Here is a 57671-nt window from a genome sequence, read left to right as displayed (position 1 = left end):
GCCGAACCGCCGTAGAAGTAGTGGCCGCGGACGAGCAGGACGGTGTCCTCGCCGAGCCGGTCGGCGAGGGCGGCGAGGTCCAGGCGCGGGGTCCAGCCGGCCTCGTAGTCGCGGTGGGTGGGGGCGTACAGGACGGCCCGCCGGCCGGGCGCGATGCCCAGGCGGGCCCGGACCGCGCGGACGTCCGCCGCGGTGGCCGTGCAGTAGACGTCGTTGCGCGGGTAGCCGTGGTCCAGGGAGACGTAGCGGGACGGGTAGGCGCGCTCCCACATGCGGGTGGAGTGGCTGTTGGCGGAGACGCTGTAGTCCCACTTGTCGACGCGGGCCAGCAGCGCGGCGAAGTCGATGCCCTGCGCGGCGGCCGGGAAGCGAAGCTGGTCCAGACCCATGTGCTTGAGCGGCGTGCCGTGGTGGGTCTGGAGATGGACCGCGTCCGGGCGTTTGATCACCGCGTCGGCGAAGTTGACGTTGTTGACCAGGTACTTGGCGCTCGCCAGGACGTCCCAGTAGCGGGGGGTGTTGGGGACGACGTGGTCCGTGCCGGGCGGCAGCAGCGCGGCGTTCGCCGCCGACACCACCCACACCTGGTGGATGTGCGGGGCGAGTTCGGTGAGCTTGGCGGCGATGGCGGCCGGGTTGCAGGCGATCCCGCGGTTCCAGTAGGCGGAGAACACCGCGAGACCGGGGTCGACCGGGCGGCCGAGCGCGCTGCGGTACCGGTGGTCGCGGAACTTCGCGCCGATCCGGCGGCTCTGGGTGCGCACGGCCGATCTGGTCGCGCGGCGCGTGCGGTTGGCGGCCTGGAAGGCCCGGTACTTGGTGTACGCGCCCTCCTCCAGCAGGGCACGGCGTACGCCCTCGAAGCCGGCCGGGCGTTGGTGGCGCTCCGGGCGCCCGCGGACCGCGGCGAGCGAGGCCCGCCGGAAGAACTCCCGTGCCACCGGTTCCGGCATCGAGGAGCGGGCGAAGGTGCGCAGGCAGTCCTGGACCATCAGGTCGTACAGCACGGCGTGCGGGCCGGGGCGGTCCGGCGCGGTCCGGGCGAGGAGCGACTCGTAGCGGTCGATCAGGGCGAAGCGTTCCTGCGGGGTGAGCCGGGGGAGGCTCTCCGGGCGCGGCTCGCGGTACTCGTACGCGATGTGGGGCAGGCAGGCGACGCGCTCGGCGTGCAGCAGGGTGGCGTGGGCGGCGAACGGTTCGTCGTCCGTGCCGAGGTCCTTCGCGTGCGCCCGCCAGAAGTCGGCGCGGACGGCCCGGTTGCCGAGCAGCGGGGCGAGCCGCAGCAACTGCGGTGCCTGGTCCAGGACGACGGCGGTCCGGCCGGTGCGGGCCAGCAGCAGACCGTCCGAGGAGGGCGCTCCCGTCGTCTGCCAGGTGGAACGGACGTGGTCGAAGAGCAGTACGTCCACCGGGTCCGGCGACGCGGTCAGTTCGGCGGCCCGCTCGGCGACCGTGTGCGGGGCGTCGGCCGGCAGTCCGTCGCCGGCCCGGACGAAGTGCAGCCAGCGACCGGACGCCCGCGCGGCTCCCGCGGCCCTGGCCTCGGCGTCCCCGGTGCCGGCCGGCAGGGGCAGGACGGTCAGTTCGGACGCGTGCCCCTGGGCGGTCTCGCGGGCCCAGTCGCCCACCGCGACGACGATCACCTCGACGTCCGGGAGCGGACGGGCGGCCAGACCGTCGAGGAGGGCGGCCAGCCGGCCCTGGGTGTTCGGGCCGTGGACGATGACGCTGAGCTCGGGCATCGCGGTGATCTCCTTCGCGTGGGGACCTCTCGTCGTCGTCCGCCTCCGGTCGGCCGGGCGCGCCTTTCCGGACATACTGTCACTGATCAGATGAAAAGGTTGAAAGTGGTTGCTGTGGTCGGCGCGATTAGCCCGAATGCTCGGGGCGCCGGAAACGCCGAGGCCCGGCCGTGATCGTGACGGGTGTCACGATCACGGCCGGGCCGTCGCCGTCCGGTCCGGTCCGGATCAGGTGTGCAGGGCGACCTTCTGCTGCCGCAGTTCGGCCTGCGTCTCCCGCAGCGGCCGCGGCGCCTTGCCGTTGCCGTTGGTGAACTCCTCGTACTGGTCCATGACCTCTTCCGTGGGCCCGTCCATGAGCAGCTCGCCGCGCTCCAGCCACAGCACGCGGTCGCAGGTGTCGCGGATCGCCTTGGCGCCGTGGCTGACCAGGAAGACCGTGCCGGCCTCCTTGCGCAGCTCGCGGATGCGCTCCTCGGAACGCCGCTGGAACTTGCGGTCGCCGGTGGCCAGCGCCTCGTCGATCATCAGGACGTCGTGGTCCTTGGCGGCGGCGATGGCGAAGCGCAGCCGGGCGCCCATGCCGGAGGAGTAGGTCCGCATCGGCAGGCTGATGAAGTCGCCCTTCTCGTTGATGCCGGAGAAGTCGACGATCGACTGGTAGCGCTCCTTGATCTCCTCACGGGACATGCCCATGGCGAGACCGCCCAGGATGACGTTCCGCTCGCCGGTGAGGTCGCCCATCAGGGCCGCGTTGACGCCGAGCAGCGAGGGCTGGCCGTCGGTGTAGACCCGGCCGCTCTCGGGCGGCAGCAGACCGGCGATGGCCCGCAGCAGGGTCGACTTGCCGGAACCGTTGGTGCCGACCAGGCCGATGGCCTCGCCGCGGTAGGCGACGAAGGACACGTCCTTGACCGCGTGCACCTTGCGCACGCCCGCCGCCTTCTCGGCCTTGCCGCGGCGCAGGATGCGGTTGAGCGCGGCGGTCGCGGTGCCGCGGCCGGCGCCGGTGCCGTTGATCCGGTAGACGATGTTGACGTGGTCGGCGACGACGGTGGGGATCCGCTCGCCTGCGGAAGTCGGGGAAGTCGGGTTCTCAGCCACGGCCGTACGTCTCCTCAGCCTTCCAGAAGTAGATGAAGCCACCGACGCCCGCGACCAGCGCCCAGCCCGTCGAGACCAGCCACACGTGCGGCGGCAGCTGGCTGGCGTGGAAGCTGTCGATCAGGGCGAAGCGCATCAGGTCGATGTAGACGGCGGCGGGGTTGCACTGGAGCGCCGTCATCGCCCAGTGGGGCAGATCGTCGTGGCTGAGCACCTTGTCGATGCTCCACATCACGCCGGAGACGTACATCCAGGTGCGCAGGATGAACGGCATCAGCTGCGCGATGTCCGGGGTCTTCGCGCCCATCCGGGCCATGACCATCGACACACCGGTGTTGAACGTGAACTGGAGCGCCAGGGCGGGCAGGACCAGCAGCCAGGACATGCTGACGGGCACACCGAAGCAGAGCAGGATGACGATCAGCGCGAGCATCGAGAACAGCAGCTGCTGGAGCTGCTGGAGGCAGAAGGAGATCGGCAGGGCCGCCCGCGGGAAGTGCAGGGCCCGTACGAGGCCGATGTTGCTGGAGATCGCCCGCGTGCCCGCCATGATCGAGCTCTGGGTGAACGTCCAGACGAACACACCCGTGACAAGGAACGGCACGAAGTCGGGGACACCGTGCGAGGTGCCCAGCAGCATGCCGAAGATGAAGTAGTACACCGCCGCGTTCAGCAGCGGGTTCATCACTTGCCAGAGCTGCCCCAGCTTCGCCTGGCTGTACTGTGCGGTGAGCTTGGCGGTGGCGAAAGCACTGATGAAGTGGCGCCGTGCCCAGAGCTGACGGACGTACTCCGGCAGGGACGGGCGGGCACCACTGACCGAGAGGCCGTGGCGGGCGGCCAGGGCCGAGAGGTCGTCGTCGGCCGGGGCCGGGCTGGGGGGCGGTGTGTGGAGGACCTGGCTCACATCCGCTGCTTTCGTTCGGGGGGAGGGGGTGGGTGCGTCCGGCCGGGAACCGGGGCCGTCGCCCGTGGTTTCCCGACGTTTTTCTGTGCATTTACTCACGTCGGGACGGCACCGTATCGTCGCAACGGGAGCGTAGGACGAGTTGGCGTCGGAACGCAACCGTTTCGTCGTGACGAGCTACGCGAGGACGAGACCGTATCGACGCCGGGCCGAGATATTTCACGGGTGGCGGACGGCGGGTGACGGCGGGTGATGTGATGGACGCCGCGAGGACGGGACCGTTGCGGCGCCACGCTTTGCGTGGGGACGGGACCGTATCGTCGTAACGCCCTATGCTGTTCGGCATGACGACGAACGCCGAGGAGTCCCAGACGCGTCCGCGCCGCCGCACCCCGGCGGGAGCCGCCGTACTCCGCGAGGATGTGACGGAGGCCATTCGTGCGGCCGTCTTCGAGGAGCTCGCGGCCGTCGGCTACGCGCGGATGTCGATCGAGGGCATCGCCCGTCGGGCGGGGGTCGGCAAGACGGCGGTGTACCGCCGCTGGCGCTCCAAGCTCCATCTGGTCCTCGACGTCGTCTCGGCGATCGCCGTGCAGGGCCTGCCCACCCCGGACACGGGGTCCCTGGAGGGCGACCTCCGGCTGCTGTACGAGATGACCTCCCGGGCACTGCGCCACCCCGTGGCCTCGCAGATCATCCCGGACCTCCAGGCCGAGGCGGCCCGCAACCCCGAGATCGCCGAAGCCGTGCAGAAGACGCTGCGCGAGGGGCAGGAGGGCGTCGCCAGCGGGATCGTCGCGGCGGCGAAGCGGCGCGGCGAGGTCCGGTCGGGCATCGACGAGGAGCTCGCCCTCGACCTGATCTCCGGCCCGCTGTACTGGCGCTCGGTGGTGATCCGCAGCCCGAAGCTCCCCAAGGGATACCTGGGGGGCCTGGCGCGAGCGACCACGGCGGCACTCAAGGCCCTGTGATCCGCCCCGGGGGCGCCCCTCCGCCGTCGCCCCCGGCCCGCTGTCAGACGAGCAGGCGGCGCAGCCTCGCGTGGGCGACCGAGAGGATTCCCCCCGCCCCCGGAGCCAGCCGCAGGGCCAGCGCCCCGGAGTGGGTGGCGTAGGGCTGCACGAGGACGACGGCGTGCCGGGCGCTCACCACGGCGCGACGGCGCAGCAGACCCGGGCCGACGACGGCGTGCGCCGTCGTCTCGCGGCTCGCGCCGTCCGCGAACAGCACCCGCAGCCGCAGGTCCCAGGTGCCCGTGCCGTACGCCGCCAGCGCGGCCAGGTGCACGGCCGTCTCGGCCGTCCAGGTGCCGTCCGGGGCGGGCGCGAGCGCGACGGTACGGCGCCACCGGGCGTCCCCGGTCCGCGTGGAGCCGGCCCGGCCCGGCGCGCCGTCGCGCGGCCGCCACTCCACCTCCAGCGCCTCGGGCCCCGCCGCCGCCACCCGGCCGTACAGCTCGTGCAGGCGCAGCCGCAGCACGGTGCCCCGCGCGCGGGGCCGCAGCCGGGCGTCGACGGCGACCGGAAGGAGCCGGACCGGGCAGGTCAGCAGGGACTCCAGGGTGACCTGGGGGAGGTCGGCGGACCACACGGGCGTGCCGTCGGCCGCACGCGCGCAGGGCGGCAGCAGCCGCGCCGGGCGGGCGGCCAGCTCACCGAGCCGGGGCAGGTCGCGCGGTTCGGGGGAGGCCAGGACGACCTGCGCGAGGAGACGGCCGGGGGCGGCAGGCCGGGGACCGTGGTCGGCGGCGTCGTACGTCGCGAGGTGCTCCCGGGTGTGCGCCCACCAGGCGCGCCGGTACGACTCGTCGCGCAGCCCCAGCTCGCGCAGGTACAGGCGCAGCTCGTGGTCGAGGAACTTGGCGCGGGCCGCCCGCGCGAGCTCCTTCTGCCCGGCGCCCAGCAGGATCTCGTGGGCGATCGAGCTCGCCCGGGTGCGGGCCCGCCAGTTGTCGATGCCCGCGCGGTCCAGCGAGATCGACAGCCGCGCGGCGGACCGGCGGACGTGCCACACGTACACCCGGTCCGGGACGAGGACGATACGGGGGTCCGCGGCGAGCACGCGCGCGGTGAAGACGAAGTCCTCGTAGCGGAAGCGGCCCTCGGGGAAGCGGATGCCGTGCGAGGCCAGGAACGCGGTGCGGTAGAGCTTGTTGACGCACAGCGTGTCGCGGACCAGGAGCGGGCGCTGCGCCGGGCGTGCGACCACGGCGCGCGCCGTGTACAGACGCGGCTGCCAGGGCACCTCGCGCCCGGAGGGCAGTTCGCGGCGCACGCACAGCCCGCCGGCCACCTCGGCGTCCTCCTCGACCGCGGCGGTGAGCAGCGCGTCGACCGCGCCCGGCGGCAGGACGTCGTCGCTGTCGAGGAACATCACGTACGGCGCGGTGACCGTGTCGAGCCCGGTGTTGCGCGGAGTGCCGCAGCCGCCGCTGTTGACCGCGTGCCGCACCACCCGCAGCCGCGGCTCCGTCCCGGCGAGACGGGCGAGCAGCTCGGCGCTGCCGTCGGTCGAGCAGTCGTCGACGGCGACGACCTCGCGGACGGCGGGGCCCTGCGCGAGCGCCGAGCGCACCGCTTCGGTCACCTGCGCGGCGTCGTTGTGGCCGATGACGACGACGGAGACCTGGTGGGGGGTGAGGTGGGGCATGAGGTCCAGGGGGCCGAGTCGGAGGAGGGGTTTCGGGCGTGCCCGGCACGCCACGGACGGTCGGCGCGACCGGCCCACGGACGGCCGGTGCGCGCGGAGGGTTCCGTACGGCCGGCGGACGCGGACCGCCACAGCCGGACGAACGACAGGACGGCGGCCGCGGCCAGCAGCCCGTTGCGCACGAGCATCAGCGCGCACCCGGTCCAGGTGGAGGCGACGACGTCGCCGTAGTGGAGGGGGAACACGACGCTGCTCACCGCGGTGGCCGCCACGATCAGCCAGGCCACCGGGCGCTGGGTGGTGTGCCGCGAGGTCAGGCACACGGCGGCCAGGCCCAGCAGCCAGACCATGTACTGCGGGCTGATCACCCGGCTGGTGACGGTGAACAGCAGCACGGCGCTCAGGGCGGCGTCGAGCGGTGTCGCCTCGGTCCACCGCCGGGCCCGCAGCCGCCACAGCACCAGCAGCCCGAAGGCGACGGCGGTGAGGGCGAGGGCGATGTGCGCGACGGCGGTGACGTACGGGCCGGTGAACTCCCTCGAGCCGTACCGGTAGTGCACCCGGCCCGGCCAGCCCGCGCGGGTCGCGAGGTTGAGGGCCGTGCCGCCGAGGGACTCGATCTGCACGCCCCGGCCGCCCTGCTGCCACAGGAACGCGAGAGGGTTGCGGAACAGGAGCGCGAAGGAGGCGAGGACCACCGCTCCGGCGGCCGCCGCCCAGGTCCACGCCGACCGGGTCGCCCGCCCCTTCGCCACCCCCGTCAGCACCAGCAGCGGCCACACCTTCACCAGTGCCGCGAGCGCCGCGATCACCCCGCACGCCCGGGCGGAGCGCGACAGCGCCAGCAGCGCGAGCATCGCGAGCACCGTGACCTGGACGTCGTAGCGGGCGAACGGCAGCCGCAGCAGCAGCGGCAGGGCGCCCACCCACAGCCCGGCCCCGAGCAGGCTGCGGCCGGGCCGCAGGCCGGTGCGGGCCAGCGCCGCCGTGACCGTCGCGTCCGCCGCGAGGGTGATGGCGACGAACCCCTGGAGGTACGTCAGCCCGGGCAGCAGACCGGGGGCGAGCAGTACCGCCCCGGCGCCCGGCGGGTACTGCCACAGCCGGTCGTGCGCCGGGAAGGCGCCGTGTGAGAGGACCACGTACCAGTGGTGGTACAGCCGCCACACCTCCCGCGCGACGCGTCCGCCCAGCAGCGGCAGGGAGTCGTGGGCGAGCAGCCACAGCATCAGGGCCCGGGTGACGAGCCAGGCGGAGGCCAGCGGAAGGAGGCGGTGGTGACGTGTCATCACCGCGGATGGTAGGACGGGTGAGTGCCGCACTTGAGGTGATACGCCGTCAATGCGCAAGAACCACTGATTAATAGTACAAAATCGGTGTCGTGGTGAGCGGAAGGCCGAGGCGCCTGCGGGGCGGTGCGGCGGGTGCGCCAGGGGCGGCGGGTGCCGCAGGTGTCCTGGCGGTGGCCGTCCCCGCCGCCGTCATGCTCGGGCTCGGACTGTGGGGCCTGGACCGCGGCGGCACCTGGCGTGACGAGGCCGTCAGCCTTCAGGTCGCGCGGCGCTCGGTACCGCAGATCTGGCGGCTGCTGCACGGTGTGGACGCGGTGCACGGCCTCTACTACCTGTTCCTGCACGCCGTCCTCGCCGTCCCCGGGTCCGGCGCGGTCGCCGACGAGGTCCTGCTGCGGCTGCCGTCCGTCGTCGCCGCGTCCACCGCGGCCGGTCTGGTCGCGGCGCTCGGCAGCCGGCTGGCCCGGCCACGGGTCGGCCTGTGGGCCGGACTGCTGTACGCCATCACCCCGATGGTCGGTCACTACGCGCAGGAGGGCCGGTCGTACGCCCTGGTCGCGGCCGGGGCGGCCGGGGCGACGCTGTGGCTGGCGAAGGCCCTGGAGGGGCGTCCGTGGTGGCCGTACGCGGCGCTCGTCGCCGTCACCTGCCTGCTGCACGAACTGGCGGTGCTGATGCTGCCCGCCCACGCCGTGACCCTCGCGCTCGCGCGGGTCGCCCGACGGGAGTGGGGCCGCTGGGCGGCCGCGGCCGGCGGCGCGCTGCTGCCGGTGTCGCCCCTGGTGCTGGTCTCGGGCCGGCAGTCCGGTCAGGTGGCGTGGCTGACGCCGCCGGACGCCGGGGCGGCGCAGCGGCTGGTGTGGCAGTTCACCGGCCGAACGGACGCGGTGCTGTGGGTGTATCTCGGCCTCGTCGTCGTGGCCGCGACGACGCTGCGGCGCTCGGCGCTGGTCCGGGTGGCGCTGCCGCTGGCGGTGCTGCCGCCCCTGGTCCTGATGGCCCTGTCGCAGGTGCGGCCGATGTACGACGACCGGTACGTGCTGTTCGCGCTGGCGGGCGCGCCACTGCTGGCGGCCGCCGGGGCCGACCGGCTGCTCGGCGCCCTGCCGCGCACCGGCACGGCCGCCGGTGCGCGCGCCCTCGCCCTCGCGGGCGGGTCGGCCGTCGTCCTCGCGTTCGTCGGGCAACTGCCGCTGTACCGCCTCGACCGCGACCCCGGCCGCCGCCCGGACAACCTCACCGCGGTCGCCGCGCTCGCCGCGCGCGAACTGGCGCCGGGCGACCCGGTGGTGTTCCTGCCGTCCATCGGGCGGCGTCCGGCGCTGGCGTACCCGCGGGCGTTCCGGCGGGCGCGCGACGTGGCCCTGAAGGTGCCGGGACCCGCGTCCGGGACGCTGTACGGCGTCGAGGTCGACGCGGCGGTGCTGCGCCGCAGGCTCGACGCCGTCGACCGGCTCTGGGTGGTCGCCGAGCCGTACGCCCTGCGCTCGCCCTGGTATCCGGGCGACCCGGCCGAGCGGCTCAAGCTCACCGTGGTGAACGAGGAGTTCGTCCCCCGCGAGCCGCGGCGGGAGTTCGTCAGCGGGGAACCGTCCTGCGCCTCTATGTGCGCCGACCGGCTACGGGCAGCCGGGTGTCTCCTCCAGCGCTGCCGCGTCCAGCGCCGTGGTGAGCCGGTCGAGGCGCTCGTGCAGGTCGCGGATCTCGTCGAGGCCGAAGCCGGTCGCCTCGGCGATCCGGCGCGGCACCTGGAGCGCCTGCTCCCGCAGTGCGAGGCCCGCCCCGGTCAGCCGCACCTCCACCGAGCGTTCGTCGCGCGTGCTGCGCTCCCGGGTGACCAGGCCCGCCGCCTCCAGCCGCTTGAGCAGCGGCGACAGGGTGCCGGAGTCGAGACGCAGGAAGGAGCCCAGCTTCTTCACCGGCAGGTCGCCCTGCTCCCACAGGACCAGCATCACCAGGTACTGCGGGTAGGTGAGTCCGAGGTCCTTGAGGAGCACGCGGTAGACCCCGTTGAAGGCGCGCGAGGCTGCGTGCAGGGAGAAGCAGATCTGGCGGTCGAGGCGGAGCCAGTCCTCCCCGGTCTCGTTCTCCCCGGTCTCGGTGCCGGGCGGCTGGGTGGGCGTCATGCCCCCAGGGTAGCTCTTGCGAGACATTTAATTGCGCACAACTGAATTGCGTGCTCTAATTGTGGTCGTGAGGGCGGCCGGACCGGGCCGCCGGAACGTCACTTCGAGAGGGATGGACTTCCAATGGACGCGCTCTACACCGCTGTCGCCACCGCCACCCACGGCCGCGACGGCCGTGCCGTCTCCTCCGACGGCAAGCTGGACGTCCAGCTCGCCCCGCCGGTGGAGCTGGGCGGCAACGGCCAGGGCACCAACCCGGAGCAGCTCTTCGCCGCCGGTTACGCCGCCTGCTTCGCCAGTGCCCTGGGCGTGGTGGGCCGGGCCGCCAAGGTGGACGTGAGCGACGCCGCCGTCACCGGCGAGGTCGGCATCGGCAAGCAGGGCGTGGGCTTCGGCCTGAAGGTCACCCTGCGCGTGGAGCTGCCCGAGGGCGTGGACGAGAGCACCGGCCGCGAGCTGGTCGAGCAGGCCCACCAGGTCTGCCCCTACTCCAACGCCACCCGCGGCAACATCGACGTCGACCTCGTCATCGAGTAGGTCCCCGCGCGGCCTCCCCGCGGGAGCCGTAGTCGACCCGCGCCAGCACCTCCCCCGTCCGCCGGCTCCACGCCACCACCACCGCCTCCTGGGGCACCGTGCGCCAGCGCGTCAGCAGCAGCCAGCGCACGTGGTACCGGCGGCCGATCGCGGCCCGCTCGGCGCGGGTCGCGGTCGGGGCGAGGTAGGCCTGTACGTCGGCGAGCCGCCGACGCCGCACCCGCTCGTCCAGCGCCGCGTCCGGCCAGGCGGGCGCGGCGAGGTTCGGACCGTAGCCCGCGATCGCGTGGACGGCGTAGTACCCGTCGGCGATCACCACCTCGCCGGGCCCGATGTGCTGCGCGGCCCACGCGTACGCCGGCCAGTCCGGCGGCTGCTCGAACCCGACCGGGTCCAGCGCCCGCGGGATCACGGCCCCGGCCTGCACGGTGAGGAAGCCGACGCAGGCCCCGGTCGCCGCCAGCACGCCCAGCACGTTGCGCCACACCGGCCACGGCCGGGCCGCCGCCAGCTCCACGGCCAGCGCGAACTGCGGCCCCACGAGCGTCAGCCCGAGGATCCGGCCGTAGGTGTAGTGCCCGCTGAACCAGCCGTACGCCACCACCAGACAGTCCAGCGCGACCATCAGCACCAGCGGATCACGCCACGAGGACCGGCGGACCCGCAGCCACAGCGCCGGCAGCCCGAGCAGGGCCAGCCAGAAGTGGCCGCCGAGATCCAGGTACAGTCGCCGGTGCATCGCGTCCACGCTGCCGTCGCCGGCCAGGGCGAACACGTCGAAGTACGGCCAGCAGGCCCCGACGGCCACGGCCGCCGCGCCCGCCAGCGCCCACCGCGCCAGCACCGCCGGCCGCCGGTCCCGCTGCCACCCCGCGACCAGGGCCACCGCCCCCGTCGCCGCCGCCACCGACGTGATCGGATGGACCAGCAGGATCACCCCGTACAGCGCGCCGACCGCCGCGTACCCGGCGAGACCGCGCAGCCCGCTCGGCCCCACGTACCGCACCCGCCGGGTGTCGCGGACCCGGGCGCCGGTCAGCGACCAGGCCCAGAAGGCGAGCCCCGCCGCGAACGCGGACGGGTAGGCGAGCGTCCCGGTCATCGACATCAGGCCGAGATAACCGCTCCACCAGGCCCGCTCGGTGCCCCACAGCAGGGTCATCGACGCCAGCGCCAGCACCGGCGCCCACGGCCGGGGCGACAGCACCTTCACGAAGCGGCCGACGCCGGTCAGCAGCACCAGCAGGTTCAGCGGACCGGCGAGCCTGACCACCTCCCAGCCGGACAGCCCCGTCAGCCGGGCGAAGACACCCTGCGCGAGCGCGTACGGCGAGTAGTACGGGCTGCCCGCGCCCGGCAGGTCCGCCATCGGGTGGCGCGGGTGCAGCAGGTGCGCCTCGAGGCGTTCGACGACCGCCGCGTGCTGCCCCGCGTCGCAGCACAGCGGGACCCGCCAGTACGCCAGCGACATCACCAGCCAGAACAGGAAGCCGAAGACCTGGTACGGCGTGGGACGCCGGAGACGGCCGCCGCCGCGCAGCGCGGTGGCTCCGCGGGTCGGCCGTCGGACGAGGGCGCCGGCGCTCACCGGACCGGCGCGAGGACGTGGAAGGACTTCAGGGGCATTGGCCGTACCTTCCCGCCGTGATCACAGGCCCACCCGACTGTCACCTCATCGGGTGAGCCCGGCCGTCCCGGCCCCGGACCCGACCTCGGCCCCGGATCCGGTACCGGACTCGGCCCCGGACCTGGACCCGGCCTCGGCCCCGCCCCGGTCCTGCGCGGGGACGACGGGCCGGCCCCGTACGAGCGGTTCCAGCAGCAGCGGCACCCCCACCACGGGCAGCAGCCAGGCCAGGACGATCAGCCGGTCGCCCCAGACGGTGATGTCGGGATGCGCGGCCTGGGTGAGGAACCCGGTGAACGCGGCCGCGAGCAGAAACCCGCCGAACGCCCGCCGTCGGCGCAGCGCCCCGCACGCCCCGGCGGCCAGCGCCGCCAGGAACAGCGGCTCCCGCAGTTCCCGTCTGAGCCACTCCACCCAGAAGTTGCCCTGGAGCTGGCGGAACTCCGCCCACGGGCGGATCCGGTCGGGCCGCGCGAAGTGGTCCGTCAGCAGATCCTGCACGCTCTCCGAACCGGACGGGTAGTGCAGCGCGTTCGCCAGCAGCACCGTGCCGAGCGCGCCGCAGCAGCCCGCCACCGCGACCGCTGCCGCGGCCGCCGCCGGGGCGCGCCGGTATCTCGCGCCCGCCCGCCACCGCCGTACGGCGATCACCGCACCGGCCGCCGCCAGGCACCCCGCCAGGAACAGCGCCTGGGAGTGCTTCACGGTGAACAGCGCGGCCAGCGCCCCGCAGACGAGCAGCGTGCCCGCGCGGACCCGGCGGTCCAGGGCCAGCGCGCAGCCCCACACCGCCGTCAGGGTCAGCGCCAGCATCAGCCCCTCGGCCATCGGGCGCATGGCGGTGGTGCCGCACGGCAGGACGTAGTACAGCGCCTGCCCGGTCAGACACAGGGAGGTCGGCACCCGCAGCGTGCGCAGGACCAGGAAGACGAGGACGCCGCCCGCCACCGTGACCACCACGCTCGCCGCCCACATCCCCCACGTCACCCCGAACACCGTGATGAACGGCAGCAGGAACACGGGATAGCCGGGCCGCACCTCGAAGATCCGCATGAACCGCTCGGAGAGGTACGGCAGCGTGTGCCCGCCGGTCTGTCCGGCCGCCAGCCGCGCCTCGACGACCCGGAGCTCCCGGACCCGGCACTCCGCCAGGACCCGCGGAGCGGGGTCCGCCCGGTGGAAGTGCACCACGTCCACGCTCTGGTCGCGGGCGGCCAGCGCCGCCCGGCTCGAACAGATGTAGTCGACGGTGGCGGCCGCCGTCGCCTGCTTGCTCTCGCCGCGCAGGCTCAGCGCGTACGCCAGGTAGTTCTTGCTGTCGGGGGTGTCCCGGCCGGTCACGTTCGTGAGCTGGAGCAGGGCGAAGACCGCGCCCAGCACCAGGACCCAGGTGCGCGGCCTCACGAGGACGCGAGCAGGTCGTGCCCGGCGGCCGGTCCGGGCACCCGCGCCCGGCCGGCCGCGGACGGCATGGACTCGCCCAGCAGCAGCGTCCGTACGACGCGCTCGGCGGCGCGTCCGTCGTCGTACGTGCAGAACCGCTCCCGGAAACGCGCCCGCAGCCGCGCCGACTCCTCGTCCCGCCGGCCGCCGGCCGCCAGCAGCCCGGCCAGTTCCCGGTAGGAGCGGGAGACGTGTCCGGGCGGTTCGGCGGTGATGTCGAAGTACATGCCCCGGCTCGCCGTGTACGCGGCCTGGTCGTCGGCGTGCACGATGATCGGCCGGTCCAGGACGGCGTAGTCGAACATCAGGGCCGAGTAGTCGGTGACCAGCACGTCGGAGGCGAGCAGCACCGTCTCCACGTGCGGCTCGTCCGTCGCGTCGAGCAGCACCCCGCGCCGGTGCAGGTCCGCCAGGCCGAGCCCGCGCGCCGGACCGGTGGCGAGCGAGGGGTGCAGCCGTACGACGAGGGTGTGGTCCGGACCCAGGTCCGCGGCCCACCGGGCCAGGTCGAGGCGGTCGACATGGCCGCCGCGCCGGTACTCGCGGCGGGTCGGCGCGTACAGCACGACGGTGTTCCCCGGTGGGATGCCCAGCCGGTCCCGGGCGGCCGCGCACTCGGCCGGTCCGGCGCCGACGAGGACGTCGTTGCGGGGGCTGCCGGTGCGGGCGGACGCGAAGTGGCACGGGTACGCCCGCTCCCACACCAGCTCGGAGTGCCGGTTGGCGACCAGGCTGTGGTCCCAGCGGTCGGCGCGGCGCAGCATCTGCGGCACGTCGAGGCCGTGCCGGGCGCCGGGCTTGTCCCGCAGATCGGCCCCCATGTACTTCAGCGGGGTGCCCTGATGGGTGTGGATGTGCACACTGCCGGGGCGTTTGACCAGGCTGCCGGGCCAGTTGACGTTGTTGACGAAGTACGTCGCCCGCGCGGTGATCTCGCGGTAGCGCAGGGAGCCGAGCAGGACGTGCTCCACCCCCTCCGGCAGCAGCGCCGGGTCGGCCGCTTCTTCCTCGCCGGCCACCACCCACACCCCGCGCAGGTGCGGGGCGATCTCGCGGGCCTTGCGGTAGACGGCGGCCGGGTCGCCGAGCACCCCCCGGTGGGAGAACGCCGAGTACACGACGAGGTGCGGGTCGAGCGGACGGCGGGCGTGCAGCGCGGACCAGCCCTGCCCGAGACGTCCGGCCGCCGCCCTGGCCACCGGCAGGGCCCGCCGGCCGGCCTCCCGGGCCGCCAGGCCGGTCCCGCGCTTCAGCAGATAGGCCGGGTAGCCGCCCTCCAGCAGCCGCAGTTCCCCGGACACCGACGTGCCCTGCGGCCGGTGCCTGCGGAACATCTCCGCGGTGAGCCGGAAGAACTCGGCCCGGTCCGCGGGCGGCAGCCGGTCCGGTTTGGCGAGGATGTCGAGGCAGTGCTCGCCCATCTTGCGGTGCAGCCAGGGCCGCCAGACGGCCAGTTCGGGGCGGGCGCCGACGAACGCGAAGACCCGCTCGTACTGGTCGTGGATGTCGAAGTGCTTGCGGCTGGTGGTGGACAGGATGTTGCCCTGGCGGCGCTGGCGGTAGTTCAGACAGATCCGGTCCAGCGTGGCGATCCGCCCGGCGCTGAGCAGCACCGGGAACGTCCAGGGCGTGTCCTCGTAGTACCCGGGCGGGAACTCGAAGCCGTTCTCCGTCACGAACTCCCGCCGGTAGACCTTGTTCCAGACCACCATCAGCAGATCGAGGATCTCCGGGCGTCCGGCGGCCGTGAACGTCTCGCCGCCGCCACCGCCGTCGGGCCCCGCGCCCGCGCCGCCGTCCGGCGCGAGCAGATGGGCGAGGGCGTTGCGCCGGGTGCCGCCCCACCAGTAGGTGCGGGCGTAGTCGAAGACCAGGACGTCCGGGTCGCCGGTCTCGTCGAGCCGGTCGGCCATCGCGTGCAGCGCGCCCGGGGTGAGGGTGTCGTCGCTGTCGAGGAAGAAGAGGAAGTCGCCGGTGGCGTGGGGCATCCCGGCGTTGCGGGCGCGGCCCAGGCCGACGTTCTCCGGCAGGTGCAGCACCGTGACGCGCGGGTCGCGGGCCGCGTACTCGTCGAGGATCGCTCCGCAGCCGTCCGGGGAACGGTCGTCGACGGCGATCACCTCGATGTCCCGGTACGACTGCTCCAGGACCGAGTCGAGGCACTCGCGCAGGAAGCCCTGCACCTTGAAGCAGGGGATGATGACGCTGAAGCGGGGCACTGCGGGGTCAGCTCCTCACGAGAGTGGCGGCGGCGGGCGCCGGGACGCGCCGGTCGAGCGGCAGCACCGGCGGGATCGCCTCCGGCGGCTCGCCGAGCAGCACCCGGCGCACCACCCGCTCGGCGGCCCGGCCGTCGTCGAACTGGCAGAACCGCTCCCGGAAGGCGGCCCGCAGGGCGCGGGAGCGCGGCCCCGCGTACGAGCCGTCGGCGAAGACCCGGGCCAGTTCCCGCGGGGTGCGCGCCACCGGGCCGGGCGGCTCCCGGAGGAGGTCGAAGTAGACGCCCCGGGTCTCCCGGTAGACCTCCCAGTCGTCGGCGTACACGACGATCGGCCGGTCCAGGTTGGCGTAGTCGAACATGATCGACGAGTAGTCGGTGATCAGCGCGTCGGCGGCCAGGCAGACGTCCTCGGAGGAGCGGTGCGAGGTCACGTCGATGATCCGGCCGCTGCCGGCGCCGCGGCCCCGGTCGTAGAAGTAGTGGGCGCGCAGCAGGACCACGACGTCCTCGCCGGCCTCCGCGCAGAACCTCTCCAGGTCCAGGCCCGCCTCGAAGCCGCTCTGGTGGTCGCGGTGCGTCGGCGCGTACAGGACGGCCGTCGCGCCCACCGGGACGCCCAGCTCACGGCGGACCCGGGCGACGTCCTCGGCGGTCGCGGTGAGGTAGACGTCGTTGCGGGGATAGCCGTACTCCAGGGCCTCGTACGAGCCGGGGAAGGCGCGCTCCCACATCTGGGTGGAGTGGCGGTTGGAGGAGAGGTTGTAGTCCCAGCGGTCGACGCGGCCCAGCAGTCTGGTGAAGCTGCCGGTCGCCGCGGCCACCACGGGGTACGTCGACTGGTCGACGCCCATCTTCTTCAGCGGCGTGCCGTGCTGGGTCTGCACGTGCACGCTGCCGGCGCGCTTGACCACGTCCTCCGCGAAGTTGGCGTTGTTGAACAGGTACGTGGCGCGGGCCAGGACCTCCCAGTAGCGGCGGCTGCCGATCACCACGTGCTCGACGTCCTTCGGCACGGTGTGCGCGTGTTCGGGCTCCACCAGGAACACCGACCGGATGTGCGGGGCGAGTTCACGGGCCTTGGCGTGGATGGCGGCCGGGCTGCACGCGTAACCGCGGCCCCAGTAGGCGCAGTACACGGCCAGTCGGGGATCGAGGGGGCGGCGCAGCTGCCAGCGGTACAGCAGCCGGGTGCGCAGCATCCGGAAGCGCGGGACGCTCCGGGCGGTTCGCGCCGCGGCCTGGTTGGCGCCGCGCAGGGCACGAAACGCGGTGTACGCCCCGGTCGCCAGCAGCAGGTGCTGCACGCCCAGACTGCCGCCCGGCCCGCGGAAACCGGCCGGGCGGTGGCGGCGGTACAGGCGGCCGGCCCGCCGGAAGAAGGCGCGCCTGCCCGACGGCAGCCGCCGGGGGTGGGCCGCCGTCCTCAGCACCTGCGCGAACAGCTGCTCGAACAGGGCGCCCGCCCGTTCGCCGGACAGCCCCTGCCCGGCGGCCCGCGAGAGCACCAGGTCCGTCTGTTCGAGCAGCTCGAAGTGGTGCGCGCCCGGCCGGTCGAGCCGGCTGCCCTGGCGGCGCAGCCGGTGCCGTACGACCACCGAGCCCAGTACGGCGACCCGTTCGGCCGCGATCGTGACCAGGCCGCCGAAGCCCAGCTCCGCGAAGTGGCCGTCGGGGAAGGCGAGCCGTCGCTCGGCGAGGAACGCCCTGCGGTGGGCGGCGCTCCACACGGGCAGCCGCACACAGGTCACCTCGGGCGCCCGGTCGGGGGCGAAGGCGCCCGCCGGGGCCTGCGCCAGCAGCGAGGCCGCCGGGCGGGTCGGCTCGCCCTCCCACCACGGCGTCCGCTCGTGTTCGAAGTACAGGACGTCGACGTCACCGGTGACGTCCAGCCGGTCGGCCAGCGCGGCCAGCGCGCCCGGGGCCAGCACGTCGTCGCCGTCGAGGAACAGCAGATACACGCCGGACGCCGCCCGCATCCCGGCGTTGCGCGCCGCGCCCGGCCCGGCGGACGGCGGTGAGTGCACCGGCCTCACCCGCGCGTCCCGCCCCGCGTACCCGGCGGCGACCTCCGCCGCCGGGGCGTCGGGCGCGTCACAGACCGGGATCAGCTCGAAGTCGCCGAAGGACTGGGCGAGGACGGAGTCCAGCGCCAGGGACAGCCGGCCCCCGATCCCCGGAGACGGGACGATGATGCTGAAGCGGGGCATTCTGCTCTTTCTCTGTCGAGGTCCCGGCCGGGGTGCCGGCCGGGGGCGCGGCACGGACCCCGACCGGGGTGCCGGCCGGCCTTCCCGGCCGGCGTCCGGTCCGGGTCCTGGTGCTCAGGACGTACGGACACGGCCCGGCCGCCCGGTCGGCCGCCAGGTGGGCGGCCGGGTCGGGGTGGGCCGCGAGGTGCTGAGGGGCATGGGAACTCCCGATAGGGCAAACGGCGTTCAGTGGCTGTCGGTGACGGGGTGCGGTCCGGAAGGTTGCGCCACCGTGGCGAGCGGGGAGCCCGTGGGCGCCTCGGCCGCCGACGGCACCGGGCGCCGCCGTTCGAGCGGCACGACCGCGGGCAGCCCCGGGGTCTCGCCCAGCACCACATGGCGTACGACCCGTTCGGCGGCGTGTCCGTCGTCGTACGGGCAGAAGCGCTCCCGGAAGGCGGCGCGCAGCCGGTCCGAGCGCGCTCCGCGCCAGTGGCCGCTCGCGAAGACGCCGATCAGCTCGTCCTCGGTGCGCACGACCGGGCCCGGTGGGAAGGCGCGCAGGTCGAAGTAGGTGCCGCGGGTCGCCTCGTACGCCTCCCGGTCGGCGTCGTGGATCACGATCGGCCGGTCCAGGTTGGCGTAGTCGAACATGATCGACGAGTAGTCGGTGACCAGCGCGTCCGCGGCCAGGCACAGCGACTCCACGCTCGGGTGGCCGGTGACGTCGACGACGCGGGCGCCCCGGGCCGGGGGGCCCGCCTGCCCCTGGTGGGAGCGGGCCAGGATCATGAAGCGCGGGCCCAGGCGGCGCAGGACGCGCTCCAGGTCCAGGGGGGCGTGCCGGGTGGTGCGGTAGTCGCGGTGGGTGGGCGCGTACAGGATCGCCACCGTGCCCTCGGGGATGCCCAGGGACGCCCGCAGCAGCGCCGTGTCCGCCGCGCCCGCCCGGTGGAGGACGTCGTTGCGGGGGTAGCCGTAGTCCAGCGTGGTGTAGCCGCCGGGGTAGACGCGCTCCCAGGTCAGCGTGGTGTGGCGGTTGGCGGACAGCACGTAGTCCCACTTGTCGACGCTGCTGAGGAGCTCCGCGAAGTCCATGCCGCGTGCCGCCGCCGGACGGTCCTGGAGATCGAGGCCCATGCGCTTGAGCGGGGTGCCGTGCTGGGTCTGCACGAAGACCTGGCCGCGGCGCTTGACCAGACGCCGGTCGAAGTTGACGTTGTTGACCAGGTACTTGGAGCGGGCCAGCGCCGTCCAGTAGGCGGCCGTGCCCGGGGTCAGCCGGCGGGTGCCGGGCGGGATCGTGTCGTGGTACTCGGGCCGGGCGATCCACGCCGTGCGGATGTGCGGGGCGTGCGTGCGGAAGGCGGTCTCCAGCGCGCCCGGGTTGCAACTGTGGCCGCGCCCCCAGTAGGCCGCGAAGACCGCGTGGTCGGCACGCAGCGGGAGCCGGAGCTGGACGCGGTAGTGGAGCTGCAACGCCCCGGCCCGCAGCGCCCTGCGCAGCCCGCCGGCGAGCCGCCCGGCCCGGCGGTACAGGCCCGTCGCCCGTTGCAGCACGCGGTAGGTGCGGTGCAGGCCCAGGCGGACCAGGCCGTGCCGCAGCCGGGTGCGCGGGGGGACGGGGGCGCCGGGGACGCGGTGAAGGCGGCACTGGGCGCGGGCCCTGCGCAGGAACTCGGCGCGGGCGGCGCGCGGCAGACGGCCCGGCCGGGTGAACACCGTCGAGAGGTGGTCGACCATGCGGCGGAACAGCACCGGCTTCCAGAAGGCGAGTTCGGGGCGCCCTTCGAGGAACGCGAAGACCCGGTCGTACTGCTCGAAGACGTCGAAGTGCCGACGGCTGGTGGTGCCCAGGATGTTCCCCTGGCGGCGCTGCCGGTAGTGCACGCACACCCGGTCGAGGGTCGCGAGGGACCCGGCGGCCATCAGGACCGGATAGGTCCAGGGCGTGTCCTCGTAGTAGCCGGGCGGGAACCGCAGCCCCTCGCGTTCCACGAAGTCCCGGCGGCACGCCTTGTTCCAGGCCACCATCAGCACCCGCAGCAGATCCGGCCGGTCCACGAGCCGGAACGGCGCCGGGCCCTCCTCGGCGAGCCGGCCGGCGAACCGGTTGCGGACGACCTCGCCGGTCCAGAACGTGCGGGCGTAGTCGTAGACCAGCACGTCCGGTTCACCCGCCGCCTTGAGCCGGTCGGCGATCGCGTCGAGCGCGCCCGGGGTGAGCGTGTCGTCGGAGTCGAGGAAGACCAGGTAGTCGCCCGTCGCCTGGTCCATGCCGGCGTTGCGGGCCAGGCCCAGCCCCCGGTTCTCCGGCAGATGCAGCGCCCGTACGCGGGGATCGCGCGCCGCGAACTCGTCGATGATCTCGCCGCAGGCGTCCGGGGAGCAGTCGTCGACCGCGATCAGTTCCAGATCGGCGTACGACTGCGAGAGCACCGATTGCAGGCATTCGTGCAGGTACGCCTGAACCTTGTACGCGGGGACGATGACACTGAACCTGGGCACGGGACATCCATGGGTCGGCGCGGGGCGTTCTGCCCGGGAACGTCCGATGGAGTGACTTGGTTACGGTGTGTGCGGCATACGGGGGATGCCGGGTGAACGGCGAGGGGCGGGCCGATGACCTCGACCCGCCCCGGAACGCGCGTTACTTGACAGCGCCCGCCATCACGCCGGTGACGAACTGCCGTTGGAACACGAAGAAGACGGCCAGCGGGATCACCATGGAGATGAACGCGCCGGGTGCCAGCACGTCGATGTTGTTGCCGAACTGCCGTACCTGCGTCTGGAGCGCGACCGTGATCGGCTGGCTGTCCGCGTCGGTGAACACCAGCGCGACCAGCATGTCGTTCCACACCCACAGGAACTGGAAGATGGCCAGGCTCGCGATCGCCGGACCGCCCAGCGGCAGCACGACCCGTGCGAACAGCCGCAGTTCGCCCGCTCCGTCGAGGCGGGCCGCCTCCAGCAGTTCACGCGGGATCTCCGCGAAGAAGTTCCGCAGCAGGAACACCGCGAACGGCAGGCCGAACCCGACGTGGAACAGGATCACTCCGAGGATGGACCCGAACAGGCCTAGTTTCCCGAACAGTTCGGCGATCGGGATCAGCGCCACCTGGACGGGCACGACCAGCAGCCCCACCACGCCCAGGAACCACCAGTCCCGGCCGGGGAACTCCATCCACGCGAACGCGTAGCCCGCGAGCGAGCCGATCGCCACGACCAGCACGGTCGCCGGGACCGTGATCAGCACGGTGTTGACCAGGGAGCCGGTGATGTCGCCGTTCTCCAGCAGGTTCCGGTAGTTCTCCCAGGTGAGTTGGGACGGTTGGGAGAAGACCTCCCACCAGCCGCTCGCGCTCATGTCGGTGGGGGAGCGCAGCGACGACAGCAGCAGACCGATCGTCGGCACCAGCCAGAACAGGCCGACCAGCAGCAGGAAGACCCGGACCAGACCGCTGTTGACCTTCGCGAGCAGCCATGCCGTCATCGCCGCACCTCCCGCCTGAGCCGACGCACGTTGAACCACATCACCGGGATGACCAGCAGCAGCAGGAACACCGCGATCGCGCTGGCGACGCCCGGCTGGTCCTCGGAGAAGCCCTTGCGGTACAGCTCCAGGGCGAGCACGTTCGCGTCGTCCTGGGAGGACCCCGGGGCGATGATGAAGACCAGGTCGAAGACCTTCAGCACATTGATCATCAGCGTGACCGCGACCACCGCGAGGACGGGGGCGAGCAGCGGCACCGTGACCCGGCGGAACACCTGCCACTCGTTGGCGCCGTCGACCCGGGCGGCCTCCAGGAGTTCCCGGGGCACGCCCGCGAGCCCGGCCGCGATCAGCACCATCGCGAAGCCCGCCCACATCCAGACGTACGAGCCGATGATGGCCGGGGTGACCAGCGAAGGACCCAGCCAGTCCAGGCCGTTGTACGGCGCCTTGAAGTTGCTCGCGGGCAGCCGCAGCAGGGCCCCGTCCGCGGCCGCCGGGAGCGTGAAGCCGCCGTCGGCCGCGGCCGTCGCCGACGCCACGACCCGGCCGTCCTTCACCGCCTCGATCCGCATGCCGGAGTAGCCCTGTTCGGACGGGTCGGGGGCGCCGGGCGTGCCCACCCCCTTGCCGCGGGTGAAGTCCTGCCAGGTGGTGCCGGTGACCTTCCCCGGCTCGGCCTTCGGCTTCGCGGCCGGCGCGGCGCCGTCGGGCATCTGGTCGGGGGCGACACCGACGAGCGGCAGGGCGACGGCCTCGCCGGCGCGCACCGGGGCCTTGGTGACGAACCCGCCGCCCTGGGCGACGAGCGGTGACTCGCGGCCCGGGTGCGCGTTCGGGAACGCCGACGACTGCGCGAACGTGTCGTGGACGCCGACCCACACCGCGTTCGCCACGCCCTTGTCCGGGTCCTGGTCGTAGACCAGCCGGAAGATGATGCCGGCCGCCAGCATCGAGATCGCCATCGGCATGAAGACGACCAGCTTGAACGCCGTACCCCAGCGCACCCGTTCGGTCAGCACCGCGAAGATCAGTCCGAGCGCGGTGGCGACCGTGGGCGCGAACACCACCCAGACGATGTTGTTCTTCAACGCGGTTCGGATGCCGTCGTCGGTGAACAGGGCCCGGTAGTTGTCGAATCCGGCGAAGCCGTCACCGGAGCGGTCGTAGAAACTGCGTACGACGGAGTACCCGATCGGGTAGACCACGAGCGCGCCGAGCAGCACCAGGGCGGGCAGCAGGAACAGCGCCGCCACGGCCTTGCGGGTGCCGGTCACGCTCTTGCGGTTCCTCGGCCCGGCGGGGGCCGGGGAGACGGCCCCCGCCCCTGCCGGGGTGTCCGACGTCATCGCCGGATCAGCTCCCGTTCCCGTACGCCGCCGCGGCGTCCTTCTCCAGCTTCGCCTGGGTGCCCGCCACGTCCGACGGGTTCTTCAGGAAGTCCTGGAGGTCCTTCCACTCGCCCTTGCCCGGGGTGCCGCCGAAGGCCTGCGGGGCCTGGTCGGACATGTCGAAGCGGAAGTCGTCGCCGGCCGCGATCAGCGCCTTGGCCATCTTCTGCTGCACCGCGTTCGGGTACACCGACGGGTCGACGTTCTTGTTCGGGGAGAGGTAACCGCCCAGCTCGGCCTGCACGGTCGCGGCGTCCGGCGAGGCCAGGAAGGTGGCCAGTGCCTGCGCGCCCTTGGAGTCCTTCAGCACGACGGCCGCGTCGCCGCCGCTGACCACGGGCGCGGTGGCGCCGACCTTCGGGAACGGGAACACCTTCGCGTCCGTGCCCACCTTCGCCTTCGTCTCGGCGATGTTGACCTGCACGAAGTCGCCCTCGAAGACCATGCCCGCCTTCGGCTGGTCGCCGCCGGTGAAGGTCTGCGTCACGGACGCCGGGAACTCCGTCTGGAGCGCGCCGTCCGCGCCGCCCGCCACGAAGCCCTTCTTGCCCCAGACCTGCGCGAGGGTGGTCAGCGCCTCCTTCACCGAGGGGTCCGTCCACTTGATCTTGTGCTGGGCCAACTGGTCGTACTTCTCCGGGCCCGCCTGGGAGAGGTAGACGTTCTCGAACCAGTCGGTGAGGGTCCAGCCGTCGGCGCCGCCGACGGAGAACGGGGCCACCCCGGAGTCGTAGACCGTCTGCGCGGTGGTCAGCAGCTCCGGCCAGGTCTTCGGCTCGCTCGCCCCCGCGTTCTCGAAGACCTTGGCGTTGTACCAGATCAGGGACTTGTTGGCGGCCTTGTAGTAGACGCCGTACTGCTTGCCGTCGACCTTGCCGATGTCCTGCCAGCCCTGCGAGTAGTTCTTGGCGAGCTGGGCCTGCGCCTCGGCGCCGAGCGGCTTGGCCCACTGCTTCTCCACTGCCTGCTTGATCGCGCCCGGCTGGGGCAGCATCGCCACGTCCGGCGGCTGGCCGCCCGCGATCTTCGATCCGAGGAAGTTGATGATCGGGTCCTGGGCGGGCACGAAGGTGACCTTGGCGCCCGTGCGCTTCTCGAACTCCGCCAGCACCTTCTTGAAGTTCGCCTGTTCGGCCCCGGTCCAGACGGCGGCGACCGACAGGGTGGTGCCGTCCAGCTTCGGAAGGGCGACGGTGCCGGCCGCGCTCGCGGTGCTCCCGCCGTCGCTCTTCTTGTCGCCGCCGCCTCCGCACGCGGTGAGCGAGAGTGTCAGTGCGCCCGCGGCGACGGCTGCCGCCGCTTTCGCGGCCGTGCGTGTCCGGTGTGTTCTGCTCGTCCTCAGCATCACTGCCCCGTTCTTCGTTCGTCGTCGAACGTCGACCGCTTGCCCCGTGCGCTCCGGTCTACGCCGGGTCCCTGGGGTCGGCAAGAGCGCATACGGTGTCAAGTGGGCGATCGTGACCACGTCGTGATCGGGTGCGATCGGGACAGACCGGACGGGGCTGTCCGCCGGACAGACCCCGGGACGCGTCAGAGCAGGGACGGCACCTGTGCCGCCGACACCTCCCGGGCTGCCCGCTCCAGCGCGCTGGCCAGCAGGGCCAGGTCCGTCGGGCCGTTGCCCAGTTCCCGCACCGGGCGGCGGGCCGGCGGGTCGCCCATGCGGGACCAGTCCAGCGGGACGACCGTGGGGCGCAGGGTCGCCGTGCGGGGGATGCGGCCGGTGACCCGGCCGCCCTGGAAGGGGACCGTGCGCCCGCCCGCGACGCCGAGCTGTCCGCGGCCGGGCGCCGGCTCGTCCGCTCCGGACTCCGGCGCCTCCAGCGTCACCCGCAGCGCGGCCCGGCGGGCCGGTTCCGTCTCCGCCGTACGGCCGTCGGGGCCGGTGGCCGCCACCAGGTGGACGCCGAGCCGCTCGCCCTCGCGGGCCACGGCCTCCAGCGCGCGCATCACGGAACCCGCGGCGGGCCGCCCGGGTGAACCCAGCGCGGGGGAGACCAGCGCGTCCAGGTCGTCCACGACCACCACCAGCCGGGGCAGCGGCGGCGCCTCGGTCCGTCGCCCGGCCGCTCCCGGCCGCAGCCGGATCGTCGCGCTGGGCGGGGAGTCGAGATCGCCCGAGCCGTCGGACCCGGGGCCTGCTCCCGGCGCGAGACCGGTTCCGGACCCGAGCCCGGCCCCGGGCCGGGACGTGCCGCGTGCCGACGCGGTGCGCTGGGCGACGATCCGGCCCGAGACCTCGCGGTGGGCGTGCCAGGAGGCGAAGTCGGAGCGGCCGAGCAGCTCGGCCCGGCGCTTCAGCTCGGCGCTCAGCGACTGCGCGAACTCACGCATGCGCACGGGGTCGTTGGCGGTGAGATGCGTGGTGACATGCGGTACGTCCGTACAGACCCGCAGGCCCTCGCCGTGACCGCCGCCCGGGTTGCCCGAGCCGTCCCGGCCGTCCACCAGGACGATGCCCAGCCGGTCGGGGCGCTCGGCGGCGGCGAGCGAGGCGACCAGGGCCCGCAGCAGCTCCGTACGCCCGCTGCCCGCCGGTCCCTCGACCAGCAGATGCGGGCCCTCGGCGACGAGGTCCACGCCGACCGGACCGCGCGGTCCGGCGCCCAGGACGGCCGCCGCCCGGCCGCCGAGCGCCTCGGCGTCGTCGCCGGCGTCGGCCCAGCGGGCCATCAGGGACGCGGGGGTCGCCCGCGCCAGACCCAGCTCGTCCAGCAGCCGCGCCGCCTGGGGCAGCGGCACCGACACGCGCGGCTGGCGCTGGCCCGGCGCGCCGTCCGGGCGCAGCGGCGCCAGCGCCCGCCCGAACCGCTCGGCCCAGGCGAGCGAGACGGCGTCCACGGCCGCGACCGTGCCATGGCCGACCGGGCCGTGCCCGGCCGGATCCGCGGCGACCCGGCCGACCCGCATCAGCTGCACCGCCGTCGCCACGTCCCCGCTGAGCAGCGCCACCGCGCCGCACTCGCGGAACACCGGCGTCACCGCGCAGGCCGCGTCGTACGTCTGTGTCACCGGGGAGGCGGGCGAGGCCGGGGCCGTCTCGGCCAGGCACACCACGTGGATGCCCGCCCGCGGGCCCTCCACCACCAGCCGGGCCACCGCCTCGCGCAGGTCCGCACCCCCGGGGTCGCCGTCGACGACGACCACGGTGTACGGCCCCGGGAAGCCCTCGGCCGAGTCCGCCGCGGCGTCGTCCCGGGCCCAGGAGGGGCGCCGGGGGGAGGGCACGGCCGACCGGCCGTACGACTCCGACGGACGGGCCGCGGGGGCCGGCTCCTCCGGGTGGTCCGCCAGCCGGCGCAGCAGTTCCTCGGTACGGGCCGCGGCCTGCTCACGGTCGTAGGCGAGCAGCAGTCGGCAGTCCTGGCCGTGCGCCGGGCGCACATGGGGCAGCCAGCCCAGCCAGGCCCACTCCGCGGCGCGCTCCTCCACCGGGCGGGAGCGGTCCGCGCTGAGCAGGACGATCTCCAGGGTGTCCGGGGAGTGCAGCGCGGTGAGCTGCGCCACGACCGCGCGCGCCAGCCCGGACAGCCGGGGGCGCGGGCCCGCGAGGCCCAGCGCCCCGGCCTCGCGCAGATCGGCGGTCACCGGCACCGCGGGCAGCGGGCCCGAGCCGTCGGGTGCGGGCCGGTCGCTGGTGCCGAGCCGCACCGTGAGCGTCTCCGGGTGTCCCGGGCCGCGCTCCCACAGCCGGGGGCCGGGGCCCAGCGCCGTCAGCAGCAGGGCGGCCGGGTCCGGCCAGGTGTCCGGCCTGCGGGGCGACAGCGCCGACGGGACGGCGGACCCGCCCCGCGGCTGCGCTTCGTACCCGTCGGGAGCGGCCGGGTCCGGCGCGCCGCGGCCACCGGCCAGCCGCCGGGCCCACCCGGTCAGGCCGCCGGAGCGTCTGCGCGCGGCCGACGGTCCGCCCGGGTGCGGGGCGGGGGATGCGGACGTGTGGAAGGGGTGCGGGGGCGCGGGGTCGACGTCCGCCGTACCGTCGCTGCCGGAGCGGTCGTTCCCGGACCGGCCGGGGTCTGTGCCGCCGGAGCCGTCCGCCCCGGTCCGTCCGCCGTGGGTGTCGGCGTCGCCCCTGCCGTACGTCGTGCCGCCGCCCGGCACGGCGCCGTGGTTCTCGATCAGCGGGGCCCCGCCCTGGACCGGCACGACGGGGGGTTCCGCCGGGCCGTGGGCGCGGGCGCCCGGCGCGGTGCCGGAGGCGCCCCAGCTCACCGAGCCGTAGGCGTGGCCGGTGCCCGGCTCGGGGGTGTCGGCGCCTGCCGCGGCGTCCGGCGCTCCCGGAGCCCGCGCGGCCGGGCCGGACGGGTCGGCGCCGTTCGCGTCCGGGGCCGCGGCGCGGTGCGCGGCCCGGTCCTGGCCGCCTCCGGCGAAGGGCTCGCTCCCGGTCCCGCAGGCCACCCGCACGTGCCCCTCGCCGTCGGGCGTCGTCGCCACCCTCGCCCCGGGGCCCCCGGCGGGCGCGAGCCGCAGCGCCGACTCCCCTATGCGCAGCAGGGCGCCCGGCGTGAAGCGCACCGGGCGGGCGTGCACCCGGGTGCCGTCCAGGGCGGTGCCGTTGGTGGAGCCGAGGTCGGCGACCGAGACGCGGCCGTCGGGGTCGAGGGTGACCGCGCAGTGCAGCCGGGAGACGTCCGGGTCGTCGAGCGGGACGTCGGCGTCGGCGGAGCGGCCGATGTTCACCGGGCCGCCGTGCAGCAGATGGACCCCGCCCGCGTCCGGACCCGCCACCACGTGGAGCTGGGCCGGGGCGTCGTCCATCTCGGGGTGCGGCTCGGGTTCGGCGGGGGCGCCCAGGGACAGCACCGCGCCGTCGATCAGCGGGGGCTCGCCCAGCGTGCAGCGCTGGGAGTCCAGCCGCTCCGCGCCGACGTACAGCACCACGGGACCGCCCGCGGACTCCCGGGGGCGGTCGTGCGCGGAGCCGCCCGCCTCGCCGGAGACCGTCGAGGACAGTGCCGCCGCCACCGCCGCCAGGGCCGTCCCCGCGGGCGCGGTGACCAGCACGTCGCGGGCGGTGGCGCGCCCCCGCGAATCGGAGGGCGGACCCAGGGGGTCTACGACGGTCAGCCGGATCTGCATCGCCGTCAGCGGTCCCTTCTGCGCGGGCGCCCGCCGGGCGAGGACGAGACCGTGCCGCGGTCCCCCACCGCGGACTTCTCCCACCCCGCACGAGCACGTCGGCCAGTACTGGGGGCATCCTCGCACTTGCCACCGACAACGCGCCCGCCGCCCACCGCCAAGTGATCTTGAATGGTCGGCTCTGCCCGCAAAAGTGCCTGACCCGGACCGTGCGGGCGACCGCTTGAGATCGGTCACGTTCGCTTACGGCAACCACGATGGCCCCGGCGAGCGTCTTTCCTTCGAACATGTACGGGCTCGGGGACGTAAGACCCACAGAATGACGACATCCCGGTGCCGGACGGGGCGGCACTAGAGTGGGTCGGAACATCCGACAGTTGGGCCGGAACACCAGGCAAGCAGCAGGGAGCACATGACGTGCGGCCGGTAGGCAGCAAGTATCTGCTCGAGGAGCCGCTCGGACGCGGCGCCACGGGCACCGTCTGGCGAGCCCGCCAGCGTGAGACCGCGGGCGCCGAGGCGGCCGTGCCCGGCCAGCCCGGCGAGACCGTCGCGATCAAGGTCCTCAAGGAGGAGCTCGCCAACGACCAGGACATCGTGACGCGGTTCCTGCGGGAGCGGTCGGTCCTGCTCAGGCTGACCCACCCGAACATCGTCCAGGTCCGCGACCTGGTCGTCGAGGGCGATCTGCTGGCGCTGGTCATGGACCTCGTCGACGGCCCCGACCTGCACCGCTACCTGCGCGAGAACGGGCCCTTCTCACCCGTCGCCGCCGCCCTGCTCACCGCCCAGATCTCGGACGCCCTCGCCGCCAGTCATGCCGACGGCGTGGTGCACCGCGACCTGAAACCGGCCAACGTCCTGCTGCGGCAGAACGGCGGCCAGATGCACCCGATGCTGACCGACTTCGGCATCGCGCGCCTGGCCGACTCACCCGGCCTCACCCGCACCCACGAGTTCGTCGGCACGCCCGCGTACGTCGCCCCGGAGTCCGCCGAGGGCCGCCCGCAGACCGCCGCCGTCGACATCTACGGCGCCGGGATCCTGCTGTACGAGCTGGTCACCGGGCGTCCGCCGTTCGGTGGCGGATCCGCGCTGGAGGTGCTGCACCAGCACCTGAGCGCCGAGCCCCGCAGGCCCTCCACCGTGCCGGACCCGCTGTGGACGGTCATCGAGCGCTGCCTGCGCAAGAACCCGGACGAACGCCCGAGCGCCGTGAACCTCGCGCACGCCCTGCGGGTCGTCGCCGAGGGCATCGGCGTGCACGCGAACTCCGCGCAGATCGCCGCCGCGGAGGCCGTCGGGTCCCTGCTGGCGCCCGCGCAGGCGCCGTCCGCGGTGCCCGGGTCCGCGGACGCCACCCAGGTGCTGCCCACCGGCCAGGCGCCCGGGATGTACGACCCGAACGCCGCGACCAGCTTCCTGCCGCACACCGGGGGCCCGGCGGGCGCCGCCGACCCCACAGCCGTACTGCCCAACCGGGGCGCGGCGGACCCGACGGCCGTCATGCCGCCGGTGCCGCCGAACCAGCCCGGACAGCAGCCGGGCGGCCCGGCGGAGCCGCACCCCTGGCAGTCCCAGCTGCGGGCCGCCCGCGACCGCAACGAGCAGACGCAGGTCCAGTACCTCGACCCCGGCGAGGACCCGCTGCGGCGCCGCCCGCAGCGCCAGGTCGCGCGCCCGCAGCAGCCCGCCCCGCGCCCGGCCCGGCAGCCGCAGCAGCCGCAGCAGCGCGGTCAGCAGGGGTACCAGCAGGGGTACGGGTACCCGCAGCCGCAGCCGCAGCCGCAGCAGCAGCCCCGGCAGCCGCAGCAGTACGCGCCGCCTCGGCAGCCCCGCCAGCCGCAGCAGCCTCAGCGGCCCGCCCGGGAGCCGCGCGAGCCCCGCCAGCGCGGTGCCAACCCGATGAAGATCCCGGGTCTGGGCTGCCTGAAGGGGTGCCTGTTCACGATCGTCATCCTGTTCGTCGCCGGATGGCTGATCTGGGAGCTGACCCCGCTCCAGGATTGGATCGGCACGACCCGGAGCTTCTGGGGCCAGATCGAGCACTGGTACGACCAGGTGTCCGGCTGGATCGGGGATCTCGGCAACAGTGACACGCCGACCGGAGCCGGCAACAACTGACGGACCGGCGGGGCGGACGCCGCTCGGACGTCTGTCTGGGGATTTATCGACATCCAGCAGGTGATTTCCGCCTCGGCGGTGAAGGTTGGCTCGCCGGACGCGTAGTTTTAGCGACAACACGCGTCCGTAGGAGCAGCCTTGGCACGGAAGATCGGCAGCCGGTACGCCGCCCACCAGATCCTGGGGCGCGGCAGCGCCGGCACGGTGTGGCTGGGCGAGGGGCCCGAGGGGCCCGTCGCCATCAAGCTGCTGCGCGAGGACCTCGCGTCCGACGAGGAACTCGTGGGCCGCTTCGTCCAGGAGCGCACGGCGCTGCTGGGACTCGAACATCCCCATGTGGTGTCCGTGCGTGACCTCGTCGTCGACGGGAACGACCTGGCGCTGGTCATGGATCTCGTCCGCGGCACCGACCTGCGCACCCGGCTGGACCGGGAGCGCAGACTGGCGCCCGAGGCGGCGGTGGCCATCGTGGCGGACGTGGCGGAGGGACTGGCGGCCGCGCACGCCGCCGGGGTCGTCCACCGGGACGTCAAGCCGGAGAACGTCCTGCTGGACATGCAGGGCCCGCTGGGGCCGGGCGGCGCGCATCCGGCGCTGCTGACGGACTTCGGCGTCGCCAAGCTGATCGACTCGCCCAAGCGCACCCGCGCCACGAAGATCATCGGAACGCCGGACTATCTGGCGCCGGAGATCGTGGAGGGGCTGCCGCCGCGGGCGGCGGTGGACATCTACGCGCTCGCGACCGTGCTGTACGAGCTGCTGGCCGGGTTCACGCCCTTCGGGGGCGGCCATCCGGGCGCCGTGCTGCGCCGGCACGTGACCGAGACCGTGGTGCCGCTGCCGGGCATCCCCGACGAGCTGTGGCAGCTGATGGTCCAGTGCCTGGCGAAGGCGCCGGCCTCGCGGCTGCGCGCCTCGGAGCTGGCGGCCCGGCTCCGGGAGCAACTGCCGACGCTGGCCGGGATGCCGCCGCTCGACGTGGACGAGCCGGACGCGGAGCCGGGCGAGACCCCGATGGACGAGGCGAGCGAGCCGGCCGCGCCCGTCGGTGAGCGCGCGGTGCGCCGACGCGGGGCCGTACCCCTGGTGCCGGGCGCGAAGCCGGACTCCAACCGGGACACGCACACCTCGATGAGGGTGCCGGGCCCGGACGAACTCGCGGGCGGCGCCCGGGGCACGGCGCGCGCGCCGCGGGCCGCGGGGGCGCCCCGGCCCGGATCCGCGCGCCACCGGGCCTCGGCGCGCAGACGCCGGGTGACGCTGGGGACGGCCGCGGTGGTCCTCGTGGCCGCGGTCGGGTTCGGGACCTGGTGGGCGACGTCGGGGGACGACGCGGGAACGCCCCCGCAGGACACCAAGCACTCGGCCCCCCAGTCGCCGTGACCCGGCTCGGCCCGACCTGACCCCGACCCGGTCCGACCCGACCTGCACGCGCGGGCCGGACCCGCCCGCGGGGATCCACCCGCGGCCGCCCCGGACCGACCCGGGGCCGGGGCGCCCCGGCCGCGCCCGCCGCCCGGCCCGTCCCGGCCGGGTGCGAGGTCACTCCCGCCCCGGCGCTCGTCGCCCGGCGGAGCCGTTACGCTGGATGCGTGGCAGTCGTCGATGTATCCGAAGAGCTCAAGTCCCTCTCCTCGACCATGGAGTCGATCGAGGCCGTTCTGGACCTCGACAAGCTGAGGGCAGATGTCGCCGTGCTCGAGGAGCAGGCGGCCGCGCCGTCCCTGTGGGACAACCCGGACGAGGCGCAGAAGATCACCAGCAAGCTGTCCCACCTCCAGGCCGAGGTCAGGAAGGCGGAGGCGCTGCGCGGACGGATCGACGATCTCGTCGTGCTCTTCGAGATGGCCGAGGAGGAGGACGACCCGGACACCCGTGCCGAGGCCGAGTCCGAGCTCGCCGCCGTCCGCAAGGCGCTGGACGAGATGGAGGTCCGTACGCTCCTGTCCGGCGAGTACGACTCCCGTGAGGCCCTGGTCAACATCCGCGCCGAGGCCGGTGGCGTCGACGCCGCCGACTTCGCGGAGAAGCTCCAGCGGATGTACCTGCGGTGGGCGGAGCAGAAGGGCTACAAGACGGAGCTCATCGAGACGTCGTACGCCGAAGAGGCCGGCATCAAGTCGACCACCTTCGCCGTGCAGGTGCCGTACGCCTACGGCACCCTCTCGGTCGAGCAGGGCACCCACCGTCTGGTGCGGATCTCCCCCTTCGACAACCAGGGGCGTCGGCAGACCTCCTTCGCGGGCGTGGAGATCCTGCCCGTCGTGGAGCAGACCGACCACATCGAGATCGACGAGTCCGAGCTGCGGGTGGACGTCTACCGGTCGTCCGGCCCCGGCGGCCAGGGCGTCAACACGACCGACTCCGCGGTCCGGCTGACCCACCTCCCCACCGGCATCGTTGTCTCCTGCCAGAACGAGCGGTCGCAGATCCAGAACAAGGCGACCGCCATGAACGTTCTCCAGGCGAAGCTGCTGGAGCGGCAGCGTCAGGAGGAGCGGGCCAAGATGGACGCCCTCAAGGACGGCGGCAGCTCCTGGGGCAACCAGATGCGTTCGTACGTGCTGCACCCGTACCAGATGGTCAAGGACCTGCGCACCGAATACGAAGTCGGCAACCCCGAGGCCGTGTTCAACGGTGAGATCGACGGCTTCCTCGAAGCCGGGATTCGCTGGCGCAAGCAGCAGGAGAAGTAACCCGACGGAACGATTTGTCGACAAGGCAACTGCCGCCGAACAGGCGGCAGTTGCCTTTTTTCTGCGCCAGGGACTGGGCTTTTCGTCACACTCTCGGCCGCGGGGTCCGGCATAGGCCCCGTACGAGGACATCGCGCACGCAACGGCCTTGACGTTGCTTTGAAAAGTGGGAAGGGTAAAGCGCGGCATGCGTATCTCTGGGGCGCATGTGAACCGGGGGCGCGGCAAACTTCTCAGCTGTCCCCGTTGATCACCGCCCCCCGTACGCGGCCCTCACTGACGATCGGCTACTGGGGGTAGCAACCAGATGACCAAGAAGACGCGCATCCGCGTCGCGCGGATAGCCGCCGGCGCCGTGATCGCCGCCGGTGCCTCGCTGACGGTGGCGGGCGCCGCCTCGGCCCTCGACCTCGGCGTCACCGCCGTCGGCGACGATCCCTGCGACATCGTCGTCGACCCGAGCTGCACGGGCGGCGGCGCCGACGGTGGCAACGCTGACGGTGGCAATGCCGATGGTGGTAACGCCGATGGTGGCAACGCTGACGGCGGCAATGCCGATGGCGGTAACGCCGACGGTGGCAATGCCGATGGCGGTAACGCCGATGGTGGCAACGCTGACGGCGGCAATGCTGACGGCGGTAACGCCGACGGTGGCAACGCTGACGGTGGCAATGCCGATGGCGGTAACGCCGATGGTGGCAACGCTGACGGTGGCAATGCCGATGGCGGTAACGCCGACGGTGGCTCGAACGCCGACGGCGGGACCAACACGGACGGTGGCTCGAACACCGACGGCGGGTCCAACGCGAACGGTGGCGGCTCCGTCACCGGCGGCAATGAGAACACCGGCCCCAACGGCAACGACAACTCCGCGCAGGAGGAGGGCTCCTCGGCCCTCACCGACACCTCGGAGGCGTCCAACACCTCGGCCCAGAGCAACGGTGAGCAGCTCGCCGAGACCGGTGCCGGACAGACCGCGTTCCTGCTGATCGGTGCCGCCACGATGATCGCTGGTGGTGTCGCCTTCCGCGTGCTGCCGCGCGTCGCGGGCGGCCGTGGCGGCGCCGCCGCCTGACGGTGACCGGATCCGTACGGAACGTGCGCGCCCGTACCCGGACATAGACAAGGGCCTGGAACGAAACCATCGTTCCGGGCCCTTCGTACGAACGCTGCCGCGTGCCCGGCCTACACGGTCTGGTGCGCGAGCAGCGCCACCGCCGCGATCAGCACCGCCAGCAGCGCGATCAGCGTCATCGGGTTCATGCCTGCGAGGAAGTTCTCCTGTTGCAGCCGCTCACGGTTCGCGCGGCACACGGGGCATCGGCCCTCGTTCACGGGCGCCGCGCAGTTCGCGCACACCAGCCGGTCGTACGTCATGCGCTCACCCTCCTCGCACCGGTTCACGTACACAACGCTCTCCGAAGCGAGAACGTTCCCCCTCCACTGTGCCAGGTTCCGCGGAATTCGGCGCGGCCCCCTTTATGCTGCCCCGACGCCCGGCCCCGCAGGCCTCCCGCCGGGGCGGAAAACGCCCGCACAAATGCATACATCCAGCACGCAACCATGACCGGAGCCTGCGCTTGCGCGCCCCGGTCGCGTATGGTCACGCTCATCTACCCCCGGCGACCCGTGGTGCATCCGTGATCCGATTCGACAATGTCTCCAAGGTCTACCCCAAGCAGACCCGCCCCGCACTGAGGGATGTCTCCCTCGAGGTGGAGAAGGGCGAGTTCGTGTTCCTCGTGGGGTCCTCCGGCTCCGGGAAGTCCACCTTCCTGCGGCTGGTTCTCCGCGAGGAGCGGACCACCCACGGGCAGGTGCACGTCCTGGGCAAGGATCTCGCACGCCTCTCCAACTGGAAGGTGCCGCAGATGCGCCGCCAGCTGGGGACGGTCTTCCAGGACTTCCGGCTGCTGCCGAACAAGACGGTGGCGGAGAACGTCGCCTTCGCGCAGGAGGTCATCGGCAAGTCGCCCGGCGAGATCCGCAAGTCCGTGCCGCAGGTGCTCGACCTGGTCGGGCTCGGCGGCAAGGAGGACCGCATGCCGGGCGAGCTGTCCGGCGGTGAGCAGCAGCGCGTGGCCATCGCGCGGGCCTTCGTGAACCGGCCCAAGCTGCTGATCGCGGACGAGCCCACCGGCAACCTCGACCCGCAGACCTCCGTCGGCATCATGAAGCTGCTCGACCGGATCAACCGGACGGGCACGACGGTGCTGATGGCGACCCACGACCAGAACATCGTGGACCAGATGCGCAAGCGCGTCATCGAGCTGGAGCAGGGCCGCCTCGTCCGCGACCAGGCGCGCGGCGTCTACGGCTACCAGCACTGACCGCACCGTCCACCCCGAAAGGCCCAACCAGACGCCATGCGCGCCCAGTTCGTTCTGTCGGAGATCGGTGTAGGTCTCCGCCGCAATCTGACGATGACCTTCGCGGTCGTCGTCTCCGTCGCCCTCTCGCTCGCCCTGTTCGGCGGCTCGCTCCTCATGAGCGACCAGGTGAGCACCATGAAGGGCTACTGGTACGACAAGGTCAACGTCTCGGTCTTCCTCTGCAACAAGAGCGACGCCGAGTCCGACCCGAACTGCGCCAAGGGCGCGGTGACCTCGGACCAGAAGAAGCAGATCCTCGCCGACCTCGACAAGATGACCTCGGTCGTGCAGAAGGTCACCTACGAGTCGCAGGACGAGGCGTACAAGCACTACAAGGAGCAGTTCGGCGACTCCCCGCTGGCCAGCTCCCTCACGCCGGACCAGATGCAGGAGTCGTACCGGATCAAGCTGAAGGACCCGGAGAAGTACCAGGTCATCGCGACCGCCTTCGACGGGCGTGACGGCGTGCAGTCGGTGCAGGACCAGAAGGGCATCCTGGACAACCTGTTCGGGCTGCTCAACGGCATGAACTGGGCCGCGCGGGCGGTGATGGCGCTGATGCTCGTCGTCGCGCTGATGCTGATCGTCAACACCGTGCGCGTCTCGGCGTTCAGCCGCCGGCGCGAGACGGGGATCATGCGGCTCGTCGGCGCCTCCGGCTTCTACATCCAGGCGCCGTTCATCATGGAGGCGGCCGTCGCCGGACTCATCGGCGGCACGGTCGCCTGCGGATTCCTGGTGGTCGCCCGGTACTTCATCATCGACCACGGTCTGGCCCTGTCGCAGAAGCTGAATCTGATCAACTTCATCGGCTGGGACGCGGTCCTCACGAAGCTCCCGCTGATCCTCGCCACGAGCCTGCTGATGCCCGCGCTTGCCGCGTTCTTCGCGTTGCGCAAGTACCTGAAGGTGTGACACATGCCAAAAGGGCCGTACGGACAACCGTCCGTACGGCCCTTTGCGTTGTCCTAGACTCACCGCCATGTCAGGTCGTGACCCGTTCTGTCAGTCCCGCCGCTTCGGCCGCGGGGCCGCCCTGACGTTGGTGTTCGCGAGCGTGCTCGCCGCCGGTGCGGCGACGGGCTCCTTCCCCGACCCCGACGCGAAGAGCGCCGCGGGCCAGGCCCGCCCGGCCGGACCGGCCGACACCGCCGGCCGCCACGAGGACGTCGCCAGGGCGGCCGCCGAGGCGATGGCCGCGGGCAAGTCCCCCATGGAGGCGGCCGAGCGCGCCGTCAGCCGGAGCGGGGACCGCTGGGGCGCGGTGTACTCGCAGGGGGAGTACCAGGAGTTCGAGGAGGCCCTCGACGGCCAGTACACCGGCGTCGGCCTGTGGGCGCGGCGCGAGCGGGACGGCCGGATCGAGGTGACCAAGGTCGCCGCGGGGTCCCCGGCGTCCTCCGCCGGGATCGCCAAGGGCGACCGGCTGCGCAGCGTCGACGGCGAGAAGGTCGACGGGCGGCCCGTCACCGAGGTCGTCTCGTTACTGCGCGGCGACGCCACGGACGCGGCCGCCGGCACCGAGGTCACCCTCGGTCTGGAGCGCGGCACGCACACCTGGTCCCGGACCCTGCGCCGGGCCACGCTGTCCACCGACTCCGTGACCGTGCAGAAGGCCGTGGGCGGGGTCACCGTCATCACGGTCGCCGCGTTCACCAAGGGCGTCGGCGACGACGTACGGGCCGCCGTGCGGCAGGCCCCGGCCGGCACCGGGGTCATCCTCGATCTGCGCGGCAACTCCGGCGGGCTGGTCACCGAGGCCGTCACCGCCGCCTCCGCCTTCCTCGACGGCGGCCTCGTCGCCACGTACGACGTGGACGGCGCCCAGCGGGCCCTGCACGCCGACCCCGGCGGTGACACCACCAGACCGCTGGTCGCGCTCGTCGACGGCGGCACGATGAGCGCGGCCGAGCTGCTCACCGGGGCGCTCAAGGACCGGGGCCGGGCGGTCGTGGTGGGCTCCCGGACCTTCGGCAAGGGCTCGGTGCAGATGCCGAGCAGGCTGCCGGACGGTTCCGTCGCCGAGCTGACCGTCGGGCACTACCGCACCCCGTCGGGCCGGGGCGTGGACGGCACGGGGATCTCACCCGACGTGGAGGCCGACGGCGCGGCGCTGGCGCGGGCGCGGACCGTGCTGAGCGGCCTGGGCGACACCACGTGACCCCTCGGGAATCGGCTTTCCCTCCGACCCCTGTGTAGTGCGAAAATGGCAAGCACTATGTCCAAGGGAATGTACGTACCGAAAGAGTCCCAGCAGAAGCAGCAGGGGACGGCCGCCAAGTCCAGGGACGGCGAGAAGGGCGGCAAGCGCAAGATCGTCGCGCAGAACAAGAAGGCGCGGCACGACTACGCGATCGTCGACACCTACGAGGCCGGTCTCGTCCTGTCCGGCACCGAGGTGAAGTCGCTGCGGCAGGGGCGGGCCTCGCTCGTCGACGGCTTCGTGCAGATCGACGGGCACGAGGCGTGGCTGCACAACGCCCACATCCCCGAGTACAGCCAGGGGACCTGGACCAACCACTCGGTGCGCCGCAAGCGCAAGCTGCTGCTGCACCGCGAGGAGATCGACAAGCTGGAGTCGAAGGCCCAGGAGACGGGACACACCATCGTGCCCCTCGCCCTGTACTTCAAGGACGGCCGGGCCAAGGCCGAGATCGCGCTCGCGCGCGGCAAGAAGGAGTACGACAAGCGGCAGACGCTGCGCGAGCAGCAGGACCGCCGGGAGAGCGACCGCGCGATCGCGGCCGCGAAGCGCAGGCAGCGGGGCGCGTAACCGCCGGGCAATGCGTCGGCGGGGAATACAGTGGCATCGGTGCGCGTTGGTCACGTACGATGGCACTGCACCTCACAGCGGGTGCGCACCCTCCCCGGAGGGGCCCTCGCACGAGGGTATTGAAAAAACAACATGGGGATGATCGGTTTCGACAGCGGCTGTTGAAGCAGGGGAAGCGTGTCGAGGAAGCGGCAATGATCTCGTTAACCATATGTCGCAACCAATAATCGCCAATTCTAAGAGCGATTCCCAGTCCTTCGCCCTCGCTGCCTAATTAGGTAGTGAGTGAAGGACCCTTAATGGGTGTCAGCCCGGGGGTGTTCCCGACCCGGACCCTGGCATAATCTAGGGAACTAAACCGTCCGGCCCGGTCACGGGGTCGGGCGGGAAATCAAACAGTGACTGGGCCCGTCGGCGACTTGTTCGCGTGATTGCCGGGGCCGAGAAAAGCGCAGCGAACTGCACACGGAGAAGCCCTGATTTTGCACCGTTGGACGCGGGTTCGATTCCCGCCATCTCCACTCATCCCATGTGGACGAAGGCCCTGCCGCTCTCGAGCGGCGGGGCCTTCGTCATGTCGCCGCGCGCCTTCGTCCGGCGCCGACTGATCGGCAATATGCCGCCCGAGCGCGTCATGGGTTCGCCCCGCGCTCCCCGGCCCGTCCGAAGTCGTCGGACATCCGGGGCAACCGGGCCTCCGTTTTCCCGCTCTTCACAGACGCCACACATGTGGTTACCGTTCGGTAGATGCCGCTGGCCTTCGGCCAGTTGGCCGCCGCGCGCTCGGTGGAGCTGACCACTCCGCTGTCGCGTACGTCGATCGGCGACCGGGGGAACACCGTCGCCACGGGGAGGGGTACGTCGTCATGCCGCGATTCCTGAAGCAATCGAGCCGCGCCTGCGCCTGACCCGCGCACGGCACTTCCACCTCTTCGAGCGGGCGCCCTGGCCTGCCCTCTTCCTTCACGAAGAACATTTCCTTCACGAAGAACGGATGCTCTTTTGCGCTCCAGACCATGGTTCGTCATGTCTCCGGCACGAAAATCCGGGTATCTCACGCGACTTGTGCCCTCCGTCCTCGCCCTCGCCGTGCTGGCCACGGTCGCCGGGCAGCCGGAGCTGACCCACAACCGGGACGACGACTTCAGCCCGGTGGCCGACAGCTACGACGGCTTCGACGCCAAGGCCGCCGAACAGCTCCGTCAGGACGAGTGCCTGATGAGCGACGTGCTGCGCATGGGCGGCCCCGCGATGTACTCCGTCGCGCAGGACGGCCTCAACCAGACCCCGGACAAGCTCCACACGGCGGCCGACCGGCAGTACTGGAACACCACCCCGCTGAGCACGGCGTTCCAGAAGGACCGCGACGACATCGACAAGATCGACCTCTATGGCCGGCTCAAGGAGTGGCAGAAGCCGCTGTCCGGGCTTCCCACACCCGGCGGTTTCAAGACCGTCGCGGACTTCAACGATCCGCCGGGCACGGCCGGCCGGGGCCAGGACTTCTTCGCGCAGGTGGGCATCACCCCGTGGCTGGGCGCGCGGTGGTGGAAGAGCGAGAGCGACTACTACGAGGACCCGACCCCGCTCGCCGACGACGCGACCCTCAAGGCGGTCAAGGACCTCGGCACCCCGCTCTACGGCAAGGACCCGGACGCGACGCTCCCGACGTGGAGCCGGGACTACGAGGAACACCGGGCGTGGGACAGCCTGGTGAACTGGTCCCTGGAGCCGACCGGAGCCGACAACGCCCGTGTCTTCCTCTCCTCCGGCGGCTTCCCGCGTACGGCTCCCGAGCCGGGCAGCGTCGAGTACCGCATGGCCGTGGAGGACCTGAAGACCCGGTTCGCCTCGTGCGCCTGGCGTACTCCGGCCGACCCGAACAAGGTCCTCGGCAAGGAGGTCGCGGCCGCGTCCGGCGAGTGGCAGCAGGAGATCGCCGCCCAGACCGCCCAGCGCAACCAGATCCTCAACGCCAACCGTGACTCCACCAAGTCCCTGGCCGCCGGAGCCTCGGCGCTGGGCGAGATGCTGGGCCAGTCCTGGATCGCCGACCATCTGACCCGCTGGCAGGACTACTGGTCCGCGGGCGGTGCCGGCTGGATCGGCGACAGCCCGATGGTGATCCACGCGCACGGCGCCACCGACAAGTGCCTCGAGGTCGGCGGCGGCAAGAAGGACAACGGAACCCCGGTGCAGATCTACACCTGCAACGGCTCGGCCGGCCAGAAGTGGCAGATCAGCGGTGACACGCTGGTCAACGTCAACTCCGGCAAGTGCCTGGACGTGAAGGGCTCCGGCACCGCGAACGGCACGGTGCTGCAGATCTACACCTGCAACAGCAGCGCCTCCCAGAAGTGGGCGTACAACACCCACGCGACCACGCGGCTGTACAACCCCGGCACCGCCAACTGCGTCGACCTCGCGACCTACGACAACAGCCATGACGGGCGGATGTGGGACTGCAAGGGCACCGACCCGCAGAAGTTCGACATCGTCCCGTCGGGCCACAACGGCACCGACAGGCTGGACTACCCGACCAAGGCGCAGTTCGACAGGGCGAAGAAGGGCGTCGCCGACGCGCAGGCCGAGTCGAAGAAGCAGCTCGACCTGATCAAGGCGCAGGCCGCTGCCGCGAAGAAGTCCGCCACCGACACGGACACCGCCACGAAGGCCGCCTACGCGATCGCCGACCGGGCCGGTGCCCCCCGGGGCCGCGGTCTGCTGGTCGGACAGCAGAAGGCCCAGGTGACGAAGGCGTCGGCGGCCGCCCTGGACGCGCTGTCGAAGGCCGGTGACACCGCGTACGCGGCGACCCGTGCCGCAGCCGGGGACAGCGAGACGATCGCCGCGCGGGCGCTGACGCAGGCCGCGCAGTCGAAGGCCGCGTTCCGTACGGCCGCCGCGCAGGAGGCCGACGCCCAGGCAAAGGCCGCCGCCGACGCGGCCGTCGTACAGGCGAAGACGGCCAAGGACGCGCGGGACACCGCACGGGCCAAGCTCGCCGAGACGCTGAAGGCCGAGGCGGACGCGAAGGCGGCGGCCGCCACCGCGCACGCCAAGCGGCTCGCGGCGGAGGCCGAGGAGGCCACCGCGAAGGCGGAGAAGGAGACCGCCGCGGCCAAGCAGGCGGAGGCCGCGCAGCACAAGTCCAACGCCGAGGGCTACGCGAAGACCGCCGCCGACGCCAAGGACCGGGCGGAAGGCGCCGAGGGCACTGCCCGCACCAAGCGGCAGGACGCCGAGGCCGCGCGGGACCGGGCGAAGGACAAGCGGGACGACGCCTGGGACGCGGAGAGCAAGGCGAACGCGGCCCGCGCCAAGGCCGACGCCAAGGACGCCTACGCCGAGGCGCACGACTCGGCCGACGACGCCACCGAGTCACGGGCGGCGGCGAACGACGCCGACAAGGCCGCCGACGACGCGGAGGCGGCGGCGGGTTCGGCCCGCTCCGAGGCGGACGCGGCGACCAAGGCGGCCGCCGACGCGGACGCCGCGGCGACGCGCGCGGAGGCCGCGGCCAAGCGGGCCCGCTCCGACTCGGACGCGGCGCAGGCCGCCAAGGCGAAGGCGGACGCCGCCGTGCGCACGGCGACCAGCGCTGCCGCGGACGCCATCGTGGCCTCCGAGGCCGCCGCCGGTGCCGCCCGTACGGCCGTGAAGCTGGCCGACGACGCCGAGAAGAGCGCCGCCGACGCCAAGAAGCAGGCCGACGCGTCGAAGGCGGAGGCCGCCAAGGCGGTCGCGGGTGCGGCCGACGCCGCCGGTCACGCCTACACCACCGCGCAGGCCGCGGAGGACGCGGGCGCTTCCGCCCGGCAGGTCGCCGCACCGGCGAACGACGCGATCCAGCTCGGCTCGCCCTATGTCACCACCGACTCGGCCGCCGGTCTCGTCGTCCTGACGGGCCAGTCGTCGAAGACGATCGCCGAGCAGCAGCAGGCGGTCGCGGAGGCGCACGCGGCCAACGCGAAGAAGAACGCCGAGCAGGCGCAGACCCTCGCCGACGCGGCGACCGGCGACGCGAAGGCGGCGTACACACTCGCGGCCGAGGCAGCCGGACACGCGGCGGACGCCCGTAAGTCGGCGAAGGAGGCGCTGGGTTACGCGTCCGAGGCGGCGAAGGCCGCGGCGGACGCCCAGCTCTCGCTGGCCCGTGCCATCGACTACGACCAGCAGGCCGGCGAGGACGCGGCCGCCGCCGACAAGGCGGCCGGACGCGCCGAGGGCTACGCCAAGGACGCCCGTTCCTCCGCCGACCAGGCGGCCCAGGACGCCTCGGCCGCCCGCGCGGCAGCCGCGCAGGCGGAGCAGTCGGCGAAGGACGCCCGAGCGGCGGCCGACCGCGCCGACGCCGAGGCCACCGCGGCGGAGGAGGCGGCCAAGGACGCCCAGAAGTACGCCGAGTCGGCCCAGCAGGCGGCGGACGAGGCGGAACGGAAGGACGCGAACAAGGAGGTCTCGTCGGGCTCCGGAACCGGCATCGACGGCGTCTTCTACATCGTCGACAAGGTCACCGAGACGGCACCCGCCAAGCAGCTCAACCCCTGCGACTACGTGCCCCAGGGCTGCACGGTGACGTACGAGCTGCACGTCGACCTCACGGTCAGCTACTACTACTGCGTCAACCCGGACGTCCCCGCGACCGAGGCCGGCTGTCCGAAGTCGGACTCGGTCTTCCTCAAGACGGAGACGCTCAAGGACCAGACGAACAACTGGACCCACCACTTCAGCATGGGTGACATCACCCGGCTCGGCTGGCAGGCCCTCTTCGGGGAGAAGCTCGGCGCGGTCCTGTACGAGGTCGTGCTGGGGGATGTCCGCGACTGCTACCACGGCGACGGGTCCCGTTGCGCCTGGGCCGCGGCGATGTTCGTCCCGCCGTCGATGGCCACCAAGCTCGCCGAGGCGGCCAAGCTCGCGGTGCGGGTGGAAGACGCCATCAAGACGGGCGAGAAGGCCGCGGAGGTGCTCGCGGACCTGAAGAAGATCTACGGTGAGGCAGGCGCCGCCCAGGCGATCGCCGAATCCACGAGCGCGGCGGGCATGGGGCTGCGCATCGCGAAGGCCGTGGCGGACCGGGCCAAGATCGCCCGTGGTGCGCTCGACCCCAAGCTGCTGGAGAAGCTCCAGAACGCCGGCGTGAAATTCGACAAGGCGAACACGATCTGGGTGATCGAGTACGCCAAGCCCGGCGTGAACCTCGCCTGGCTGGAGATGGGCAACGTCAACGCGGGGTTGATCCACATCATCTTCCGGCACGCGGGAGAGTTCGCGAACGCCGGGATCCGGATCGAGGACATCCCGACTTTCGTGAGCAAGGCCCTGACCGAGGGCACACGGGTCGGCACCCAGGGCGCCGGAAGGCCGATCTACGAGGTCGTCTTCAACGGCAAGGTCCAGCGCGTGGCCATTAGCGTGGGTGACAACGGATTCGTGATCGGAGCAAATATCGTATGACCGTCGCAGAACCGCGGCATGTGCTCGTGCAGGCCGGAGGCGAGCCGTCGCCGTTGTACGAGCCGGAGGATTCCTGGGCCCACGACGACCTCGGCGCCTTCACCCGTGGCATCCCGCTGGACGACGACAGGACGGCTCTCCCCGCGGATCTGGCGGACGCGCTGCGCGCCTGGTCGCTGTCCCGCCCGGCGGAGGGCTTCACCGCCCGCCCGGACCTGCGCAAGCACGTCGAGCGGGGGCTGGAGCTCGCCCAGCGCCTGGCCAGGCGGCTCGGACCGTCGTGGTCGGTGCGCTACTGGGACGAACAGCACCGGACGGTGAAGTGGCTGTGCTGGGGCTGCGACCGCCTGCACTGGGAGCGCGACGGCCACGGCACCCCGCCGCACCCGGTCGACCTCACGGTCGAGGGCGAGTTCCAGTACGGTCCGCTGCGCTCCGCAGGATTCGGGGACTTCTTCCCCGACGACCCCGCTGCCGCGCTGGACCTGTCCGACGAACTCGTCGCCGATCTGTACGCGTGGGCGAAGGGCATCGACACCACGCTGAACCTGGAACTGAGGGACCGGGAGGACGGCAAGTACGACCCCGAATGGGACCGGCTCTTCCGCGAGGGGAGGGAACTGGCGCGACGCGTCGCCCACGAGGTCGGCCCGGACCGCCGGGTGACCTACAACGGCCTGGCGAACGCCGCTGCGGCCGGACCGGTCCCGGTCACCTGGCAGGGGGACCGGCAGCTGTAGGCGGATGCCGGGCGCGGCCGGTGGAGAGGGGACGGTGATCACCGGCCTCCGCTCCACCGGCCGCGCTGTTCTCCTGCTCAGCGCAGGCTGAACGTGGACGTCCGCACCCCCTGCGACAGCACCAGGTACACGTCGGTACGACCCTTCGCCGTCGCCGCGAGGTCCGCCGTGACCGTCGTGTAGTCGTACGGCGACGACGTGCCGGTGAAGCGGGCCGTGCCGGCCAGGCGGCCCGTCGGGGAGCCCAGGCGGATCTCCACCGTGCCGGGGGAACCGGCGAGTCGGGCGCTGAACTGCTTGACGCCCGCGCTCAGTCGGGTGTCCGCGAACTTCAGCCAGGCGCCGTCCGCCGTCGCCGACACCGCCGTACCGGTCGCCTTCGACTCGTCGACCAGGCTGATCGCGCCGTGGTCGCTGTAGTCGTCGAAGTTCTCCGCCCTGGTCGGCGAGGAGAGGTTCCGGGGCGGGATCGTCTCGCCCTTCACCCGCCAGGCGGCCCGGGCGCGGATGTCCGTCGAGGAGGATCCGGCCATGACGTCGTACGTGCCCGTCTCCGTGACCCACTTGGAGCGGGTGACGTCCCAGTGGGCCAGGTCCGAGGTCCGTAGCTTCAGCCGCACGGTCCTCGTCTCGCCCGGCTTCAGCGTCACCCGGCCGAACGACTTCAGTTGCCTCAACGGCTGCTCGTCGCGGGACGTGCGCTGGTGGACGTAGAGCTGGACCACCTCGGCGCCCGTCCGGCTGCCGGTGTTGGTGACGCTCACCTCGTAGCCGCCGGGCACCTGCTTCAGGGCGCCGTAGCGGAACGTGGTGTAGGAGAGGCCGTAGCCGAAGGGGTAGAGGGCCTGTCCCTTGAAGTACTGGTAGGTGCGGCCGGACTTGATGATGTCGTAGTCGAGGATCGACGGGAGGTCGGCCGCCGACCCGTACCAGGTCTGGGTCAGCCGGCCGGCCGGGTTCGCGTCGCCGTAGAGCAGGTCGGCGAGGGCGTTGCCGGTCTCCTGGCCCGCGTGGGAGGTCCACAACAGGGCCGGGACCTGCTTCTGCAACGCGCCCAGCGTGGTCGGATAGCTGTTCTCGACCACGACCACCGTCCTCGGGTTGGCCGCGCGTACCGCCTTGACCAGGGCCTCCTGGGCGGGGGCCAGGCCCAGGTCGGTGCGGTCGTGGGCCTCGCGCCCGTTGATCGCGGGCATGGAGCCGACCACCACCACGGCCGTGTCCTTGCCCCTGACCGCGGCCACGGCCTCGTCCACACCGCTGCGGACGACGTCCTTGGTGTAGTGCGCGGCCGCCTCCTTCGTCACCAGGCCGAGGGTGCCGGCCGCGTCCGTCGGGCCGAGGTAGACCGGGTTCGACCACCAGGACTCGCCGGTCTCGTAGCCCGCGTAGCGCAGCAGGTACGTGCCGTCGTCCTGCTGCTCCAGCCTGAACTGCTGCTGTACGAACCAGCCGTTGGGCTGTGCCTGGTCGTTGACGAAGTTCGACCAGTTGTAGCCGACGTACTTGCCGTTGGCGGCCGAGCGCAGGGTGACGACGCCCGAGCCCCAGTCGAACACGTCGAACTGGGCGGAGGTGCCGGAGTCCGCGGTCTCCTTCAGGGGCGCGCCCGCATCGTCCGTGCCCGCCGTGACGTACTTCCCGGTCGCCGTGTCCTTCAGCGCGATCCGGTCCACGCCCTCGCTGCTCGCGACCGGCGTGCCGAGCTTCGCCGCGATGCCCTGCTTCGGGGTGACCGTGTACGGCGGTGTGCCGGAGTACCAGTCGGTGTAGACGGTGTCGGCGAGCGGGCCGACCACGGCGGCGCTCGCGGACCTGCGCAGGGGCAGCGTGCCGTCGTTCTTCAGCAGCACCGCGGACTCGGTGGCGGCCTCGCGGGCCAGCGCGCGGTGGGCCGGGCTGTCGATGACGGAGGCGTCGATGGCGCCGTACCGGCCGCCGCCGGGGTCGAACTCGCCGAGCCGGACCCGGACGGCGAGCACGTGCCGGGCGGCGGTGTCGACGTCCGACTCCTTCAACAGGCCTGTGGACAGCGCCGACTTGATCGCGTTCGTGGTCGGCGCGGAGTCGGTGTCGTTGTCGGTGAAGCTGTCGATGCCCGCGGTCAGCGCCGCCGCGTCCGCCTCGGCCTGGGTGGCGAAGTACTGCTGGCTGCCGGTGAGGTTGCCGGGCGCGAAGGCGTCGGTCACGTTCAGCAGGTCCCGCGAGGTCCAGCCGCGCACGGTGTCGTCGAGCAGCGGACTCACCGTGTCCGGGCGGCCGTTGACGAGGTTGTACGAGGACATCACACCGGTGGCCGCGTCCGCCGCGATCGCGGGCTCGAACGCCTGCTCGTCGTACTCCTTCAGCACCCGTGGGCGCAGCTCGGAGGACGTGGTGTCGCGCCGGTACTCGTTGTTGTTCGCGAGGAAGTGCTTCAGCGTGGGCGCCGTCTTGAGATGGTCCGGATCGCCGCCGGTCAGCCCGGTGCCGTACGCCGTGGAGATCGAGCCGGTGAGGTACGGGTCCTCGCTGTAGCCCTCCTCGTTGCGGCCCCAGCGCGGGTCGCGCAGCAGGTTGACCACGGGCGCCCACAGGTTCAGGCCCCAGCCGGCCGGGCGCTGCTGCTGGAAGCCGCGCGCCTCGTCGCCGACCGCCGAGCCGACCCGCTCCATCAGCGCGGGGTCCCAGGTCGAGGCCAGTCCGATCGCCTGCGGGAAGACGGTGGCTCTGCCCAGCCAGGCGACGCCGTGCAGGGCCTCGGTGCCGGTGCGGAAGGACTGGATGCCCAGCCGGGGGATCGCGGGCTCGTACTGGTGCAGCAGGGAGATCTTCTCGTCGAGCGTCAGCCGGGACAGCAGGTCGGTGACCCGGGCGTCCACCGAGCGGCCGGGGTCGCGGAACGGGTACGCCGGGTCGTCGGCCGCGTGGCCGGGGACGGTGGCGCCGAGGCCCGCGACCAGGGCCAGGGCGACCACCAGCGTGGTCCTGCGTCTTCTCTTCGTGCCTTTCATGTCGCGGCTCCTTCGAAGGTTCGATCAGGGCCTTGCACAAGGGGGTGGCAACGGGGGGTGGGATCAGGGGGTGTCGCGCGGCGCCGTGCTCGCCCGCCGGGTCAGCCGGGGCGGCAGCAGCGTGGCCTCGGGTACGGCGTCCCCGGCCAGCTTGCGCATCAGCAGTTCCACCGCCCGCTCGCCCACCTCCGCCGACGGCAGGGCGATGGAGGTGACGGGCACCCGCAGGGACTCCGCGAGCTCGTCGGGGCAGATCGCGGTGACGGACAGATCACCCGGGACCCGCAGTCCGAGCTGCTCGAAGGCGTCGACCAGCGGTTCGAGGACCGCCTCGTTGTGGACGACGACCCCCGTCAGTGCGGGCTGCTCGCGCAGCAGCTGTTCCGCGACCCGGCGGGCCGCGGCGGGCGCGGCCTCGCACGGGTGGACGGCCGAGGCGAGCCCGTTCCGGTCGGCGGCCGCGGTGAACCCCTGGACCACGCGCTGCGCGAACGCCGTCTGCCGCACGTACACCTCCGGCGGCGACCCGACCAGCGCCACCACCCGGTGCCCGAGCTGCGCCAGATGTTCCACGCACAGCTCGCCGGCCGCCTTGAAGTCGAGGTCTATGCAGGTCAGCCCGTCGGCCTCGGCCGGGAAGCCGATCATGACCGAGGGGCGGTCCAGGGAGCGCAGCAGCGGCAGCCGGGGGTCGTCGAGCTGGACGTCCATCAGGATCAGCGCGTCCACCAGCGCCGTGTCCGCGACCCTGCGCAGCCCCTCCTCGCCCTCCTCCTGGGTCAGCAGCAGGACGTCGTGGTCGTGCCGGCGGGCGGTGGTCACCACCGACACCGCGAACTGCATGACCACCGGCACATGCATGCCGGTGCGCAGCGGGACCACCAGCGCCAGGACGTTCGACCGGCTGCTGGCCAGCGCGCGGGCGCCGGCGTGCGGGCGGTAGCCGAGTTCGCGGATGGACGCCTCCACCCGCTGCCGGGTCTCCTCGGAGATCGGCCGCTTGCCGCTGAGCGCGTACGAGACGGTGCTGGGGGAGACTCCGGCGTGCCGGGCCACATCAGTGATCTTCACCATCGACCCAGCTCCCGCGTCGGTCCAGCCGTCATCGGTCCGGTCACCGTCGGCCCGGCCGCCATCGGACCAGATGTCATCAGTCCGGATGCCATCAGTCCAGCTCCACCGTCAGGAACCCGGCCCCGGCCGGTGCCCGTACCTCCCGCTCGCCGGCCGCCAGGCCCCACGGCGCCGAGGGGTCCTCGCAGGACGCCCGCAGGGTGTCGCCCTCCCGTACGACCGTGAAGGTCGCGTCCCCGGCCCGTACCGTCACCCGGGCGCCGCGCCGCAGCCCGTACGCCCGCAGGGTGACCCCGTCGGCGAAGTCGTAGTCGGGCCGGTCGGCCACCGCGCCCACCGGGATCACCGCCCCCGGCCGCACCAGCAGCGGGACGCTGTCGAAGCCGTGCCGCTCGCGCACCCAGCGCGGCCCGGTCACCGTCCGCCCGGTGAGGAAGTCGGTCCAGTCGCCCTCGGGGACGTAGTAGGTGACGTCGCCCTCGTCGCTGAAGACGGGCGCGACCAGGAGGTCCGGGCCGAGCATGTACTGCCGCTCCAGATGGGCGCACCCGGGGTCGTCCGGGAACTCCAGCGCCATCGCCCGCATCACCGGCGTGCCCTCGGTGTGCGCGGTGCGGGCCGCGTCGTACAGGTAGGGCATGAGGGCGAGCTTGAGCCGGGTGAACCGGCGCAGCACGTCCACCGACTCCTCGTCGAACAGCCACGGCACCCGGTAGGAGGAACTGCCGTGCAGCCGGCTGTGCGAGGACAGCAGACCGAAGGCGATCCACCGTTTGAACAGCGCGGGGGACGGCGTCCCCTCGAAGCCGCCGATGTCGTGGCTCCAGTACCCGAACCCGGACAGCCCGAGCGACAGCCCGCCGCGCAGCGACTCGGCCATCGACTCGTACGACGCCTCGCAGTCGCCGCCCCAGTGCACCGGGAACTGCTGGCCGCCCGCCGTGGCCGAGCGGGCGAAGACGACCGCCTCGCCCTCGCCGCGGTGCTCGCGCAGCACGTCGAACACGGTCCGGTTGTAGAGGTACGGGTAGTAGTTGTGCATCCGCTCCGGGTCGGAGCCGTCGGACCAGGCCACGTCGACCGGGACGCGTTCGCCGAAGTCGGTCTTGAAGCAGTCGACGCCCTGGTCGAGCAGTGCCCTCAGCTTCTGCGCGTACCAGTCGCGGGCCGCCGGGCTGGTGAAGTCGACCAGCGCCATGCCCGGCTGCCACAGGTCCCACTGCCACACGCTGCCGTCGGGCCGTCGCAGCAGGTGCCCGAGCGCCCTGCCCTCGGCGAACAGCGGTGAGCGCTGGGCGATGTAGGGGTTGATCCAGGCGCTGATGCGCAGTCCGCGTTCCTTCAGCCGGGCCAGCATGCCCTCCGGGTCGGGGAACACCCGGGGATCCCACCGGAAGTCGCACCAGTTGAACTCGCGCATCCAGAAGCAGTCGAAGTGGAAGACGGACAGGGGCAGTTCGCGGTCCCGCATGCCCTCGATGAACTTGGTCACCGTCTCCTCGTCGTAGGAGGTGGTGAACGACGTCGACAGCCACAGCCCGAACGACCAGGCCGGCGGCAGGGCCGGGCGCCCGGTCAGGGCGGTGTACTTGCGCAGGATGTCCTTCGGGGTCGGACCGTAGATGACGTAGTACGTCAACTGCTGGGACTCCACGCTGAACTGGACCCGGGACACCGACTCCGAGCCGACCTCGAAGGACACCTTGCCCGGGTGGTCGACGAAGACGCCGTAGCCCGCGTTCGTCAGGTAGAACGGGACGTTCTTGTAGGCCTGTTCGGTGGCGGTGCCGCCGTCGGCGTTCCAGATGTCGACGACCTGGCCGTTCTTGACGAGCGGGCCGAACCGTTCGCCGAGGCCGTAGACGCTGGTGCCGACCCCGAGTCCGAGCTGTTCGCGCAGGTAGTGGGCGCCCGTCGCGTCCCGCATGATGCCCATGCCCTTGGGGCCGCTGCCGGTGAGCGCCCGGCCGTGGGCGAGGAAGTCGACGCGCCAGGGGCCGGTGCGGGCCACCCGCAGGGTGAGCGCGCCGGAGGTCAGGGCCGCGTGCTCGTCGTCGTGGGTGATCTGGGGGCTGAACTCCTCCCTGCTCACCTCGAACCGCGGTCCGCGCGGCTGCTCGCCCTCGAAGTGGGTGAGGGTGACGCCGATGACGTCGGGCAGCGGCGCGTGCGCGCTGATCGTCACGACCGGTCCCTTCAGCAGGTCGCCGCGGTGGCGGATGGGCTGGGTGGGCGCGTGGATCTCCAGGGTGCCGTCCCCGGAGGGGGTGCCCGCGGTGGCGGTGACATCGAGGACCTCGACCGGGTGGGCCGCGGTGACGCCCTCGCGCAGCAGCCAGTAACCGTCGGTGAACTTCACGTGGGGGTCCTTACTTGACGGCACCCACGGCGATGCCGCGGGTGAGGGTCCGCTGGAAGACGAGGAAGAACACGATCGCGGGCAGCACGCCCAGCAGCGCCGCCGCGTTGGTCATGGTGGCGTCCATCAGACGCTGGCCCTGGAGGACGCCGAGGGCCACCGAGACGGTCTGGTTGTCGTTGGAGATCAGCATCACCAGGGGGAGCAGGAACTCGTTCCAGGTCCAGATGAAGAAGAAGACCAGGAGCACGCCGATGGTGGGGCGGCTGACCGGGACGACGATCCGCCACAGCACCTGCCACCTGCTCGCGCCGTCGATCCGGGCCGCCTCGATGATCTCGCGCGGGAACCGGCCGAGGACGGACGAGAGCAGATAGGTGCCGAACGCCGCCTGGATCACCGTGAAGACGATGATCACGCTCAGCCGGGTGTCGTACAGGCCGGCCTGCTTGCTGAGGTAGTACACCGGGTAGACCAGCGCCTCCTGCGGCAGCATGTTGGCCAGGACGAAGAAGGCCAGCACCCAGGTGCGGCCCTTGATCCGGCCGATGCCGATCGCGTACGCGTTCAGCACCGACAGAGCGGCCGCTCCCACGGCCACGGACCCGCTGATCAGCACCGAGTTGACGAGTTTCTGGCTGTAGTCGACGCGTTCCCAGAAGTCCTTCAGGCCGTCCAGGTAGAGGCCGTCGGGCAGGCTCAGGGGGCCGTTCTGGGAGTACTCCGTCGGCGACTTCACGGCGTTGAGCGCGACGACGAGGAACGGCACGACCATGAACAGGGCGGCCAGGCACAGGGCCACGAGGACCGGGTAACGGCGCAGGGCGGTCATGTCCGCACCCCTTCCTCCGCGTCCTCCGCACGGGTCTGGAGCTTCAGCCCGACCAGCGAGAGGGCGAGGATGATCACGGTGAGCACGGTGGAGATCGCGGCGCCGTAGCCCACCTGGGTCTTCTCGAAGAACGTGGTGAAGGAGAAGTACGACGGGACGTCGGTCGCGCCGCCAGGACCGCCCTTGGTGAGCACGTACACCGCGCCGAACACCTTGAGCGCGGCGATCGAGCACCAGGTCAGCACGATGTACGTCTCGGGGCGGATCTGCGGCAGCGTGATGTGCCGGAAGCGGCGCCACCAGCCGGCGCCGTCCAGCTCGGCGGCCTCGTACAGCTCCGGGTCGACGCGTTGCAGCCCGGCCATGAAGACCACCAGCGGGAAGCCGAGCTGCACCCACACCATGACCCCCATCACGCTGTAGAGCGCGAGGTCGGGGTCGCCGAGCCAGTCCTGCTGCCAGGAGCCGAGGCCGACGGCCTTCAGCAGGGCGTTGAGCGAGCCGTTGTCGGGGGCGAGGATCCAGCTCCAGACGATGCCCGCGACCGCGATCGGCAGCACCTGCGGCAGGTAGAAGCAGGCGCGCAGCACCGCGGCGACCCGGCTGCCGAAATGCTTGCCGACGTAGTCGAACAGGGCGGCGGCCAGGACGAGTCCGAGCCCGGTCGGCAGGACCGCCATGGCGAGGACCATGAACAGGCTGTGCCGGAACGACGCCCAGAACTCGGTGTCGTCCAGCAGTTCGCGGTAGTTGGCGAGCCCGGACCAGGTGGGGCCGCCCACCCCCTGCCAGTCGGTGAAGCTGACCCCGGTGTTCATCAGGAACGGCACGACGACGACCGCGAGGAAGGCGAGCGCGCCCGGGACGAGGAACAGCGCGTAGGAGTCACGGGGGCGGCGCGGGGGCCGGGGGCGTCCGCCCGGACCGGCCACCCGCGCGCTCCGTTCGACGGTGACCGTCATTTCTTCGGCACGCCGTTGTCGTACGCCTTCTGGAGGGCGTCGAGGTAGGCGTCCGGCGCCTCGCTGCCCGTGATCAGCTTCTGGGTCTCGGAGACCAGCACGTCGTAGAACCCGGGCACCGGCCAGTCCGGGTAGAAGGCCAGGCCGTCCCGCCCCGACAGGGTGTTGAAGTTGGTGATGAGCTGCTGCGACTTCGGGTCGGTCACCGCGCTCGCGTCGGCGGCCACCGGGACGCCGCCCTTGTTGCCGAGCAGGTTCTGGATCTTCTTCGACATGGTGATGTCGATGAAGTCGTAGGCGAGCTCCTTGTTCTTGGCGTTCTTGGGGACCACCCACAGGTTTCCGCCGGAGCCGAGGGTCAGGTTCGAACCGGGCCACAGGAAACTGCCCCAGTCGAACTTGGCCTCGTCCTGGAACCGGCCGTACCACCAGCTCCCGGAGAACAGGATCGGCGCCCTGCCCTGGATGAAGGAGACGCCCGCCTCCTCGGCCTTGGTGCCGCTGGACGTCTTGGCGATGTAGCCCTTCTTCACCCAGTCGGCGAAGGTGGTCGCCGCGTAGGTCCAGGCCTGGTCGTGGAAGTCGGTCTCGCCCTTGTACAGCTCGTAGGAGTCGACCCAGGAGCGGTCGGCCTGGGACAGGGCGAGCTGGTACAGGTACTGCTGGGCGAGGTACTCGGCGCCGGCGTTCGCGAGCGGGGTCACCTTGTTCTTGACGAACACGTCCATCGCGGCGGTCAGTTCGTCGACCGACTTGGGCTCGGCGAGCTTGTACTTGGCGAACAGGTCCTTGTTGTAGAACACCATCGTGTACTCGGCGTAGTTGGGCACGCCGTACCACTTGCCGGAGCCCATGACGCCCTGGGCGTCGTACCGGCTGGTGGTGGCGACGCCCGCGCTGAGCTTCTTGTCCCAGCCGTGCTTCGCCACTTCGGTGCTCAGGTCGGTGAGCAGGCCCTGCTTGGACAGCAGGCCCGCCGTCGCGTTGCCCTTGTTGTACTCCATGAGGTCGGGTGCGTCGGAGGAGTTCAGGACCATCTGGGCGGTCTTCTGGATCTGTTCGAAGCTCTTCTCCTCGTACTTCACCTTCACGCCCGGATGCGAGGCCTCGAACTCCTTGACGGCCTCGTTCCAGGCGGCGCCCATCGCGCTGTTCGGGGCCTCGTAGTGCCACAGCTTCAGGGTCTTGCCGTCGCCCGACGAGCCGTCGTCGGAGCTGCCGCAGGAGGTCAGGAGCAGCGATCCGGCCAGGATCACCGCACTCGCCACCACACGCCTTCGTGTCGTCAACATCCCGTGTCTCCTGGGGAGTCGGATGGAAATCGGGGGTGTCACGCGAGGAACCGTCGAATCGATTCGATGCGTGACGTCGAAGCGCTTCGACGGGGGAAGGTAGGTGGCGGCTGTGGACACGTCAATGGGGTGCGCGGGAATTGCCCGCCGCGGATCCGCCGCGGACCCGGTGCGGGTCCGCGGCGGGTCCCGGGTGTCACTCGCCGAAGGTCTGGTGCGCGAGGGAGATCAGCAGGGCCACCGCGGCCGCGGTGACCGGAACCCCGAACCCGGCGGCCGGGGCGGCGTGTTCGGACATCCAGCCGCCGGCCGCGCTGCCGCAGGCGATACCGCCGAGCAGACCGGTCACCGCGAGCGTCATGCCCTCGTTGAGGCGGCCCTCGGGGGTGCGTTCCTGCACCAGCGCCATCGTGGTGATCATCGTGGGGGCGGTGGCCGTCCCGGCGGCGAACAGCGCCAGCGCCAGCAGCGCGGGCGATCCGGTCAGGGTCGCCGCGAGCAGCGGGAGCGTCAGCATCGCCGTCATGGCGGCCAGGCACCAGGGGTGCCGCCACTCGGCGGGCCCGGACGGCTCCAGCGCCCCGTACACCAGCCCCGCCACGCACGAACCGGCCGCCTGGAGGGCGAGCACCACGCCCGCCGCCGCGCGGTGCCCGTGCGCGTCCGCGAACGCGATCGTGACGACCTCCGTCGCGCCGAACACCGCGCCCGTGGCCAGGCACACCGCCAGCAGCGGGGGCATACCGGCGGCGCGCAGCGGGGACCGGGCCGTGGGGGTGCGCTGCGGCGGCGGCTGGGTGGAACGCTGGGCGGCGAAGGCGAGCACCCCGGTCACCAGCAGCGCCGCCCCGGTCAGCGTCCCCGCCTCCGGGAAGAGGGTCCCGCACAGGAAGGCCGCGAGGACCGGGCCGAGCATGAAGCACAGCTCGTCCGCGGCCTGCTCGAAGGAGTTCGCGGTGTGCAGCGCCTCGGGCGCGTCCGCCAGCAGATGCGCCCAGCGGGCGCGCGACATGCCGCCGGTGTTGGGGGTCGTCGCGGTGGCCGCGTAGGCGGCGAACAGGGTCCAGTCCGGGGCGCCGCGGCGTACGCACAGCACCAGCGCCAGGGAACCCAGGGCCGCGAACAGCGCGGCTGGCACGGCGACCCGGGCCTGGCCGTGCCGGTCCACGAGCCGGGCGATCCAGGGGGCGACCAGCGCGGTCGCGGCGAGCCCGGTCGCGGTGACGGCGCCGGCGAGGGCGTACGAGCCCCGGGTGCCCGCGATCATCACGACCGCGCTCACGCTGAACATGCCCATCGGCAGCCGGGCGATCAGGTTCCCGGCGGTGAACGCGCGGGTGCCGGGACGGGCGAAGAGCCTGCGGTAGGGGCCGGGCGGGCGGACGCGGCGGCGGGAGGCGAAGTCGACGGCGACGACGGCGTCGGCGGTGACGGTCCAGAGCGGAACCCCGCCGGGGGTGTCGCGGGGGCTGGGCTGCGGCATGGATCAACGGTGGCGCCGACCCCGCCGACGGGTCCAACACCTTCCGTGGGCCGATTCACGCACTCCTGTTGTAAGTTCACCGGATGCCCGCTCCCCGACACCTCGACCCCAGGCTCCTGCGCGCGTTCCTCGCCGTCGCCGAGGAACTGCACTTCACCCGTGCCGCGGCCCGACTCTACGTCGCCCAGCAGGCGCTCAGCCGCGACGTGCGCAGGCTGGAGCGGGAGTTGGGGGCCGAGCTGCTGGTGCGCACCACCCGGCAGGTGACGCTGACCGGCGACGGCGAGCGGCTGGTGCCGCTGGCGCGCCGGGTGCTCCAGGCGCAGGACGACCTGTTCGGCGTCTTCGGGCAGGCCCGGCCGCTGCTGGTGGACCTCAACTTCCCGGACCAGCCCACCGCGCGCCGGGTGCTGTACCGAGCCCGTGAACTCGCCCCCGAACTGGAGTTGATGGCCCGCTACGAGAGCGGTCTCGCCGGGGCGGCCGGGGAGATGGTGGCCGGACGGCTCGATGTCTCGTTCGGGCGGTTCGCCGGCCTCGACCCGGCGCTGCGGTCCCGGCTGGAACACCGACTCGTGCGGTACGAGCCGATGGCGGTCGTGCTGCCCGAGGACCACCGGCTGGCGGCGCTGGCGGAGGTGCCGCTGGCCGAGCTGGCGGGCGAGACGGTGTACGCCGGTGCGGGCAACCCGCGGACGACGGAGTGGACGGACCTCGCACACCGTCTGTTCGAATGCCGGGGCGTCGCGATCGCGGCTCCCGTACCCCTCGCGGTGGGGGACGAGGAGTTCCAGCGGATCATGGCGAAGTTGCGAAACCCCATTCTCGCCGTAGTGGGCTTTCCGGCCATGCCTGGGACGGTGCTGCGGCCGCTCGTCGATCCGGTCCCCTTGTCGCCCGTGTCGCTCGTATGGCGAAAGGGGCTGGTCCATCCGGGATTTGACGCTCTTCGGCGGGCCGCGGACGAGCTCGCGGCCCGGGAGAGCTGGCTGAGCCGACCAACTGACGGATGGGTTCCGGCCATTGACGAAGATACGATTGGGGCCCACACCTGACACGCTGCGCACATGGATCACGCCTGTGCGCTACATTCGAGGGTCTGAGCACGGTGTGGTAATGGGGCGCGTTCGAATCGGGTGGGGGCCCGGTTCGGCGGCGGGTGCTCGGCTTCGTACGCGCTTCCGGAACTGTCCCGTGGGGGGAAGTGCGCACGTGAAGAAGTGGCGAAAAGACGCCCAACCGGAATGGCCTGCCGGCGCATCGCTGAGCCAGGACCATCAGTCGACGGGGGAGAACGCTCAGAGCCTTTCAGGAACCGGCAGAACCAGGGCGACTCCGGAACGAACCGGCCCGTCCTCGGAAGGAACCGGCCAGGCGCCCGGTGCCCGGCGGGCCGGCCGTCACGGCGGCCGTGCCCGGATCGCGACAGCCGCGACCGGACCCGACACCGGACCGGGCCCCGGCTCACGGTCCGGGGCCGAGATCCTGTCGGCGGGCGGCGCCACGCCGCCCGCCGTCCGCGACCCCTGGAGCGAGTCCGGGGCGACGGCGGCGGAGCACGGGAACGAGCACGATCCGGACGAGGTGACGGTCCAGATGGACGCCGTCCAGTTCGGCGAGAGGCTCGCGCGGGCCGCCAAGGACAGCGGACCGGAGCCCTCCGAGGCGCCGGTGTTCGTGGACGAGTCGGGGCGGCGCAGCCGCACCTTCCGACGGATCGGCATCGCCGCGGGGCTCGCCTGCGCGGCCTACGCCGCCGTCATCGTCGTCACCCTGCTGTCGGGCAATTCCACCGCGCCCTGGCTCCCGGTCCCGGTCCCGGGCCAGGACGACGACAAGCCCGCCGGCCAGGTCGACACCTCCCCGGCGCCCAGCGCCACGTCCCGCCCGACGCACGCCGGCCCCGGCGCCCCGGTACCGGGCGTGACCTCGCCCGGCGGTGCGACCGCCACCTCGGGCACCAGCCCGAAGCCCAGCGCGTCCGGCCGCAGCGGCAGCCCGAGCGCCTCCGCCGATCCCCGGCCGTCGGCCAGCGCCTCCGCGAAGCCCAGCCCCAGCGCGAGTTCCAAGGGCCCGGTGGCGGAGTCGTCGGCGCCGGTCGCCTCGTCCCCGTCCCCGTCCTCGCCGGGCGACGGCTCGCCCACGCCCACGCCTCCGGCGAGCCCGGACAGCGGGTCGCACCCGGTGGCGGAAGCGGCCCCGGAGCCGGTCCCGGTCCGGTCGGGCGCCGCCGGCGCCTCCTCGCACCCGTCCTCGCACACGGAGAACGTCCTCTGATGGCATCCCGTTCCAACCGCCGCTCCGCGAAACGGGCGGCCGGCCGGCGACGGCTGCCGCTGCGCAGCCTGCTCCCGCTCCTGTTCCTGTGCGCGATGCTCGCCATGCTGATGCTGCGCGGCTATGTGCACAGCGAGATCCTCGCCGACTTCCGGGTACGGCCCGAGGCGTCCACCGACAAGGTGCCGCAGAAGATCCTCGACGGCGGGCCGGTGATCGACACCCGCGGCGGCAAGGAGACCAGCCTGCACCTGCCCGACCACCGCATCGTCCTCACCTTCGACGACGGCCCCGACCCGAAGTGGACGCCGAGGGTCCTCGACATCCTCAAGAAGCACGACGCGCACGCCGTGTTCTTCGTCACCGGCACCATGGCCTCCCGCTACCCGGACCTGGTCCAGCGCATGGTCGACGAGGGGCACGAGGTCGGTCTG

Annotated in this window: 39 protein-coding genes, 1 other RNA gene and 1 pseudogene (1 of these 41 running past the window's edge); 18 read left to right on the top strand and 23 right to left on the bottom strand. The window is 72.6% G+C overall.

Annotated features, from left to right (window positions below; genetic code table 11):
* From ACZ60B_RS28840 to ACZ60B_RS28830, 3 genes are all read right to left on the bottom strand, one after another.
* Window positions 1–1742 carry the 5' portion of a CDP-glycerol glycerophosphotransferase family protein gene (locus ACZ60B_RS28840; RefSeq protein ID WP_469391929.1) on the bottom strand. It extends 469 nt beyond the left edge of the window, so the window shows 1742 of its 2211 coding nt (coding positions 1–1742); it begins with the start codon at window positions 1740–1742; the stop codon falls past the left edge of the window.
* 228 nt (window positions 1743–1970) lie between these two features.
* Complete coding sequence (locus tag ACZ60B_RS28835; RefSeq protein ID WP_469391927.1) at window positions 1971–2846, bottom strand: ABC transporter ATP-binding protein; 876 nt, start codon at window positions 2844–2846, stop codon at window positions 1971–1973.
* The gene (locus tag ACZ60B_RS28830) at window positions 2839–3753 is read right to left on the bottom strand and encodes an ABC transporter permease (protein WP_469391925.1); all 915 of its coding nucleotides are present in this window, start codon (window positions 3751–3753) and stop codon (window positions 2839–2841) included. The genes ACZ60B_RS28835 and ACZ60B_RS28830 overlap by 8 nt, the downstream gene beginning before the upstream one ends.
* A gap of 332 nt (window positions 3754–4085) precedes the next feature.
* Between ACZ60B_RS28830 and ACZ60B_RS28825 the strand changes: the two genes are divergently transcribed.
* A complete protein-coding gene (locus tag ACZ60B_RS28825) occupies window positions 4086–4724 on the top strand; it encodes a TetR/AcrR family transcriptional regulator (protein WP_469391923.1) in 639 nt (212 codons plus the stop codon).
* A gap of 43 nt (window positions 4725–4767) precedes the next feature.
* Here the strand turns inward: ACZ60B_RS28825 and ACZ60B_RS28820 are convergent, their stop codons facing one another.
* Window positions 4768–6402 (bottom strand): glycosyltransferase family 2 protein, encoded by a 1635-nt coding sequence (locus ACZ60B_RS28820; protein WP_469391921.1) that lies wholly within the window; start codon window positions 6400–6402, stop codon window positions 4768–4770.
* Entirely contained in the window at window positions 6336–7691 is a 1356-nt protein-coding gene (locus ACZ60B_RS28815; protein WP_469391919.1) for a glycosyltransferase 87 family protein, read from the bottom strand. Before ACZ60B_RS28815 ends, ACZ60B_RS28820 begins: the two co-directional genes overlap by 67 nt.
* A 194-nt stretch (window positions 7692–7885) precedes the next feature.
* On the opposite strand from ACZ60B_RS28815, the pseudogene ACZ60B_RS28810 reads away from it, so the two are divergent.
* Window positions 7886–8416 (top strand): annotated as a pseudogene (locus ACZ60B_RS28810) (glycosyltransferase family 39 protein); the annotation flags it as partial.
* Between the two features lie 897 nt (window positions 8417–9313).
* On the opposite strand, the gene ACZ60B_RS28805 reads toward ACZ60B_RS28810, so the two are convergent.
* Entirely contained in the window at window positions 9314–9820 is a 507-nt protein-coding gene (locus tag ACZ60B_RS28805; RefSeq protein WP_469391973.1) for a MarR family winged helix-turn-helix transcriptional regulator, read from the bottom strand.
* A gap of 123 nt (window positions 9821–9943) precedes the next feature.
* On the opposite strand from ACZ60B_RS28805, the gene ACZ60B_RS28800 reads away from it, so the two are divergent.
* Complete coding sequence (locus tag ACZ60B_RS28800) at window positions 9944–10357, top strand: organic hydroperoxide resistance protein (protein WP_454398790.1); 414 nt, start codon at window positions 9944–9946, stop codon at window positions 10355–10357.
* Here ACZ60B_RS28800 and ACZ60B_RS28795 read toward each other — a convergent pair.
* The 9 genes from ACZ60B_RS28795 to ACZ60B_RS28755 form a co-directional block, all read right to left on the bottom strand.
* On the bottom strand, window positions 10347–11945 hold the full coding sequence (locus ACZ60B_RS28795) for a hypothetical protein (protein WP_469391917.1): 1599 nt from the start codon (window positions 11943–11945) through the stop codon (window positions 10347–10349). The two genes, ACZ60B_RS28800 and ACZ60B_RS28795, sit on opposite strands and share 11 nt — an antisense overlap.
* A gap of 84 nt (window positions 11946–12029) precedes the next feature.
* On the bottom strand, window positions 12030–13388 hold the full coding sequence (locus ACZ60B_RS28790; protein ID WP_469391915.1) for a hypothetical protein: 1359 nt from the start codon (window positions 13386–13388) through the stop codon (window positions 12030–12032).
* The gene (locus ACZ60B_RS28785) at window positions 13385–15646 is read right to left on the bottom strand and encodes a bifunctional glycosyltransferase/CDP-glycerol:glycerophosphate glycerophosphotransferase (protein ID WP_469391913.1); all 2262 of its coding nucleotides are present in this window, start codon (window positions 15644–15646) and stop codon (window positions 13385–13387) included. Before ACZ60B_RS28785 ends, ACZ60B_RS28790 begins: the two co-directional genes overlap by 4 nt.
* Window positions 15647–15653: 7 nt before the next feature.
* Window positions 15654–17855, bottom strand: coding sequence for a bifunctional glycosyltransferase/CDP-glycerol:glycerophosphate glycerophosphotransferase (locus ACZ60B_RS28780; RefSeq protein ID WP_469391911.1), 2202 nt, complete (start codon window positions 17853–17855; stop codon window positions 15654–15656).
* 228 nt (window positions 17856–18083) lie between these two features.
* Window positions 18084–20345 carry a bifunctional glycosyltransferase/CDP-glycerol:glycerophosphate glycerophosphotransferase gene (locus ACZ60B_RS28775; protein ID WP_469391909.1) on the bottom strand — a complete coding sequence of 754 codons (2262 nt, stop codon included), beginning with the start codon at window positions 20343–20345 and terminating at the stop codon, window positions 18084–18086.
* A 142-nt stretch (window positions 20346–20487) separates the two neighbouring features.
* Complete coding sequence (locus ACZ60B_RS28770) at window positions 20488–21330, bottom strand: carbohydrate ABC transporter permease (protein WP_450665886.1); 843 nt, start codon at window positions 21328–21330, stop codon at window positions 20488–20490.
* Window positions 21327–22607: a carbohydrate ABC transporter permease gene (locus ACZ60B_RS28765; RefSeq protein WP_469391906.1), complete on the bottom strand. Its 1281-nt coding sequence runs from the start codon at window positions 22605–22607 to the stop codon at window positions 21327–21329. Before ACZ60B_RS28765 ends, ACZ60B_RS28770 begins: the two co-directional genes overlap by 4 nt.
* 79 nt (window positions 22608–22686) lie before the next feature.
* The gene (locus ACZ60B_RS28760; protein WP_469391904.1) at window positions 22687–24066 is read right to left on the bottom strand and encodes an ABC transporter substrate-binding protein; all 1380 of its coding nucleotides are present in this window, start codon (window positions 24064–24066) and stop codon (window positions 22687–22689) included.
* 185 nt (window positions 24067–24251) lie between these two features.
* Window positions 24252–27800, bottom strand: coding sequence for an FHA domain-containing protein (locus ACZ60B_RS28755; protein WP_469391971.1), 3549 nt, complete (start codon window positions 27798–27800; stop codon window positions 24252–24254).
* Window positions 27801–28217: 417 nt separating this feature from the next.
* Here ACZ60B_RS28755 and ACZ60B_RS28750 point away from each other — a divergent pair, with 417 nt between their 5' ends.
* The 4 genes from ACZ60B_RS28750 (at window position 28218) to ACZ60B_RS28735 (ending at window position 33695) form a co-directional block, all read left to right on the top strand.
* Window positions 28218–29924, top strand: coding sequence for a serine/threonine-protein kinase (locus tag ACZ60B_RS28750; protein ID WP_469391902.1), 1707 nt, complete (start codon window positions 28218–28220; stop codon window positions 29922–29924).
* A gap of 138 nt (window positions 29925–30062) precedes the next feature.
* Window positions 30063–31307, top strand: coding sequence for a serine/threonine-protein kinase (locus tag ACZ60B_RS28745; protein WP_469391900.1), 1245 nt, complete (start codon window positions 30063–30065; stop codon window positions 31305–31307).
* Window positions 31308–31516: 209 nt separating this feature from the next.
* Window positions 31517–32620: a peptide chain release factor 2 gene (gene prfB, locus ACZ60B_RS28740; RefSeq protein ID WP_469391898.1), complete on the top strand. Its 1104-nt coding sequence runs from the start codon at window positions 31517–31519 to the stop codon at window positions 32618–32620.
* 307 nt (window positions 32621–32927) lie between these two features.
* Window positions 32928–33695, top strand: coding sequence for a hypothetical protein (locus ACZ60B_RS28735; protein ID WP_469391896.1), 768 nt, complete (start codon window positions 32928–32930; stop codon window positions 33693–33695).
* Window positions 33696–33805: 110 nt separating this feature from the next.
* Here ACZ60B_RS28735 and ACZ60B_RS28730 read toward each other — a convergent pair whose 3' ends face one another.
* Window positions 33806–33997, bottom strand: coding sequence for a hypothetical protein (locus ACZ60B_RS28730; RefSeq protein ID WP_152885102.1), 192 nt, complete (start codon window positions 33995–33997; stop codon window positions 33806–33808).
* 263 nt (window positions 33998–34260) lie between these two features.
* On the opposite strand from ACZ60B_RS28730, the gene ftsE reads away from it, so the two are divergent.
* The 8 genes from ftsE to ACZ60B_RS28690 all read left to right on the top strand — a co-directional run bounded on the left by ftsE (window position 34261) and on the right by ACZ60B_RS28690 (window position 43965).
* The gene (gene ftsE / locus ACZ60B_RS28725; RefSeq protein WP_162468066.1) at window positions 34261–34950 is read left to right on the top strand and encodes a cell division ATP-binding protein FtsE; all 690 of its coding nucleotides are present in this window, start codon (window positions 34261–34263) and stop codon (window positions 34948–34950) included.
* A gap of 36 nt (window positions 34951–34986) precedes the next feature.
* Window positions 34987–35907, top strand: coding sequence for a permease-like cell division protein FtsX (gene ftsX, locus ACZ60B_RS28720; protein WP_152885097.1), 921 nt, complete (start codon window positions 34987–34989; stop codon window positions 35905–35907).
* Window positions 35908–35974: 67 nt separating this feature from the next.
* Window positions 35975–37153: a S41 family peptidase gene (locus ACZ60B_RS28715; protein ID WP_469391893.1), complete on the top strand. Its 1179-nt coding sequence runs from the start codon at window positions 35975–35977 to the stop codon at window positions 37151–37153.
* Between the two features lie 69 nt (window positions 37154–37222).
* Entirely contained in the window at window positions 37223–37765 is a 543-nt protein-coding gene (gene smpB, locus ACZ60B_RS28710; RefSeq protein ID WP_469391969.1) for an SsrA-binding protein SmpB, read from the top strand.
* A gap of 134 nt (window positions 37766–37899) precedes the next feature.
* Window positions 37900–38289, top strand: a transfer-messenger RNA (tmRNA) gene (ssrA, locus tag ACZ60B_RS28705).
* Window positions 38290–38512: 223 nt separating this feature from the next.
* A complete protein-coding gene (locus ACZ60B_RS28700) occupies window positions 38513–38647 on the top strand; it encodes a hypothetical protein (RefSeq protein WP_469391891.1) in 135 nt (44 codons plus the stop codon).
* A 144-nt stretch (window positions 38648–38791) separates the two neighbouring features.
* On the top strand, window positions 38792–43225 hold the full coding sequence (locus ACZ60B_RS28695; RefSeq protein ID WP_469391889.1) for an RICIN domain-containing protein: 4434 nt from the start codon (window positions 38792–38794) through the stop codon (window positions 43223–43225).
* Window positions 43222–43965 (top strand): hypothetical protein, encoded by a 744-nt coding sequence (locus ACZ60B_RS28690; protein ID WP_469391887.1) that lies wholly within the window; start codon window positions 43222–43224, stop codon window positions 43963–43965. Before ACZ60B_RS28695 ends, ACZ60B_RS28690 begins: the two co-directional genes overlap by 4 nt.
* 77 nt (window positions 43966–44042) lie before the next feature.
* Here ACZ60B_RS28690 and ACZ60B_RS28685 read toward each other — a convergent pair whose 3' ends face one another.
* The 7 genes from ACZ60B_RS28685 to ACZ60B_RS28655 form a co-directional block, all read right to left on the bottom strand.
* On the bottom strand, window positions 44043–46958 hold the full coding sequence (locus tag ACZ60B_RS28685; protein ID WP_469391885.1) for a glycoside hydrolase family 3 protein: 2916 nt from the start codon (window positions 46956–46958) through the stop codon (window positions 44043–44045).
* A 63-nt stretch (window positions 46959–47021) separates the two neighbouring features.
* Window positions 47022–48032 carry a LacI family DNA-binding transcriptional regulator gene (locus tag ACZ60B_RS28680; RefSeq protein WP_469391882.1) on the bottom strand — a complete coding sequence of 337 codons (1011 nt, stop codon included), beginning with the start codon at window positions 48030–48032 and terminating at the stop codon, window positions 47022–47024.
* A 91-nt stretch (window positions 48033–48123) separates the two neighbouring features.
* Complete coding sequence (gene yicI / locus ACZ60B_RS28675; RefSeq protein WP_469391880.1) at window positions 48124–50391, bottom strand: alpha-xylosidase; 2268 nt, start codon at window positions 50389–50391, stop codon at window positions 48124–48126.
* Between the two features lie 10 nt (window positions 50392–50401).
* Window positions 50402–51223 carry a carbohydrate ABC transporter permease gene (locus tag ACZ60B_RS28670; protein WP_469391878.1) on the bottom strand — a complete coding sequence of 274 codons (822 nt, stop codon included), beginning with the start codon at window positions 51221–51223 and terminating at the stop codon, window positions 50402–50404.
* Complete coding sequence (locus ACZ60B_RS28665; protein ID WP_469391876.1) at window positions 51220–52185, bottom strand: carbohydrate ABC transporter permease; 966 nt, start codon at window positions 52183–52185, stop codon at window positions 51220–51222. The genes ACZ60B_RS28670 and ACZ60B_RS28665 overlap by 4 nt, the downstream gene beginning before the upstream one ends.
* A complete protein-coding gene (locus ACZ60B_RS28660) occupies window positions 52182–53477 on the bottom strand; it encodes an ABC transporter substrate-binding protein (protein WP_469391874.1) in 1296 nt (431 codons plus the stop codon). Before ACZ60B_RS28660 ends, ACZ60B_RS28665 begins: the two co-directional genes overlap by 4 nt.
* Before the next feature lie 196 nt (window positions 53478–53673).
* Window positions 53674–54960 (bottom strand): MFS transporter, encoded by a 1287-nt coding sequence (locus ACZ60B_RS28655; protein ID WP_469391872.1) that lies wholly within the window; start codon window positions 54958–54960, stop codon window positions 53674–53676.
* An 83-nt stretch (window positions 54961–55043) separates the two neighbouring features.
* Here ACZ60B_RS28655 and ACZ60B_RS28650 point away from each other — a divergent pair, with 83 nt between their 5' ends.
* The 3 genes from ACZ60B_RS28650 to ACZ60B_RS28640 all read left to right on the top strand — a co-directional run.
* Window positions 55044–56015, top strand: coding sequence for a LysR family transcriptional regulator (locus tag ACZ60B_RS28650; RefSeq protein WP_469391870.1), 972 nt, complete (start codon window positions 55044–55046; stop codon window positions 56013–56015).
* 541 nt (window positions 56016–56556) lie between these two features.
* Window positions 56557–57237, top strand: a complete 681-nt coding sequence (locus ACZ60B_RS28645) for a hypothetical protein (RefSeq protein ID WP_469391868.1) — start codon at window positions 56557–56559, stop codon at window positions 57235–57237.
* Window positions 57237–57671: polysaccharide deacetylase family protein (locus ACZ60B_RS28640; RefSeq protein WP_469391866.1), on the top strand; the 435-nt coding region annotated here is incomplete at its 3' end. The genes ACZ60B_RS28645 and ACZ60B_RS28640, both read left to right, overlap by 1 nt.

It is taken from the genome of Streptomyces sp. NPDC104096, assembly GCF_055584385.1.
Note: the sequence above shows the minus strand (reverse complement) of the source record. Positions and strands in the feature narration are given on the sequence as shown.

Coding starts and splice junctions, on each gene's coding strand:
- ACZ60B_RS28825 (WP_469391923.1), top strand. CDS start 4,086: ATGCTGTTCGGCATGACGACGAACGCCGAGGAGTCCCAGACGCGTCCG.
- ACZ60B_RS28820 (WP_469391921.1), bottom strand. CDS start 6,402: ATGCCCCACCTCACCCCCCACCAGGTCTCCGTCGTCGTCATCGGCCAC.
- ACZ60B_RS28815 (WP_469391919.1), bottom strand. CDS start 7,691: ATGACACGTCACCACCGCCTCCTTCCGCTGGCCTCCGCCTGGCTCGTC.
- ACZ60B_RS28805 (WP_469391973.1), bottom strand. CDS start 9,820: ATGACGCCCACCCAGCCGCCCGGCACCGAGACCGGGGAGAACGAGACC.
- ACZ60B_RS28800 (WP_454398790.1), top strand. CDS start 9,944: ATGGACGCGCTCTACACCGCTGTCGCCACCGCCACCCACGGCCGCGAC.
- ACZ60B_RS28780 (WP_469391911.1), bottom strand. CDS start 17,855: ATGCCCCGCTTCAGCATCATCGTCCCGTCTCCGGGGATCGGGGGCCGG.
- ACZ60B_RS28770 (WP_450665886.1), bottom strand. CDS start 21,330: ATGACGGCATGGCTGCTCGCGAAGGTCAACAGCGGTCTGGTCCGGGTC.
- ACZ60B_RS28760 (WP_469391904.1), bottom strand. CDS start 24,066: ATGCTGAGGACGAGCAGAACACACCGGACACGCACGGCCGCGAAAGCG.
- ACZ60B_RS28755 (WP_469391971.1), bottom strand. CDS start 27,800: ATGCAGATCCGGCTGACCGTCGTAGACCCCCTGGGTCCGCCCTCCGAT.
- ACZ60B_RS28735 (WP_469391896.1), top strand. CDS start 32,928: ATGACCAAGAAGACGCGCATCCGCGTCGCGCGGATAGCCGCCGGCGCC.
- ACZ60B_RS28730 (WP_152885102.1), bottom strand. CDS start 33,997: ATGACGTACGACCGGCTGGTGTGCGCGAACTGCGCGGCGCCCGTGAAC.
- ftsX (WP_152885097.1), top strand. CDS start 34,987: ATGCGCGCCCAGTTCGTTCTGTCGGAGATCGGTGTAGGTCTCCGCCGC.
- ACZ60B_RS28715 (WP_469391893.1), top strand. CDS start 35,975: ATGTCAGGTCGTGACCCGTTCTGTCAGTCCCGCCGCTTCGGCCGCGGG.
- smpB (WP_469391969.1), top strand. CDS start 37,223: ATGTACGTACCGAAAGAGTCCCAGCAGAAGCAGCAGGGGACGGCCGCC.
- ACZ60B_RS28700 (WP_469391891.1), top strand. CDS start 38,513: ATGCCGCTGGCCTTCGGCCAGTTGGCCGCCGCGCGCTCGGTGGAGCTG.
- ACZ60B_RS28695 (WP_469391889.1), top strand. CDS start 38,792: ATGTCTCCGGCACGAAAATCCGGGTATCTCACGCGACTTGTGCCCTCC.
- ACZ60B_RS28690 (WP_469391887.1), top strand. CDS start 43,222: ATGACCGTCGCAGAACCGCGGCATGTGCTCGTGCAGGCCGGAGGCGAG.
- ACZ60B_RS28685 (WP_469391885.1), bottom strand. CDS start 46,958: ATGAAAGGCACGAAGAGAAGACGCAGGACCACGCTGGTGGTCGCCCTG.
- ACZ60B_RS28680 (WP_469391882.1), bottom strand. CDS start 48,032: ATGGTGAAGATCACTGATGTGGCCCGGCACGCCGGAGTCTCCCCCAGC.
- ACZ60B_RS28670 (WP_469391878.1), bottom strand. CDS start 51,223: ATGACCGCCCTGCGCCGTTACCCGGTCCTCGTGGCCCTGTGCCTGGCC.
- ACZ60B_RS28665 (WP_469391876.1), bottom strand. CDS start 52,185: ATGACGGTCACCGTCGAACGGAGCGCGCGGGTGGCCGGTCCGGGCGGA.
- ACZ60B_RS28660 (WP_469391874.1), bottom strand. CDS start 53,477: ATGTTGACGACACGAAGGCGTGTGGTGGCGAGTGCGGTGATCCTGGCC.
- ACZ60B_RS28655 (WP_469391872.1), bottom strand. CDS start 54,960: ATGCCGCAGCCCAGCCCCCGCGACACCCCCGGCGGGGTTCCGCTCTGG.
- ACZ60B_RS28650 (WP_469391870.1), top strand. CDS start 55,044: ATGCCCGCTCCCCGACACCTCGACCCCAGGCTCCTGCGCGCGTTCCTC.
- ACZ60B_RS28645 (WP_469391868.1), top strand. CDS start 56,557: ATGGACGCCGTCCAGTTCGGCGAGAGGCTCGCGCGGGCCGCCAAGGAC.